This is a genomic window from Bradyrhizobium sp. 186 (genome assembly GCF_023101685.1).
GTDB lineage: Bacteria > Pseudomonadota > Alphaproteobacteria > Rhizobiales > Xanthobacteraceae > Bradyrhizobium.
The window spans coordinates 9,273,337-9,330,277 of the sequence record NZ_CP082164.1 but is presented as its reverse complement, the minus strand read 5'-3'; the positions used below and the strand labels follow the sequence as shown (position 1 = coordinate 9,330,277).

52 protein-coding genes and 1 pseudogene (2 of these 53 running past the window's edge) are annotated in these 56,941 nt (G+C 64.3%); 25 read left to right on the top strand and 28 right to left on the bottom strand.

Features of this window, described 5'->3' with window-relative positions:
- Positions 1-301: the 3' end of a D-amino-acid transaminase gene (locus IVB18_RS44455; protein WP_247986398.1), read on the top strand. Its footprint begins 560 nt before the window's first position; 301 of the gene's 861 nt are visible here — the last part of the coding sequence; its start codon lies off the left edge, out of view; its stop codon occupies positions 299-301.
- Between the two features lie 167 nt (positions 302-468).
- Here IVB18_RS44455 and IVB18_RS44450 read toward each other — a convergent pair whose 3' ends face one another.
- The 3 genes from IVB18_RS44450 to IVB18_RS44440 all read right to left on the bottom strand — a co-directional run bounded on the left by IVB18_RS44450 (position 469) and on the right by IVB18_RS44440 (position 3,874).
- Complete coding sequence (locus tag IVB18_RS44450; protein WP_247986397.1) at positions 469-930, bottom strand: carboxymuconolactone decarboxylase family protein; 462 nt, start codon at positions 928-930, stop codon at positions 469-471.
- A 26-nt stretch (positions 931-956) separates the two neighbouring features.
- Positions 957-2,576 carry an MDR family MFS transporter gene (locus IVB18_RS44445; protein WP_247986396.1) on the bottom strand — a complete coding sequence of 540 codons (1,620 nt, stop codon included), beginning with the start codon at positions 2,574-2,576 and terminating at the stop codon, positions 957-959.
- Positions 2,577-2,692: 116 nt separating this feature from the next.
- Complete coding sequence (locus IVB18_RS44440) at positions 2,693-3,874, bottom strand: HlyD family secretion protein (protein WP_247986395.1); 1,182 nt, start codon at positions 3,872-3,874, stop codon at positions 2,693-2,695.
- Positions 3,875-4,146: 272 nt separating this feature from the next.
- Here IVB18_RS44440 and IVB18_RS44435 point away from each other — a divergent pair, with 272 nt between their 5' ends.
- On the top strand, positions 4,147-5,058 hold the full coding sequence (locus tag IVB18_RS44435) for a LysR family transcriptional regulator (protein WP_247986394.1): 912 nt from the start codon (positions 4,147-4,149) through the stop codon (positions 5,056-5,058).
- On the opposite strand, the gene iaaH is transcribed toward IVB18_RS44435, so the two are convergent.
- Both iaaH and IVB18_RS44425 read right to left on the bottom strand, forming a co-directional pair.
- On the bottom strand, positions 5,049-6,476 hold the full coding sequence (iaaH, locus tag IVB18_RS44430; RefSeq protein ID WP_247986393.1) for an indoleacetamide hydrolase: 1,428 nt from the start codon (positions 6,474-6,476) through the stop codon (positions 5,049-5,051). The genes IVB18_RS44435 and iaaH overlap by 10 nt on opposite strands.
- A 75-nt stretch (positions 6,477-6,551) precedes the next feature.
- A complete protein-coding gene (locus IVB18_RS44425; RefSeq protein WP_247986392.1) occupies positions 6,552-10,001 on the bottom strand; it encodes an indolepyruvate ferredoxin oxidoreductase family protein in 3,450 nt (1,149 codons plus the stop codon).
- A gap of 154 nt (positions 10,002-10,155) precedes the next feature.
- Here IVB18_RS44425 and IVB18_RS44420 point away from each other — a divergent pair, with 154 nt between their 5' ends.
- Positions 10,156-10,611 (top strand): Lrp/AsnC family transcriptional regulator, encoded by a 456-nt coding sequence (locus tag IVB18_RS44420; RefSeq protein WP_247986391.1) that lies wholly within the window; start codon positions 10,156-10,158, stop codon positions 10,609-10,611.
- A 7-nt stretch (positions 10,612-10,618) separates the two neighbouring features.
- Here the strand turns inward: IVB18_RS44420 and IVB18_RS44415 are convergent, their stop codons facing one another.
- From IVB18_RS44415 to IVB18_RS44405, 3 genes are all read right to left on the bottom strand, one after another.
- Complete coding sequence (locus tag IVB18_RS44415) at positions 10,619-11,443, bottom strand: MFS transporter (RefSeq protein WP_247986390.1); 825 nt, start codon at positions 11,441-11,443, stop codon at positions 10,619-10,621.
- A gap of 142 nt (positions 11,444-11,585) precedes the next feature.
- A complete protein-coding gene (locus IVB18_RS44410) occupies positions 11,586-12,089 on the bottom strand; it encodes a hypothetical protein (protein WP_247986389.1) in 504 nt (167 codons plus the stop codon).
- Between the two features lie 77 nt (positions 12,090-12,166).
- Positions 12,167-12,505: a hypothetical protein gene (locus IVB18_RS44405; RefSeq protein ID WP_247986388.1), complete on the bottom strand. Its 339-nt coding sequence runs from the start codon at positions 12,503-12,505 to the stop codon at positions 12,167-12,169.
- Between the two features lie 194 nt (positions 12,506-12,699).
- Between IVB18_RS44405 and IVB18_RS44400 the strand changes: the two genes are divergently transcribed.
- Positions 12,700-13,620, top strand: a complete 921-nt coding sequence (locus IVB18_RS44400; RefSeq protein WP_247986387.1) for a LysR family transcriptional regulator — start codon at positions 12,700-12,702, stop codon at positions 13,618-13,620.
- A gap of 99 nt (positions 13,621-13,719) precedes the next feature.
- Here the strand turns inward: IVB18_RS44400 and IVB18_RS44395 are convergent, their stop codons facing one another.
- Genes IVB18_RS44395 through IVB18_RS44385 form a run of 3 tightly spaced genes read right to left on the bottom strand, consistent with a single transcriptional unit; the run spans position 13,720 to position 16,962 of the window.
- A complete protein-coding gene (locus tag IVB18_RS44395) occupies positions 13,720-14,505 on the bottom strand; it encodes a fumarylacetoacetate hydrolase family protein (protein ID WP_247986386.1) in 786 nt (261 codons plus the stop codon).
- Between the two features lie 15 nt (positions 14,506-14,520).
- Entirely contained in the window at positions 14,521-15,888 is a 1,368-nt protein-coding gene (locus tag IVB18_RS44390) for an LLM class flavin-dependent oxidoreductase (protein WP_247986385.1), read from the bottom strand.
- 21 nt (positions 15,889-15,909) lie between these two features.
- Complete coding sequence (locus IVB18_RS44385; RefSeq protein ID WP_247986384.1) at positions 15,910-16,962, bottom strand: Ldh family oxidoreductase; 1,053 nt, start codon at positions 16,960-16,962, stop codon at positions 15,910-15,912.
- A gap of 310 nt (positions 16,963-17,272) precedes the next feature.
- Between IVB18_RS44385 and IVB18_RS44380 the strand changes: the two genes are divergently transcribed.
- Entirely contained in the window at positions 17,273-21,379 is a 4,107-nt protein-coding gene (locus tag IVB18_RS44380) for a GAF domain-containing protein (protein ID WP_247986383.1), read from the top strand.
- Here the strand turns inward: IVB18_RS44380 and IVB18_RS44375 are convergent.
- The 5 genes and pseudogenes from IVB18_RS44375 to IVB18_RS44355 form a co-directional block, all read right to left on the bottom strand.
- A complete protein-coding gene (locus IVB18_RS44375) occupies positions 21,353-21,694 on the bottom strand; it encodes a hypothetical protein (protein WP_247986382.1) in 342 nt (113 codons plus the stop codon). The genes IVB18_RS44380 and IVB18_RS44375 overlap by 27 nt on opposite strands.
- Positions 21,695-21,916: 222 nt before the next feature.
- A pseudogene (gene galE, locus IVB18_RS44370) lies at positions 21,917-22,908 on the bottom strand (UDP-glucose 4-epimerase GalE).
- Positions 22,909-22,926: 18 nt separating this feature from the next.
- A complete protein-coding gene (locus IVB18_RS44365; protein ID WP_247986381.1) occupies positions 22,927-23,733 on the bottom strand; it encodes a WecB/TagA/CpsF family glycosyltransferase in 807 nt (268 codons plus the stop codon).
- Entirely contained in the window at positions 23,726-25,999 is a 2,274-nt protein-coding gene (locus IVB18_RS44360; protein ID WP_247986380.1) for an exopolysaccharide transport family protein, read from the bottom strand. Before IVB18_RS44360 ends, IVB18_RS44365 begins: the two co-directional genes overlap by 8 nt.
- Positions 26,000-26,248: 249 nt before the next feature.
- Positions 26,249-27,034, bottom strand: a complete 786-nt coding sequence (locus tag IVB18_RS44355) for a class I SAM-dependent methyltransferase (protein WP_247986379.1) — start codon at positions 27,032-27,034, stop codon at positions 26,249-26,251.
- A 406-nt stretch (positions 27,035-27,440) separates the two neighbouring features.
- On the opposite strand from IVB18_RS44355, the gene IVB18_RS44350 reads away from it, so the two are divergent.
- Positions 27,441-28,469, top strand: a complete 1,029-nt coding sequence (locus IVB18_RS44350) for a glycosyltransferase family 2 protein (protein ID WP_247986378.1) — start codon at positions 27,441-27,443, stop codon at positions 28,467-28,469.
- Positions 28,470-28,484: 15 nt separating this feature from the next.
- Here IVB18_RS44350 and IVB18_RS44345 read toward each other — a convergent pair whose 3' ends face one another.
- Positions 28,485-29,471, bottom strand: coding sequence for a glycosyltransferase (locus IVB18_RS44345; protein ID WP_247986377.1), 987 nt, complete (start codon positions 29,469-29,471; stop codon positions 28,485-28,487).
- A gap of 239 nt (positions 29,472-29,710) precedes the next feature.
- Between IVB18_RS44345 and IVB18_RS44340 the strand changes: the two genes are divergently transcribed.
- From IVB18_RS44340 to IVB18_RS44325, 4 genes are all read left to right on the top strand, one after another.
- Positions 29,711-30,778 carry a glycosyltransferase family 1 protein gene (locus tag IVB18_RS44340; protein WP_247986376.1) on the top strand — a complete coding sequence of 356 codons (1,068 nt, stop codon included), beginning with the start codon at positions 29,711-29,713 and terminating at the stop codon, positions 30,776-30,778.
- Between the two features lie 41 nt (positions 30,779-30,819).
- Positions 30,820-32,172, top strand: coding sequence for an O-antigen ligase (locus IVB18_RS44335; protein ID WP_247986375.1), 1,353 nt, complete (start codon positions 30,820-30,822; stop codon positions 32,170-32,172).
- Between the two features lie 154 nt (positions 32,173-32,326).
- Positions 32,327-33,472 (top strand): GNAT family N-acetyltransferase, encoded by a 1,146-nt coding sequence (locus tag IVB18_RS44330; RefSeq protein ID WP_247986374.1) that lies wholly within the window; start codon positions 32,327-32,329, stop codon positions 33,470-33,472.
- Positions 33,473-33,554: 82 nt separating this feature from the next.
- A complete protein-coding gene (locus IVB18_RS44325) occupies positions 33,555-34,439 on the top strand; it encodes a methyltransferase domain-containing protein (protein ID WP_247986373.1) in 885 nt (294 codons plus the stop codon).
- A 57-nt stretch (positions 34,440-34,496) separates the two neighbouring features.
- Here the strand turns inward: IVB18_RS44325 and IVB18_RS44320 are convergent, their stop codons facing one another.
- Entirely contained in the window at positions 34,497-35,039 is a 543-nt protein-coding gene (locus tag IVB18_RS44320; protein ID WP_247986372.1) for an alpha/beta fold hydrolase, read from the bottom strand.
- 123 nt (positions 35,040-35,162) lie between these two features.
- On the opposite strand from IVB18_RS44320, the gene IVB18_RS44315 reads away from it, so the two are divergent.
- Positions 35,163-35,630, top strand: a complete 468-nt coding sequence (locus tag IVB18_RS44315) for an Lrp/AsnC family transcriptional regulator (protein WP_247986371.1) — start codon at positions 35,163-35,165, stop codon at positions 35,628-35,630.
- Between the two features lie 267 nt (positions 35,631-35,897).
- Here IVB18_RS44315 and wrbA read toward each other — a convergent pair whose 3' ends face one another.
- From wrbA to IVB18_RS44300, 3 genes are all read right to left on the bottom strand, one after another.
- Positions 35,898-36,497 (bottom strand): NAD(P)H:quinone oxidoreductase, encoded by a 600-nt coding sequence (wrbA, locus tag IVB18_RS44310; RefSeq protein WP_247986370.1) that lies wholly within the window; start codon positions 36,495-36,497, stop codon positions 35,898-35,900.
- Between the two features lie 70 nt (positions 36,498-36,567).
- Entirely contained in the window at positions 36,568-37,266 is a 699-nt protein-coding gene (locus IVB18_RS44305; protein WP_247986369.1) for a pirin family protein, read from the bottom strand.
- Positions 37,267-37,296: 30 nt separating this feature from the next.
- Entirely contained in the window at positions 37,297-38,049 is a 753-nt protein-coding gene (locus tag IVB18_RS44300) for an SDR family oxidoreductase (RefSeq protein WP_247986368.1), read from the bottom strand.
- A 118-nt stretch (positions 38,050-38,167) separates the two neighbouring features.
- On the opposite strand from IVB18_RS44300, the gene IVB18_RS44295 reads away from it, so the two are divergent.
- Positions 38,168-39,103: a LysR family transcriptional regulator gene (locus tag IVB18_RS44295; protein ID WP_247986367.1), complete on the top strand. Its 936-nt coding sequence runs from the start codon at positions 38,168-38,170 to the stop codon at positions 39,101-39,103.
- Here the strand turns inward: IVB18_RS44295 and IVB18_RS44290 are convergent, their stop codons facing one another.
- Complete coding sequence (locus tag IVB18_RS44290) at positions 39,104-39,361, bottom strand: hypothetical protein (RefSeq protein ID WP_247986366.1); 258 nt, start codon at positions 39,359-39,361, stop codon at positions 39,104-39,106.
- 167 nt (positions 39,362-39,528) lie between these two features.
- Between IVB18_RS44290 and IVB18_RS44285 the strand changes: the two genes are divergently transcribed.
- Together IVB18_RS44285 and IVB18_RS44280 are read left to right on the top strand one after the other, a co-directional pair.
- Complete coding sequence (locus IVB18_RS44285; protein ID WP_247986365.1) at positions 39,529-40,515, top strand: tripartite tricarboxylate transporter substrate binding protein; 987 nt, start codon at positions 39,529-39,531, stop codon at positions 40,513-40,515.
- A gap of 96 nt (positions 40,516-40,611) precedes the next feature.
- Complete coding sequence (locus tag IVB18_RS44280; protein ID WP_247986364.1) at positions 40,612-40,959, top strand: hypothetical protein; 348 nt, start codon at positions 40,612-40,614, stop codon at positions 40,957-40,959.
- 6 nt (positions 40,960-40,965) lie between these two features.
- Here the strand turns inward: IVB18_RS44280 and IVB18_RS44275 are convergent, their stop codons facing one another.
- The 3 genes from IVB18_RS44275 to IVB18_RS44265 are packed head-to-tail and all read right to left on the bottom strand — an operon-like array spanning position 40,966 to position 43,093.
- Entirely contained in the window at positions 40,966-41,433 is a 468-nt protein-coding gene (locus IVB18_RS44275; protein ID WP_247986363.1) for a YbaK/EbsC family protein, read from the bottom strand.
- Positions 41,434-41,454: 21 nt separating this feature from the next.
- Positions 41,455-42,195, bottom strand: a complete 741-nt coding sequence (locus IVB18_RS44270; protein ID WP_247986362.1) for a haloacid dehalogenase type II — start codon at positions 42,193-42,195, stop codon at positions 41,455-41,457.
- A gap of 13 nt (positions 42,196-42,208) precedes the next feature.
- A complete protein-coding gene (locus tag IVB18_RS44265; protein WP_247986361.1) occupies positions 42,209-43,093 on the bottom strand; it encodes an amidohydrolase family protein in 885 nt (294 codons plus the stop codon).
- Between the two features lie 292 nt (positions 43,094-43,385).
- On the opposite strand from IVB18_RS44265, the gene ykgO reads away from it, so the two are divergent.
- The 3 genes from ykgO to IVB18_RS44250 all read left to right on the top strand — a co-directional run bounded on the left by ykgO (position 43,386) and on the right by IVB18_RS44250 (position 44,639).
- Positions 43,386-43,511, top strand: coding sequence for a type B 50S ribosomal protein L36 (ykgO, locus tag IVB18_RS44260; RefSeq protein WP_006611362.1), 126 nt, complete (start codon positions 43,386-43,388; stop codon positions 43,509-43,511).
- Positions 43,512-43,612: 101 nt separating this feature from the next.
- Positions 43,613-44,251 (top strand): tetratricopeptide repeat protein, encoded by a 639-nt coding sequence (locus IVB18_RS44255; protein ID WP_247986360.1) that lies wholly within the window; start codon positions 43,613-43,615, stop codon positions 44,249-44,251.
- A gap of 124 nt (positions 44,252-44,375) precedes the next feature.
- Positions 44,376-44,639 (top strand): hypothetical protein, encoded by a 264-nt coding sequence (locus tag IVB18_RS44250; protein ID WP_247986359.1) that lies wholly within the window; start codon positions 44,376-44,378, stop codon positions 44,637-44,639.
- A 23-nt stretch (positions 44,640-44,662) separates the two neighbouring features.
- Here IVB18_RS44250 and IVB18_RS44245 read toward each other — a convergent pair whose 3' ends face one another.
- Positions 44,663-44,845 (bottom strand): hypothetical protein, encoded by a 183-nt coding sequence (locus IVB18_RS44245; RefSeq protein WP_247986358.1) that lies wholly within the window; start codon positions 44,843-44,845, stop codon positions 44,663-44,665.
- A gap of 327 nt (positions 44,846-45,172) precedes the next feature.
- Between IVB18_RS44245 and IVB18_RS44240 the strand changes: the two genes are divergently transcribed.
- Positions 45,173-46,129, top strand: a complete 957-nt coding sequence (locus IVB18_RS44240) for an alpha/beta hydrolase (protein WP_247986357.1) — start codon at positions 45,173-45,175, stop codon at positions 46,127-46,129.
- 18 nt (positions 46,130-46,147) lie between these two features.
- Here IVB18_RS44240 and cycA read toward each other — a convergent pair whose 3' ends face one another.
- The gene (gene cycA / locus IVB18_RS44235; RefSeq protein WP_247986356.1) at positions 46,148-46,543 is read right to left on the bottom strand and encodes a cytochrome c-550 CycA; all 396 of its coding nucleotides are present in this window, start codon (positions 46,541-46,543) and stop codon (positions 46,148-46,150) included.
- A 250-nt stretch (positions 46,544-46,793) separates the two neighbouring features.
- On the opposite strand from cycA, the gene IVB18_RS44230 reads away from it, so the two are divergent.
- The 5 genes from IVB18_RS44230 (at position 46,794) to IVB18_RS44210 (ending at position 52,778) form a co-directional block, all read left to right on the top strand.
- The gene (locus IVB18_RS44230) at positions 46,794-48,287 is read left to right on the top strand and encodes an FAD-linked oxidase C-terminal domain-containing protein (protein WP_247986355.1); all 1,494 of its coding nucleotides are present in this window, start codon (positions 46,794-46,796) and stop codon (positions 48,285-48,287) included.
- 72 nt (positions 48,288-48,359) lie between these two features.
- Positions 48,360-49,598: an FAD-binding protein gene (locus tag IVB18_RS44225; protein ID WP_247986354.1), complete on the top strand. Its 1,239-nt coding sequence runs from the start codon at positions 48,360-48,362 to the stop codon at positions 49,596-49,598.
- On the top strand, positions 49,595-50,917 hold the full coding sequence (glcF, locus tag IVB18_RS44220) for a glycolate oxidase subunit GlcF (RefSeq protein ID WP_247986353.1): 1,323 nt from the start codon (positions 49,595-49,597) through the stop codon (positions 50,915-50,917). The genes IVB18_RS44225 and glcF overlap by 4 nt, the downstream gene beginning before the upstream one ends.
- A 69-nt stretch (positions 50,918-50,986) precedes the next feature.
- Positions 50,987-51,373, top strand: a complete 387-nt coding sequence (locus IVB18_RS44215) for a histone (RefSeq protein ID WP_247986352.1) — start codon at positions 50,987-50,989, stop codon at positions 51,371-51,373.
- Positions 51,374-51,770: 397 nt separating this feature from the next.
- Positions 51,771-52,778 (top strand): TorF family putative porin, encoded by a 1,008-nt coding sequence (locus IVB18_RS44210; RefSeq protein WP_247986351.1) that lies wholly within the window; start codon positions 51,771-51,773, stop codon positions 52,776-52,778.
- Between the two features lie 246 nt (positions 52,779-53,024).
- On the opposite strand, the gene IVB18_RS44205 is transcribed toward IVB18_RS44210, so the two are convergent.
- On the bottom strand, positions 53,025-54,788 hold the full coding sequence (locus IVB18_RS44205) for an ABC transporter ATP-binding protein/permease (RefSeq protein WP_247986350.1): 1,764 nt from the start codon (positions 54,786-54,788) through the stop codon (positions 53,025-53,027).
- A gap of 315 nt (positions 54,789-55,103) precedes the next feature.
- On the opposite strand from IVB18_RS44205, the gene IVB18_RS44200 reads away from it, so the two are divergent.
- A complete protein-coding gene (locus IVB18_RS44200) occupies positions 55,104-56,768 on the top strand; it encodes an L-lactate permease (RefSeq protein ID WP_247986349.1) in 1,665 nt (554 codons plus the stop codon).
- Between the two features lie 132 nt (positions 56,769-56,900).
- Positions 56,901-56,941, top strand: the 5' end (the start) of a protein-coding gene (locus IVB18_RS44195) for an META domain-containing protein (protein ID WP_247986348.1). It continues 358 nt past the right edge of the window; the window shows 41 of its 399 coding nt (coding positions 1-41); its start codon is at positions 56,901-56,903; the stop codon falls past the right edge of the window.

Below are 56,941 nucleotides of genomic sequence, written 5' to 3'. Positions count from 1 at the left end.
GTTCATCCTCACAAAGGACGACGTCATCGTGACCCGCAAGAACTCCAACGCGATCCTGCCGGGCTGCACCCGCAAGGCCGTGTTGGCATTGGCCGAAGAGCGCCAGCTCCGCGTCGAGGAACGTTCCTTCACGGTCGCGGAAGCGCTCGCCGCCAAGGAGGCGTTCGCCACGTCGGCCTCGCTGTTCGTCCAGCCGGTGGTCGCGATCGACGGTAAGAAGGTCGGCGACGGCAAGCCGGGCCCGATGGCGACGCGGCTGCGCGAGATCTACGTGGAGTTCGCGAAGGCGACGGCGGTTTAAGAGAGCCGCTGACGTCGAGAGGCCGCATCACACTCAGGTGTCATCGCCCGGCTTGACCGGGCGATCCAGTACGCCGCGGCGGTTGTTCTGAATCTCGTTGCCTCTGGAATACTGGATGCCCCGCCTTCGCGGGGCATGACAGTTGAGAGCGCGGAGGCAGCGTCAGCTCACGCCACCGACGCCTTCACCTTCACCGGGTGAATCGCGCGGAACGAGATCGCCAGCCTATTCCAGGCATTGATGGTCGCGATCAGCATGGTCAGGTTCACCGTCTCTTCCTCGGAGAACTGCGCGCGGACCTGCGCGTAGACGTCGTCAGGTGCGTGCGTCTCGGCGATCAGCGTCACCGACTCGGTCCAGGCCAATGCGGCGCGCTCGCGGTCGGTATAGAGCGGGGATTCGCGCCAGGCGTTGAGCAGATAGATGCGCTGCTCGGTCTCGCCCCGCTTGCGGGCGTCCTCGGTGTGCATGTTGATGCAGAAGGCACAGCCGTTGATCTGCGATGCCCGGATCTTGACGAGCTCGATCAGCGATTTCTCGAGTCCCGTCGACTGGATATGCGTCTCCAGCGCGTTCAGTGCTTTGATGGTGTCGGGGGCTGCCTGGTAGAAGTTCATGCGGGGCTTCATGGTGGTTCTCCTTGCTGGGGTTGAGGTCAGTGCGCTCCACCGGCCGAAACATGGCCGGGCTTCTTCAGGAAGAGGGCGGCGATCAGGGCGACGATCAGTGCCACGCCGAGCAGATAGAAGGTGTCGCTGAAGGCGAGGATATAGGCCTGCTTCTGCACGATATGGCCGATCGCGACATAAGCACGATGCGACGCATCGGAACGGTCGAGGATGCCGTGATTGACGAAATACTGGGTGAGCTGTTCCAGCCGCGTGCGGGTGGCCTGCTCGAACAATGAGACCGACTGCATCAGCACGTTGGAGTGATACTGCTCGCGCTTGGTCAACACGGTCTGCAACAGGGCGATGCCGACGGCGCCGCCGAGATTGCGCATCATATTGAACAGGCCGGAGGCCGAGCCCGCGTTCTCCGGCTCGATGCCGGCGGTCGCCACCGCCGACAGCGGCGCCATCACCAGGGCCTGGCCGATCGCGCGGACCACGTTGGGCCAGAGCAGTTGATCGGCGGCGTAGTTGCTGGTCATAGTGATGTTCATGAAGTTGGAGCCCGCGAACAGGACGAAGCCGGCGCCGATGATGATCCGCGCATCGAACTTCTGCATCAGGCGCGGCACCAGCGGGATCAGCACGAGCTGCGGCAATCCAGTCCATGCCAGCACCATGCCGATCTGCTCGGCATTATAACCCTGAATGCGTGACAAATATTGCGGCAGGATGAACACCGAACCGTACAACGCGATGCCGAGCAGGAAGTTCGCGAGCATGCCGAAGCCGAAATTGCGGCGAACGAGCAGGCGCAGGTTCAACAGCGGTTTCTTCACCGTCAGCTCGATGATCAGGAATGCAGTCAGCGCAACGGCCGCGATGACAGACAGCTTGACGATGAAGGGCGAGCCGAACCAGTCGTCCTTGTTGCCCTCCTCGAGCACGGTCTGAAGCGCTGACAAGCCGATCGCCATGGTGATGATGCCGGCCCAGTCGCCCTCGCGCAGCAGCGCAAGCTTCATGGGCTTTGCATCCAGCGCGTACCAGAGCATGCCAACCATGATCGCGCCGGGGACGAGGTTGACATAGAAGATGTACTGCCAGCCAAAGTTCTCGGTGAGATAGCCGCCGATGGTCGGGCCGATCGCCGGCGCAAACGTCGCCGACAGCGCGAACAGCGCAAGGCCCACCGGCTGTTTTCCGCGCGGCAGCAGTGTGATGATGAGCGTGAAGGCCATTGGGATCAGAACGCCGCCGGTAAAACCTTGCACCGCGCGCAGCACGATCATCTGCGGCAGGTCCTGCGCCAGCGCACAGGCGGCCGAGAGGATCAGGAACAGGACCGCGTTGGTGAGCAGATAAATCCGGATCGAGAACACCTGCGCGAGCCAGCCGGACAGCGGGATCACGACGATCTCCGCGATCAGATAGGACGTCGAGATCCAGCCGCCGTCGTCAATGCCGGCGCCGATCGCGCCCTGGATGTCGGCGAGCGAGGCGTTGACGATCTGGATGTTCAGGACCGCCATGAAGGCGCCGAGCGTCGCGCCGATCACGGCGATCCAGGTCTTGGCGGAGACGGCCGGAGCGGCGGGAGCCGTAGCCGGGCCCGACAGGCTGGCGGAGGAGGCGGCGTTCAGGGTCGGCTGGAGCGTACTCATTGAGGCCTCGTCTCGGCTGCGGAGACAGGATGCATTGGGCGGACGGTTTCGATAATCGAGGAAATTTCGGAAGGATCATCCGGCGGGATTTGATAATTCTGCCGGAAGCGATGGCCTCAGCCGCCGTTCGGATGCGTGGCGTTGGCTGCGAGGCGCTTGGCCGTCTCGCGCTCGGCCAGCACGGTCGCCTTGGTGTCGACGGTCGGTTCCGCCGACATGCCGGGCCGCAGCAGGCCGGTCAGGCTGTGGTCGTCGAGCACGATCTTCACCGGCACGCGCTGCACGATCTTGGTGAAGTTGCCGGTGGCGTTGTCCGGCGGCAGCAGCGCGAATTCGAGTCCGCTCGCCGGCGACAGGCTGTCGACATGACCGTGCAGGGTCTGATTGCGAAAACTGTCGATGCGCAGCTCGACCGGCTGGCCGGCGCGCACATGGGTGAGCTGCGTTTCCTTGAAGTTCGCGACCACATAGACCGCATCGAGCGGCACCACCGCCATCAATTGCGTGCCGGCCTGCACGAATTGCCCAACGCGCAGCGAGCGGGCGCCGACCGTGCCGTCGACCGGCGCGGTGATCTCGGTATAGGACAGGTTGAGCTGTGCCTGCTGCGCGAAGGCGCGGGCACGTTCGAACTGGGCTGTGGCCTGGGCGCGCTGAGTGGTGAGCACGTCGACCTTGCGTTGCGCGGCCACCAGGCCCGACTTCGCATGCTGCAATTGCGCGTTGCTGGCGCGCAGCGTGGCGTCTGTCTGCTGCGCGCGCTGAATCGTACCGGAACCCGACTTCATCAGGTCGTCGTAGCGGGCGCGCTCTTCCTGCGCGAATTTCAGATTGGCGTCCGCAGCAGTGACATCGGCCGTGCTCTGTTCGATGACCGGCTGTTGCAGCTCGAGCTGGGCATCGAGGTTGCGAACCGAGGCTTCGGCCGCTGCGACGTCGGCGCGGGCTTGGTCCAGCGCCGCGTTGAAGTCGCGGTCGTCGATCTTCGCCAGCACATGGCCGGCTTTGACCTTCTCGTTGTCGCCAACCAGCACCTTTGCGATATAGCCGGAGACTTTCGGCGCGATGATCGTCGAGTCCGCCTTTACATAGGCGTCGTCGGTCGTCTCGAGATAGCGGCCGTTGGTCCAGTAGTCGTGTCCGTAATAGACAATCGTTGCCGTGCCCGCGAGGAGCGCGAGCACCAACGCCGCGCGCCGGACCATATTTCGGACCGGCACACGCAGCGGCGCCTTCGCGTAATCACGACTGATTTCAGTCGCTTGCAGGAAGATTTCGGTGAGGGGCATCTCGGACATGGCGGCTCCTATCGGCTGGCAGAGACTATCGGTCTTTCTGGTTCAAGCGATAATCGGCGAAATTCCGGAAGGATTATCCACTAGGAGTGGATAGTCCGGGGACCTCGCCTTGTATGGTCTACCGAACCAGACGTGCGGCTGCCCCAAAGCGATTGTCGCCTCTGTCGAGCGATTGCTGCTAACGCATGCGCCATGCCGTACGCGAGATGATCTGATAGATAATCGGGGCTAATTCCTTGAGATTATCGATCAAGAGCGGATAATCAGGCGGCATGGACCGATTGACTAGCCTCGAAGTATTTAGCCGGGTGGTCGAGACCGGCGGCTTCTCTGCAGCAGCCCGCAAGCTCAACATATCGACCACCATGGTGAGCAATCACGTTCAGGCGCTGGAAGACCGGCTCGGGGTGAGGCTGCTTCAGCGCACCACGCGCAAGGTCAACCTCACCGAGATCGGCAAGGCCTATTACGACCGCTGCGTCCAGATACTCGCGGATATCGAACAGGCCGACGATATCGCGAGCGAATTGCAGTCGGTGCCCCGCGGCACGCTACGGATCCACGTCGCCACGCACATGGTGCCGTTCGTCGCGCCCGTGGTGGCGAAACTCCTGTCGACCTATCCAGACCTCAAGATCGATCTGCGCATGGGCGAAGCCGATGTCGATCTGATCGAGGAGGGATATGACATTGCCTTGCGCATGATCGCGCCGCCGGATTCGAGCCTGATCGTCCGCAGCCTCGCCACGTGGCGGCACGTGCTGTGCTGCTCGCACGACTATCTCGAAAGGCACGGCCGGGTGCAGCAGCTCGCCGAGCTTACCGGGCACAATTGCGGCCGCCACCTGAACTATCCCTTCGGCGACGAATGGCGCTTCCTCGATCGCAAGGGCGCACCGGCATCGGTGCGCATTTCCGGCAGGCTGGTCACCAACAGCGGAGAAGCGTTGCGGAACATGGCGCTGGAAGGCGCCGGAATCTGCCTGATGGCTGGATTCCTGGTGCAGGACGATCTCGAAGCCGGCCGGCTGGTGCGCCTCTTGCCGGAATATCGTCCAGTCGAGATGTCGATGAACGCGGTCTATCCGCATCGGCATCATCTGTCGGCGAAGGTGCGGACTTTCATCGACATGCTGGTGGAGCACAGCGCCGAGCAACAGAAGCTGATCAACCCCTATGCCTGACGGGACGGCGCTGGCAGCCGCCCGAAGATTTTCTCCAGCGCCATGCCGATCGCAAGCAGGCGGCGGTCGCTGCCAGCCGGGCCGTCGAGCTCGAGGCCAACAGGCAGTTTGCTCGTGGCGCCAAGCGCGACCGGAATCTGGATGCCGGGAATGCCGGCATTGCTGCCGGGATCGGTGTTCTGGATGAACAGGCCAAAATTCTCGAGACTGCTGGAGTCGGGGTTGGAGGCAATCGCGACCCGCGGCGTGGTCGGGAAGGCGATGGCGTCGAGCCTGTTGCCGGCAAACGTGTTGCCGTAAAGCGACTGAAGCGCGGGGCGCGCGGTCCTGATTGCGGCGTCGTAGATCGGCTTGGCATCGACCAGCGTGTTGTCGGGACCGGGCAGTTTTCGGGGGAGCACCAGGCCATCATAGGTGCCCTTGACGTCAGGGCTGGCGATCTCCTTTGCCAGTGCTTCGATGGTGAGGCCGGTGCCGGTGTGCGCAAGATAGATGACCATGTCGTCATAGGCCTCGTACAGCGCGACGGGAAAGCCGACCTGGCCGTTGAGCTCGGCGAGTTGCGGCATCTCGATCTCGACCACCGTCACGCCCTGCGCCCTCATCTGCGCGACCGCCGCATGGAAGGCGGCTTCGGTGTCGGCATCGAGATTGGCCAGCATTGTGCTGACGATGCCGATCCGCAACCCCGCGAAATCGGCCGGATGGACGGCGTCGCCACCTGCAATGACGTGGTCGAGCAGTGCGACATCCGCCATGGTCGCCGCCATTGGCCCTGCGGTATCGCGGGTGTGCGAGATCGGCGCGATGCCGTCTTGCGGATAGCGCCCGACGGTCGGGCGTAGCGAGGCGCATCCGTTCAGCGCACCGGGCACCCGGACCGATCCGCCGGTGTCGGTGCCGAGCCCGCCGGCGACGATCCGCGCGCCGATCGCGGCACCCGTTCCGGACGAGGAGCCGCCGGCGATCAGGGCGCGATCATAGGCGTTGCGCACGCCGAACTCGGGACCGGTCTTGAACGCAACATTGTAGCCGGAGATGCCGAAGGCGAGCTCGTGCATATTGGTCTTGCCGATGATGATCGCGCCTGCGGCCCTCAATCTTGCAACCACCGGTGAGTCGGCTTGCGGAACGTAATCTTTCAGCGCCGGCGTGCCGGCGCTGCAGGGAAGTCCGGCGACCTCGATATTGTCCTTGATCACGATGGGAACGCCGCCGAGCGGCATGTTCGTGTTGCCGCTCGTGTCGAATGCGGCGGCGGCCTTCAGGGCGCCGGCCTCGTCGAGGGTGATGAAGGCGTTCAGATCGGCATTGGCCTTGGCGCGGCCGAGCGCTTCGGTCGTGAGCGCCGTGCTCGTGACTGTTTTGGCGCAAAGCTCCGTCACGGCCTGGGTCAGCGTCAACTGGTCGAAATCCACGATGCGTCACCCGATTGCAGGGCTCCGTCAGGGAGCCTGTTCCGGGCTTGAGGCTGAAGCCTCCCCGCCGCCGCGTCAACCGTAGGCGCGCATCTTTGGTGGCGATGATGCTGCCAATTCCGCGAGCCGGCGCTCGACCTCGGGCTTCACTTTTGCGATCGCTGTATCCTTCACCGGCCCGTAGCCGCGAATCTCCATCGGGGCATTGGCGATTGCGAGGAGATCAGGCAGATGCGTCGCAGTAAGTCCGTCGAGCATCTGGTCGATCACGCCTTCATACCAGCCGATCAGCTCCCGCTCTGCGCGCCGTTCCGCCGTGTAGCCGAACGGATCGAGCCGTGTCCCGCGCAGCACCTTGAGCCGCGCCAGCATGGTGAACGGCACCTGGATCCACTGGCCGAAGGCGCGCTTGCGCGGACGGCCGCGGGCATCTCGCGGGGACGGCAGGAAGGGCGGCGCGAGGTGATACTTGACGCTGAAGTCGCCCTCGAACTCACGCTTCAATTCGTCGAGGAATCCGGTCTGCATGTGCAGGCGCGCCACCTCGTATTCGTCCTTGTAGGCCATCAGCTTGAACAGGGAGCGCGCGACCGCCTCGGTCAGCGCCTCGCTGCTCAGGGTCGCTTCGGCGTTGCGGACTTTTGCGACGAGTGCCCGGTAGCGCGTTGCGTAGGCAGCGTCTTGATAGTTTGCAAGGAAATCGGCGCGACGGGCGATGAGCTGGTCGAGCGTCTCGGTTTTGGGCGCATCGTCCGCTTTCGGCAGAGAGTCCGGATCTGCGGCGGCGATACGGCCCCAGGCAAAGGCCTGCTTGTTGCGTTCGACCGCGACGCCGTTGAGCTCGATCGCGCGCAGCAGTGCTTGCAGCGAGATCGGAATCAGTCCGTGCTGCCAGGCGAAACCGAGCATGATGATGTTGGCATAGACGGCATCGCCGAGCAGACGCTCGGCGAGCGCGTTGGCATTGATGGTGTCGAGATTGCCGTCGCCAACCACGCGACCGATCGCGCGCAGGCGGGCGGGCAAGGCGAGATCGGCGTCGCGGAAGCGGACGACGTCGCCGGTCGGCATCTCCGCGGTGTTGATCGCGGCGCGCGTGCCGCGGCGATAGGTGCCGGACGCCTTTGGCGAGGAGCTCACCACGAGATCGCAGCCGATCAGTGCATCGGCCGCGCCCTGGTCGATGCGCACCTGATGCAGCGCTTCAGGCGACGCAGCGAGACGGATGTAGCTCAGCACGGGGCCGAACTTCTGCGCGAAGCCGGTGAAATCCAGCACCGAGACGCCGCGGCGCTCGAGATGCGCGGCCATACCGATCAGGGCGCCGACCGTGATCACGCCGGTGCCGCCGACGCCGGTCACGAGCAGGTCGTAGGGGCGGTCGAGCGTTGTGATGGCGGGCAGGGGAAGCGTTGCCGCGCGGCCGATCGCATCGATCTGGCTTGCGGTCTTCGGCCGCCGCGTGGCGCCTTCGACGGTGACAAAGCTTGGGCAGAAACCGTTGAGGCAGGAGAAATCCTTGTTGCAGGACGAGAGATTGATCTGTCGCTTGCGGCCGAACGGCGTCTGCTTCGGCTCGACGCTGAGGCAGTTGGACTCGACGGAGCAGTCGCCGCAGCCTTCGCAGACGAGGTCGTTGATATAGGCAAAGCGCTTCGGATCGGCCATCTGCCCGCGCTTGCGCCGCCGCCGTTTCTCGGTGGCGCAGGTCTGCTGATAGATCAGCACAGAGACGCCGGAAACGTCGCGCAGCTCGCGCTGCACGGCGTCCATCTCCTCGCGCGGATGGATGGTCACGCCATCGGGCAGATCCCCGGGCGCAAATTGTGACGGGTCGTCCGAAACCAGTGCGATGCGCGCGACGCCCTCGGCGCGGACACTGTGCGCGATGGCATGCACGCTGACGGGACCGTCGACCGGCTGGCCGCCGGTCATTGCCACCGCGTCGTTGAACAGGATCTTGTAGGTGATGTTGGCCTCGGCCGCGATCGCCTGACGGATCGCCATCGAGCCGGAATGGTAGTAGGTGCCTTCGCCGAGATTCTGGAAGATGTGCTTGTGGCCGGTGAATCGTGAGGAGGCCGCCCAGTTCACGCCTTCGCCGCCCATCTGGATCAGCGACGAGGTCTCGCGGTCCATCCAGCTCGCCATGAAGTGGCAACCGATGCCGGCCAGCGCCTTCGATCCCTCGGGCACTTTTGTGGACGTGTTGTGCGGGCATCCCGAGCAGAAATAGGGCGTGCGTGTCGCACCCGTGACATTGATCGTACGCTCCGCTTCTGGTGACAGCGCCGCCGCGCGCGCAGCGAGATCGAGGCCCGGAAACATCGGATCGAGCCGGCGCGCCAGCACGGAGGCGAGCGCGCGTGGCGACAATTCGCCGGTCCAGGAGATCAGCCGCGCCCCGGTCTCGTCGTGCTTGCCGACCATGCGCTCGGGCTTTGCGCCCGGATAATCGTAGAAATATTCCTTGAACTGGCTCTCGATGATGCCGCGCTTCTCTTCGACGACGAGGATCTCGCGCTTGCCCTTCACGAAGGCCATGGCGTGGTGCAGCGCCAGTGGCCAGACCATGCCGACCTTGTAGATGTCGATGCCGATGCTGCGGCATGCGGCTTCGTCCAGGCCCATCAGCCGCAGCGCTTCCATCAGGTCGAGATGCGCCTTGCCTGTGGTGACGATGCCGTAGGTGGCGTTGGCAACGTCGTAGATGTGGCGGTCGATCGGATTGGTTTTTGCGAAGGCGTAGACCGCGTGTTTCTTCGCCTCCAGCCGCTCCTCGATCTGCGGGCCGGGCAGATCGGGCCAGCGGTAGTGCAGGCCGCCCGGCGGCGGCGAGAAGTCGGGCGTGCGGAAGACGCGCGACGGCCGCAGCGCGACGGATGCACCGGATTCCACGATCTCCGAGATCGCCTTGAAGCCGACCCACATGCCAGAGAAGCGGCTCAGCGCGTAGCCGTACTCGCCGAACTCGAGATATTCGCCGACATCGGCTGGATGCAGCGTCGGCATGAACCAGCTCATGAAGGCGACGTCGGACTGGTGCGGCATCGAGGAGGAGACGCAGCCATGGTCGTCGCCGGCGACCACCAGTACGCCGCCATGCGGCGAGGAGCCGTAGGCGTTGCCGTGCTTGAGCGCATCGCCGGAACGGTCGACGCCGGGGCCCTTGCCGTACCAGAGCCCGAACACGCCCTCGACCTCGCGGTCGGCTTGCGTCTCCACCTGCTGCGAGCCGAGCACCGCGGTCGCGGCGAGGTCTTCGTTGACCGCCGCGAGGAATTCGATGCGGTCCCGCTTCAGCCGCTCCGGGATGCGCCAGAGTTCAAGATCGATGCCGCCGAGTGGCGAGCCGCGATAGCCGGAGATGAAGCCGGCGGTGTTGAGACCCGCCGCACGGTCGCGCCGCGCCTGGTCGAGCGCGATGCGGACGATCGCCTGCGTGCCGGTGAGGAAGACGCGGCCCGCCTCGCGGTCGTAGCGGTCGGAGAGCTCGTAGGCGTCGAGTGACGGAATGGCGTCCATGGCGGACCTCGCGCGGCGTCCCTGCCGGATCGGCCAAGGTTAAGCCGTGGGCGTTGGTAGGTCTTACCTATTCATTCCGAATGGAAGGGTAATTCGGTAGAATTTCGCGCATACTAGCATAATATGGTGCATTCTACCGAATGGAGATGCCTTCATGATTGAAGACCAGGACGCGCGGATTCTCGCCCATCTCCAGAAGGACGGCCGCGCCACCAACCAGCAGCTTGCCGATGAGGTCGGCATGTCGACGTCGGCCTGCTGGCGGCGGGTGCGCGCGCTCGAGGAGAGCGGCGCGATCCGGGGCTATGCGGCGCTGGTCGCGCGCGAGCAGGCGGGCTTTGCGATGTCTGCCATCCTCCATGTCTCGCTGGAGCGGCACGACGCCAAATTCGTCGATGAGTTTGTGTCTCGGGTGACCAAGCGGCGCGAGGTGCTGGAGTGCTTTGCGACGACGGGCGACGCCGACTATCATTTGCGCGTCGTCGTGCAGGACATGGCCGCCTACAACAGGTTCCTCGACGAATTCATGTTCCGTATTCCCGGCATCCGTTACGTCCGCAGCAACGTGGTGCTGAAAGAAATCAAGACCAGCGTAGCGCTGCCGTTTTGAGGCAACGTCATCCGCGCCGACGCAGTTGGCGCAGCGACAGCATATGCAACAGGATCGAGCTTGGCACCACGAAGGCAGGGGTCAGCACATTCGGAAAGGTGTCTATGGCCATGCCCGGGCCCTCTGGAATGATGAGCTGGAACGGGCCGGGCGACATGATCATCCCCAAGGTGATCGCGACGGCGAAATCAGCGAGGCCGAAGATGTTCCAAAGCATCGCCGCTTTTCGACCCTCGGCCGTTCCGGTCGCCAGGGCAATCGCCGCCGGTACCGCGAACAGGCCGGTCAGCACATCGCCAGTTCCTGCCGGCAGCGCCCATAGGCCCGGCATCATCACTCGCAGCCAATAAGCGAGCCATTGGCTGCCAAAGACGCGGTAAAGCTGCAGGGCGATGAGCCACGTCATCGGCATTGCATCGAGCAACTGGCCCACCCGCTTCGACAATAGCAACAGCGGACCACCGACGATCACGGGCAGCAGGATCGCCGCCGGAAGCAGCGGTAAAGGGGAGACATCCGTGCGGAATACGCCGTTGATAGCTGCCGTCCAGGCGACGGCGGCCCAAAGCGTAAAAGGGACCATGAAGACCAGCCAGGTCGTTTGGCGTTGTGTTGGCGTCAACTTGGTGTTTTCGAGGGCGAGCCACAAGCCAAGAGCCATGAGCCCATGGGCCATCAGCCGAACGGCCACGGCCGGAACGCCGCTCTCCGGGAGCACGGGTAGCGAGTAAATCAACCAAGTCCACAGTGCCGTGAATGGAACGGTCCACGTCAGGCTGCGCCAAGCGGGACGCGAAGCGATCACGGCGGCGGAAACAGCATCGGTGTTCATCGGTGTTCCTCTACGAGGGGTGCTTTTCTTCACAGACAACGATCGGGGCGGCTCCCCGCAGGGACACGGTTTAGGGAATGCGCGTTCGTGCGGAGCAGGACATCGAAGCCGACACGCGGCGGATCGCGATCCTCCCGCTGTGTCACGGTGTTTTTTCTGCTGATCCGGCTCCCGCCAGAATCATGAAGACAAGAACGTGGCTGACGAGCAGCAGTGGCACATAGAGTGCTGGAATATAAATGCCGGCGCCGAAAAGACCGGGATCCTGGATTTTCGTTACGCCCATGTAGTATGCGTTCAGAAGATCCAGCGTGCCCCAGATGTTGAATACCCAAACAATCGGAACGGCGATCGACCAACGGAAAGAGAGTGCTGCCATTGAAACAAGCGCGAGAACAGCAGCGATAAGATCACCCCATCCGACCCTGGTGGCGAAATCTGAACTCAACTCCGAAGACACGAATCCGGTTACCATGAAGTTCATCCCCAAGAATCTGAACGCATGGAAAGTTGCGAGAAGTCTCAGGGCGTCATAACGGTGCATCGCGCGGACCGCCGGCCAAATATAGATGTAGGCGACCACCGAGCTTGTTAGGAAGGCTCCGGCGACGCTGAGGACGAATGGAAGGTTGAAGCTCGGGGGCACGTTCCGATTCCCTTGTGATTGTCCATCCGGTCGGGTGAGGTCGAAGCCAGTCGATTCGGTTCGACGTCGGCGACCAGTCAGGGTTTGGTCATGAGCAGGCGGAGCGGCTGAAGCGGGCCGACTGCGATGTACTCGTGATCGATGAGGTCTTGCTTCGCCAGCGGCAGCCCTTCCATGGTTGCGTGCGCAACGGCAACATCCTCGACATCCAGCAGAAACACGGCTCCGCGCCCATCAGATCGCGAATACCATTCACGAACCTTTCCATTGAGATAGAGCTGTACGGTCTGCCTGATTTCATCGGGCATGACGGCCATGACCTGTTCGCGTGTGACGCCCGGCTTGACGGTCAGGATGACCATCACCCCGGTTGTGGGCGATGCGGCTTGTGCTTGGGCAGGGGACGTATCGGCCATGGAAGTAGCGCCTATCAGTGTGAGGGTGAGTGCCAAGACGGCGTGACGGATTGCTTTCATCGGTCTCATTTCTCCGATAACGGCGGTCGCCGTGGTGTCGCGAGTGTCAGCGCACGCAGCTGTGCTGCCGATGTGCCAAGCTGGATGTAAGTCTGCTTTGCGCCGGCGACTATTCGCGATAATGTTGATGGGCCATGAAGCAAAACTTCACAGTCAGGCACGGTGCACTCGACGGCGTGGAGGCGTTCCTGAGTGTCGCCCAGCACCGCAGTTTCCGTCGAGCGGCCGCTGAACTCGGGGTAACGCCGTCGGCAATCAGTCAGGCGGTACGCGCACTGGAGGCGCGCGTCGGCGCCGTGCTCTTCATCCGCACGACCCGTAGCGTCGGTCTGAGCGAGGCCGGCGAGAGATTTCTTGCGCGCGCAAGGCCCGCCTTCGAGGAGCTCGTCGCTGCAAGCGGCGCCGCGCGTGAACTCGGACAGCGACCGACCGGGCTCTTGCGTCTCACCGTACCCCGCTCGGTCGTGCCGATCCTGCTGGAGCCGCTGGTCGCGTCGTTCTGCCGGGCATTTCCCGAGATCGAGGTGGAGCTTGCGGCAAGCGAGGAATTGGTCGACCTCGCAGCCGAAGGTTTCGATGCTGGCATCAGATTGGGCCAGTTCATCGCCCCCGATATGGTCGCGGTGCGCCTGACGAAGCCGTTACCTCTCATCATCGTCGGCAGCCCGGATTACCTCGCCGGCCGCGGCCGGCTCGAGCGCCCGGAAGATTTGCGTGAGCATGCCTGCTTGAGATTGCGACGATCGAATGGTGGGCTTGCATCATGGTCGCTCAACGACAACGGTCGTTCGATCGAGATCGCCGTTTCGGGACCTTTCATCGCCAACGACTTTCCCACGATGCTCGGCGCCGCCGTCGAAGGTGTGGGTCTTGCGCAAGTGCCCGCACCGCTCGCCGCCGGTGCCGTGACGACGGGAAAACTCGTCCACGTGCTGGAGCAATTCGCGCCGATGACGCCGGGGGTGTTCCTCTACTATCCCGGCCATCGACAAATCATGCCGAAGTTGCGAGCCTTTATCGATCATGTGAAGGGCCGCTCAGGAGCCACAAGCTGATCCGAATCCGGATTTAACGAAGATAGTGCTGCCGTTTTGATCGAGTTGCGTAGGGTGCGCAAAAAGTGTTCCTGCGCCGCGCCCCATCACGCAAGCAGCCTAGCGCTCCTCCCGCACGAACCGGTTGCGTAGCGTACCGATGCCGGTGATGTCGATCTCGACGACGTCATCGTGCTTGATGTCGGGTGAGGCGCCGTCCGTGCCCATCCAGATCACGTCGCCGGGCCACAGCGTAAAATACTTGGTCAACTCGACCAGGAACGGCACCACGCCGAAGATCATGTCGTTGGTGTGGAAGCGGTTGGTCTCCTTGCCGTTGACCCGGACGATGGTCTGCATTTTGACGAGATCGGCCTCGGTCTCGATCCACGGGCCCATCGGCTTGAACGTGTCGGCGTTCTTCGACCGCCACAGGCTGCGGTCGGCCTTCTGCCAGCTGCGCTCGCTGACGTCGTTGCCGATGGTGTAACCGAATATGCAGTCCATCGCATTCTGTCTGGTGAGATGCTTCACCTTCTTGCCGATGACGACGACGAGCTCACCCTCATAGTGGATTTTGTCCGTCGCGAAGGACGGGATCACGACCTCCTCGTCATGCGCGATCAGCGCGTTCTGGGCGCGATAGCCGATCTCGGGTCTGTCAGGGACGGCCGGCACTTCGCCGCGCTTGTCGGCGGCCTCCTTCAGGTGCTTCAAATAGTTCAAGCCGACGCAATAGAAGGTGCGCGGGATCAGCGGCAGCTCGATCTTCACTTGCGACAGCGGATGCGTGCGCGAGGTGCGCTGCCATTCGCTGAAGGGATCGCCGTCGACCGCGATCACCTGGTCGCCTTCAATGATCCCCCAGGAAGTTTTGCCCGAGGCGGTGAATTTCAGCCAGCGCATGTCCTGTCCTCGTTGTTATTCCGCGGCATCGCGCGGCTGCACTTTCCAGGCGCCGGCAGCCGGCCGCTTCAGCCCGAGATTTTCCCGTAGCGTCTTGCCGCGATAGTCCTGCTGGAACAAGCCGCGGCGCTGCAATTCCGGCACGACATGGCGCACGAAATCCGCGTAGGAGCCGGGCACATAGGTCGCGGCGATGACAAAACCGTCGCAGCCGCGCTCGACGAACATTTCTTCCAATTTGTCGGCGATCTCCTTGGGGCCGCCGACCATCGCATCCTGGACCTGGCCGCGGCCGGAGAAGGTGACGAAGTCCCGCGCGCTCGGATTGCTCTTGCCCGAATTCTTCAGCACGCCGTCGCGGATGCCCAAAATGCCCTGCATGCTCTTCAGCTCTTCCGTCGTCAGCGGCTCGTCGAGATCCTTGGAGGCGAAATCGTAATTGAGGGCTTCGGCGAGCAGCGACAGCGCGTCGATCTGAAGCGGCAGCTTGTTGATCAGCGCCATCTTGTCTTCGGCTTCAGTCTTGGTCGCGGCACAGACCGGAGTGGTCAGGTTGCAGAGGAACATCTGGTCGGGATCGCGGTCAGCCTTGGCGGCCTCGTTTCGCACGGCCGCGTAGCCTTCTCTCGCACTCGCAAGATTGCGCGAGGCGGTGAAGATCACCTCGGCCCATCGCCCGGCAAAGCGCTGGCCGCGGCCGGACGCGCCGGCCTGGATGATCACAGGATGGCCCTGGTCCGAGCGCGGCACGGTGAACGGTCCGCGCGACTTGAAGGCCGGCCCCTTGTGATCGAGCCGCTTCACCTTGGTTGGATCGGCGAAGCGGCCGCTTTGCTTGTCCATGATGAGCGCGCCGTCCTCCCAGGTGTCCCAATGGCCGAGCACGACCTCCATGAATTCGTCGGCGCGGTCGTAGCGGGCGTCATGCTCGGGATGTGAATCCCGGCCCATGTTGAACGCCTCGCCGTCATTGAGCGAGGTGACGACGTTCCAGCCCGCACGTCCGCCCGACATCAGGTCGAGTGTCGCGAAGCGCCGGGCGACGTCAAACGGCTCGTAGTAGGTGGTCGAACACGTCGCGCCGAGGCCGAGCTTGTCGGTGACCAGGCCCATCGTGGTCAGCACGATCAGCGGATCCATCTTCACGCAGCGGATGCCGTATTCGACGGTGTGGGCGTGGTCGTTGCCGTAGCGGTCCGGCATCGCCAGGCGATCGTCGAAGAACGCCATGTGGAATTTGCCAGCTTCCAGGATGCGCGCGATCTCCTGATAGTAGTCGGCCGACATCGAATCGTCGCGCGAGTCCGGATGCCGCCAGGAGCTCGGCAGATTGGTGCAGTTCTGCGCCTGGAGGAAGCCGACAAGTACCATCTGCCGCGTCATGCTGCTGTTCTCCAAATCCCGTCAGGCCAGATCGAGCACGGTGTCGAGCCTGTAGTCGCGCACCAGCGCGCGCATCTTCTCCCAGGTCGCGTCCTCGATCTCGATGCCGTCGCGAAGCCGCTGCTGCTCGCGTAAGCCCTCGACCTCGCCGGGATAGAACACGCCCTTGCTGCCCTCGGACAGAGGCGTCGATTTCAGGTACCGCGCGAATTCCGCGACCTCACGCTTGAACTCCTTCAGCGGGCGGAACGCCGCGACGTTGAACACCGCCATGAAGCATCCGTCATTGTGCCGGCCGGTCGGCTCGACCCCAAAGCCGAGACCGGTGAGCAGGCCGCAGAGCACCTCGACCATCGCGGCCAGGCCGCTGCCCTTGTAGCCCTCGCTGCCGCCGAGCGGCAGCAGCGCGCCGCCCTTGCGGTATTGGGTCGGATCGGTGGTGTGCCGTCCCTCGGCATCGATGATCCATCCGTTGGGAATCTCCTCGCCGCGGGCCACCGCGAGCTGGATCTTGCCGGCCGCCACCGCCGAGGTTGCCATGTCCAGATAGAACGGCGTATCGAGATCGGACGGCACCGCGATCGAGATCGGGTTGGTGCCGAGCCGCGCCTCCTTGCCGCCGAACGGCGCCACGTGTTTTGGCGAGCGGCCGGAATCGGCCGTTGCGATGCCGATCATGCCTTCGCGCATCGCCATCAGCGGATAGGCGGCGAGACGGCCGACATGGCTCTGCCGGAACACGGTGCAGGCGGCGAGATTCGCCGTCTTCGCCTTCTCGATCGTCAGTGCCATCGCCTTGGCGTTGACGTGGAAGCCAAAACCCCAATGGCCGTCGATCACGGTCGTGGTCAGTGATTCCTGGACGATGGTCCATTTCGCGCCGGGCACGATGTGCCCGGCCTTGATACGGTCGATGTAGGTTGGAATTGCGATCACGCCGTGGGAGTCGTGGCCGGCGAGGTTGGCGTTGACGCAGCCGATGGCGACCGCGTCGGCTTCTTCCTCGGAGGCCCCGGCGGCGCGGAGCAGCGCGGCACTGATGCGCGTGAGGCGGTCGGCCTTGACGATCGGCATGGCGTTTCCCCGGTCATCGCCCTTGGCGGGCGCTGGTTGTTGGGTGCCATCGTCTCAAAGCACGGGTGCGATATCAATCTCCCGTAAACCAATACAGGGCTGCAAATTTGTAAAGAGAACGCGCCTTTCGTCGAAGGCGCCATCCGTCCGGGCATCCCACGCGGCAGGGTTTTCGACAGTTTGCAGCCTCCTGTTCGCAGCTCGTTCACTCTGATTGACGGTTTGCGGAACTCAATAACGGCCACTTAGGCGATCGCCGTTCATAACGGTATCCGGGATAAAGAGGCAGAAATGCCCGGGAGTTGAGATCGTGCAGACGACCCTCGCGCGCACCTTTGCAGCGTTGAGCGCCATTAACGAAGCGATCCTCTACGCGAAATCGCCGGACGAGCTGTACCAAAAGGTCTGCGACGCCGGGTTTTCGAGCGGGGACTTCATGGCTGTCGCCGTGTTCCTGGTCGAGCCGGACGGCTCGCGGCTGCGGTTTGCGGCCGGTTGCGGCGACGACGTTGCGCGGCTGCGCGCGATCACGATCACCACGGCGGCCGGCACGCTGGAAGGATCGGGCGTCGGCGGCGAGGCATTCCGCAGCCAGAAGCTCTGCATCAGCAATGATTACCTGAACGACCCGCGCTCGCTGGCGTGGCGCGAGGGTGCGGCCAAGGCTCATATCGGCGCGGCGGCGGCCCTGCCGCTGTTGTGCAAAGGGCAGAGCGTCGGCGTGCTGTTCGTGACCCGCAGCGAGCCCGGCTCGCTGAGCGAGCAGATGGTGTCGCTGTTCGAGCGCATGTCCGCCAACATTTCCTATGCGCTGGATAACTTTACGCGCGAGACCGCGCGGCAGACCGGCGAGCGGGCGATGCGGCGGCTGAACCGCATGTTCGGCGCAATCAGCGCGACCAACGAGGCCATTCTGCGCGCCAAGACCGGCATTGAGCTTTATCAGCTCGTATGCGATGCCGCCGTGTACAGCGGTAAGTCGCTGGCGACCATCGTCCTGCTTCGCGAGCCGGAGTCGCACTGGATGGTTCCGGTCGCCTCCACGGGCCAGAACCTGGAGCTGGTCACCCAGGCGCGCTATTCGATCGACCCTGAAAGTCCCTATGGCAAGGGCATATCCGGCCAGGTGTTCCGGTCGCAGAAGGCCATTGTCGAGGACGATCTCGCCAGCCGCACCAAGGGCACGCCGTGGGAGCAGGCCAACGTCAACACCGGCGTCGGCGCCTGCGTGGTCGCGCCGCTGATCAAGCATGGTGAAAGCGTCGGCGTGCTGCTGTTCTTCGTCAGCAGGTCGTGGGCCAAGGACGAGGAGGTCGTCGCGCTCCTGCTGCGCATGGCGGAGAACGTCTCGTTCGCGATCGAGAACTTCGACCGCGCGGCCGAGAAAGCGAGGATCGCCGCGGAAGAGGAACGGCTGGCGCGTATGTATGCGGCGCTCGGCGCCACCAATGAGGCGATCTTGCGGGCGCGATCGCGCGCCGAGCTGTTCGATTTCGTCTGCGAGGCGACGGCGCAGGGCGCCAAGTTCACCTCGGCCACCATCGCGCTCGTCGACCATCGCGCCGAGCTGCTTCGCGTCGTGGCCTGCTACGGGCCGAATGCGGATCAGGTGCGCGCCTTCAAGTTCTCGACTTCCGACCAGATGCCTGAAGGCCGGGGATTGACAGGAACGGCGTTCCGCACGCGCCAGCCCTCCATCAGCAACGACGTGCTGGCCGACGACCGCATCGAGCCGTGGCAGGCCAGCGCCCGCCGCAATGGGATCGCGTCCTCCGCCGCGCTGCCGCTTTTCAACGGCAACCGGGTCGAAGGCGTGTTCCTGTTCAACTCTCCGGAGGTCGGCGCCTTCACGCCCGAATTCGTCGAGCTGTTGCGCAAGCTACAGGCCAACGTCGCCTTTGCGCTGGAGAATTTCGACCGCGCCGACGAGAAGGCCAAAGCCGAAATGCAGCGCAACCGCCTCAGGGGCATGCTCGAGGCGCTGAGCGCGACCAACGAGGCGATCATGCGGGTGAAGACCCGCGCCGAATTGTTCGAGGTGGTCTGCGAGGCGGCGGTGCTCGGCGGCACCTTCTCCTCCGCAACCATCGCCCTGGTGGATCAGAGCGGGCACTATCTCGACATCGCCATGACCAAGGGCGAGAGCTGCTATCAGGTCAAGGAGTGGCGGTTCTCGACGTCGGCCGACGACACGGAAGGGCGCGGACTCACGGGAACGTGCTTCCGCACGCGCGCGCCCTGCGTCACCAACGAGCTTCTCGGCGACATCCGCACCGTGCATTGGCACCAGATCGCGCGCACCCAAGGCACGAAATCGGGCGCCTGCTTCCCGCTGCTTCGCAACGGCAGCAAAGCGGTCGGCGTTCTGCTGTTCCTCTCTTCGGACGAAGGCACGTTCACGCCGGATATGATCCAGCTTTTGGGACGGCTGGCCGAGAACGTGTCGTTCGCACTCGACAATTTCGATCGTGCCGAGGAAAAGGCCCGCACCGAGGCGCAGCAGGAACGCCTGACGCGCATGTTCGCGGCGCTGAGCGCCACCAACGAGGCGATCATGCGGGCGAAGTCGCGTGCCGAACTGTTCGACCTCGTCTGCCTCGCGGCATCGAACGGTGCGAAGTTCACCTCGACGACCGTTGCGCTGGCCAAGGCCGGGAGCGACCATCTCGAGATCGTGGCCTCGGCCGGACCATCCGCCGACACCACGCGCAACGTCCGTCTCTCCGTCGATCCCGAGCGCCGCGGGATGAGCGGCACGGCATTCCGCACGCGCCAACCGTGCATCAGCAACGACTATCTCAACGACGATCGCGTCCGCGCCTTCCACGCCGTCGTTCGCGGCGACGGCGCGCGGTCGGGCGCGGCGTTCCCGCTCATCGCGCACGACCGGGCCGTCGGCGTCATGATCTACATGTCGACCGAGCCGGACACCTTCACCGGCGAGTTCGTCGAGCTGTTGCAGCGTCTCGCGGACAACGTCTCCTTCGCGATGGAGAATTTCGATCGCGCCGACGAGAAGAACGAGGCGGACGAGCGGATCGAGTACCTCGCCTCGCACGACAGCCTGACCAACCTGCCGAACCGCGAGACCTTCAACGGGTTGCTGCGCGAGGCGATCGACACGGCGCAGCGCTACGACCACCGTTTTGCAGTGCTGTTCATCGATCTCGACCGCTTCAAGGTCATCAACGATTCGCTCGGCCATGAGGCCGGCGACCTGCTCCTGCTCGAGGTCGCAAGCCGGCTGCGCAGCGCATTGCGGGCGAGCGACGTGGTCGCGCGTCTCGGCGGCGACGAGTTCGTCGTCATCCTCGATCAGTGCGGCGATATCGACGAAGTCCAGCGGATCGCAACCGACCTGTTGGCGGCGCTCGGCCAGCCCGTGGAACTCGCCGGTCACGAGTGTCACACCACGGCCTCGATCGGCATCGCGATGTATCCGGCCAACGGTGCCGACGTGCAGACGCTGACCAAGAACGCCGACATGGCGATGTATCTCGCCAAGGAGGACGGCAAGAACGGCTATCGGTTCTTCTCCAAGGAGGTGAAGACGCAGTCGATCGAGCGGCTGTCGCTTGAGAGCGCGCTGCGCCGGGCGTTGGAGCGCGAGCAGTTCTCGCTGAACTACCAGCCAAAAGTGGACATGGAGACCGGCCAGATCACCGGCGTGGAAGCCTTGTTGCGCTGGGCGCATCCCGAGCTCGGCAACGTCTCGCCGGCGCAGTTCATCCCGCTCGCCGAGGAAACCGGCTTGATCGTTCCGATCGGCCGCTGGGTGGTGAAGGAAGCCTGTGCGCAGGCGATGGCCTGGCAGCGCCGTGGCCTGCTGCCAGTGTCGATGGCGGTGAACCTGTCGCCGCGCCAGTTTGTCGACGAGCATTTGTTGCAGGACGTCGACGAAGCGCTGGCCGCCAGCGGCATGTCGCCGGTGCTACTCCAGCTCGAAGTCACCGAGAGCATGATGATGCGCAATGTCGGGCGCGCGCTGAAGGTGCTGGACGCCATCCAGAGCCGCGGCATTCGCCTTGCCATCGACGATTTCGGCACCGGCTATTCGTCGATGTCGCTGATGAAGCATTTTCCGATCGACACCATCAAGATCGACCGCTCCTTCGTGCGCGACCTGCCGCAGGATCTGGAGGATCAGGCGATCGCCCAGGCGATCATCAGCATGGGCAAGGCACTCGGTATGACCGTGGTCGCCGAAGGCGTCGAGAACGCCGAGCAGGAGGCGTTCCTGCGCACCCATGGCTGCGACGAGATGCAGGGATTCCTGATCTCCAAGCCGGTGCCGGCGCGGCAGATGGCCGAGCTGCTGCGGCCGATGGTTTTGCCCGTCGCGCCGCCGCTCCAGCCGGAGACGGATCCGGCCGCGGATGAAACCGTGGCGCTAAGGCTGAAACGCGCTGTCGTCTGATGGAAGCGCGTGCAACTCGCGCGCCTCGTCTTCCTTGATCTCCGCCTTGCGCGGAAAATCATCCGGCCAGGGCAGCGAGGTTTGCTCGGCGAACAGCGTGAGAAGGGCTTGCGCACCCTCAGCAAAGGTCGAGCCGTCGCTCAGTCCGAGCTCACAACACCACGCGTGTCGCATCGGCTCGTGCGCGTCGAACACCGCCATCGCCGGTCCCCACCACCAGGCCGGTGCCGGCGAGCGTTCGTCCTCGGGCACGGCGTGCCAGAGGACGAGCTCGTCCATCACGCGTTCGAATTGCAGGCTTGCGGCCTGATGCATTCGTTCCGTGCTCCTTGGGCCGCGCCTGAAAGCAGGCCGATGCGCGGACTCGATCGTGATCGTCGCTGTAAAGAAACGGCTCGCGCTACTGGCTGAGCCACTCGTACCGCTCCGTCGGCGGCCATACGAGAAACAAGCGGCGGCCGGAAAAGCTGCCGACGCTGACTAGGATAGTCTCTTTAGCCGTTCAGGGGCCTGGCCGGCAAGGCGCAATGCGGGCGCCTAACGCGACCTTAGCGGATGCGCCTTCTGGTGCCAGGCCCAGGCGGTCCGGATCACGCTGGGCAGGTCGGAGTGGCTCGGTATGAAGTTCAGCACCTTTCGCGCGGCGGAGGGGTCGGCGACGAGATAAGTGGGATCGCCGGCGCGGCGCGGCTTGACGGTGTGGGGTACCTCGCGTCCGGTCTCCTGCCTGATGGCGGTCAGGATCTCGCGCACCGAAAAGCCGGAGCCGGTGCCGAGATTGAAGCTGCCGCCGGCATGGCCCTGTTCCAGCAGTTTCAGCGCCGCGACATGCGCCGCGGCGAGATCGGTGACATGGATGTAGTCGCGGATCGCGGTGCCGTCGGGCGTGTCGTAGTCGTCGCCGAACACGGCAAAGTCGACGTGACCCTGCAAGGCCATCATGGCGCGCGGAATGAGATGGGTCTCGTTGTCACGCAGCTCGCCGATGCCGCCGGCCGGATCGGCGCCGCTGGCGTTGAAGTAGCGCAGGCAGAAAGCGCCGAACCGTAGGCGGCGCGGTAATCGGCGAGCATGCGCTCGATCATCCACTTCGATGCGCCATAGGGGTTGATCGGCACGCAGGGAAAATCCTCCGGCAGTTCCTTGGAATCGGCGTTGCCATAGACGGCGCCGGTCGAGGAGAACACGATCCGCTGGCAACCTGCGTTGCGCATCGCCTGCAACAGCGACAGCGTGCCCTGCAGATTGTTGATGTAGTATTTCTGCGGGTCGGTCATGGACTCGCCGACGAGGCTCGCCGCCGCAAAATGCATCACCGCCGTGACCTTGTGGTCGGCGAAGGCGCGCGCCAGCGTCGCGTCGTCGAGCAGATCGCCGGTCACCAGCGGGCCGGCAACGAAGCTGCGATGACCCGTCGAGAGATTGTCATAGACGACGGGCTGGTAGCCGGCCGCGGCCAGTGCGCGGCAGGCATGCGAGCCAATATAGCCCGCGCCCCCTGTGACGAGGACGATCGGTCGGTCGGTCATGTCGTTACTCGACATTTCTCAGCGATTGAAAGGCCGCTTGCGGCTGAAGAGAAGATAGAGCGCACGGGGGTTGGTGGTCAAATAGCGCCACAACAGGCGGCGCGGCTCGAGCCAGGTGCGCCAGGCCCATTCGAGTCCGATCTTCTGCATCCATTGCGGCGCGCGGGAGCGGCTGCCCGACAAAAAGTTGAACAGGCCGCCCGATGTCTTGATAACGCCGACGTTGGTCAGAAGCGGTGTGAATTCCTCTACAAAAGCCTGCTCGCTCGGCACGCCGAGCGCGACCCAAAGATAATCCGGCGCGAGTGCGTTGATCTCCTCGACTTTCGCGCGCAGCGCGTCGCCGCGGAGATAGCCGTGGCTATATCCGACGATCTTGAGTTCCGGATACAGCCGCTGGACGTTCTCGACCGCTGCTGCGTTCTCGTCCTCGCTGGCGCCAAGCATGTAGAAGGTGCGGCCGGCAGCTTCCGCCTTGCGCGCGACGATGTGGAACAGGTCGGTGGTCGCGACCCGCTCCGTCAGCGGAAACCAGGATTGCAGCTTGGAGGCCGCCACAAGCGGCTGGCCGTCGGCATTGATCAGGTCGGCGGCGCGGAACAGGCGTTCGGTCTGCGGCTCAGTCGAGCAGCGTGCGAGCACCTCGCCATTGGCCGATGTCAGGAATAGCGGACGGCCGATGCGGTGGCGCGGATCGGTTGCCTCGATCATGAAATCGGCGGTCGCTTCCAGGTCGAGCGTAGCCATGCGAAGGCCGCCGACGGTAACCCGCGGCACTTCGGCGGTTGCGGCCCGACCATCCAGATTGACGCGTCGCTCAAGCATATTGTCTGCCTCGCTGGCGCGTTTGGGTCGCCGGGGTGAGCTCGTCGAGCACGACGCCGACGAGCTTGCGCTCGGCGCCGCCGAGCGCGGTCAGGACTTCTTCCATGCTGTCGTTGATGTCGAGGCTGGTCGGCAGCACGGCGACGAGCGCATCGGCGCCATCGAGCAACTTGCGACCCGCGGCCGACAGCGGCATCGCGGGCCCGTCGAGGATGACGAGGTCGTAGTCACCGGCGGAACGAGCCTGTGCAATCGCCTTGCGGATGGCCTCCGCCGCCTTGCCGGCATCGGTCTCGGTGGTCGGGAGCACCGCGATGCCGTTGACCGTCTTGATCTCGCGCGCGGCTTTGCTGCCGATCGAGAGCCAGCCGTGCTTGCCCGGCTCGATTTTGCCGGGACGGTCGACCTTGTTGGAGAGCGTGTGCGCCTGGTGATCGGCGTCGATCATCAGCACGCGAGCGCCGTCGCGCGCCGCCGCGAGCGCAAAATTCAGCGCGGTCACGCTGTGCCCGGTGGTCTCGCCGGGGCCGACGAGCGCGATCACCGCCATCGCCTTGCCGCCGGCGCGCCGTGCCAGAGCAGCGCGCATGTCGCGCAACGCGTTGAGCAGCGTCGTCAGCGGAAATCCGGGACGCAGCGTCGGCCAGCCGAGCCGGGTGAGATCGACGCCGCCGCCGGTGGCGAGAATGGCTCCAAGGGTGCGGATGACGTCGGCCTCCTGGAGCCGCGCGATCAAGGGCTTTTCCACCAGCGCAAGCGGTGGCGGAGGCGCGACGGTCTCCGGCGGAGATCTCGAAACCTCCCGCGCAGGCGAGCGCTCGCGGCGGGCCGGCGAGGGCGCGCCGGCGAACAGGTGCTCGGCCGCGACGAACCAGCTCGAGGCGGCGAGCGCGCCGAAGATGAAGCCGATCATGGCGAACAGGCTCATCGCCGGTGGGAACGAGCGCCGCTGCGGCACCGTGGCCTCGCCGATGATTCGGGCCGCCGAGGTGTTCAGGCTCTCCTGCTCCTCGGTCTCGCGCGAGCGCTTGAGGAAGGACTGGTAGACGTCGCGACTGGCATCGACCTCGCGCTCGAGCTCGCGCAGGCGCACGGCGGCCTGACTGAGCTGGACGCTTTGCCGCTTCTGCGCCTCCAGCGCCCGGTTGAGCGAGGCCTCGTAGTCGCGGGCGCGGGTCAGGTCGTTCTTGGCCGACTGGGCGAAGCGGTCGATCTCCTCGCTGATGGTGCGCTTGAGATCCTCGACCTGCTTCTCGGTCTGGCGCAGTGCCGGATGGCGCGGTCCGAGTTCGGCGGTCTGCTCCGCATATTTCTTGCGGGCATCGGCATATTGCGCGCGCAGGTTTGCAATCGTCGGTGATTGCAGCGCCTCGGGAATCGCACCGGCATCCGCCGCCGTGCGCCGGCTCGCCTCGATCTGGTCGAGCCGCGCCTGCGCATCCATCGTCGCCGCGCGGGCCGCGGAAAGCCGTTGGTTGCTGGAGGAGAGCTGCTGATCGCTGATCAGCGCGTCCTGGGTGCCGACGAAATTGTTCTGGGCCTTGTAGGTGGCAAGCACGGTTTCGGCGTTGCGCAGCCGCTCGCGCAGCTCCTTCAGGCGGCTGGACAGATCGCTGGTGGCGCGCCGGATCGCCAGAGCCTGCGAGTTGCGCGATTCCGTGAGATAGGTGTTGGTCAGCATGTTGGCGAGCATCGCTGCTTTCGCCGGATCGGTCGACCACACCTCGATGTCGACGATGAAGCTCTTCTCGGTCTTGCGGATGGTGATGTGCCTGTTCAGCGCTTCGAGCGCCGCAAGCTGCACTTCCCTGGCGTCCGCGGCGGAGGACGCGCGGGGCTGGAGGCCGATCAGGCCGAGCAACGACGACATCGCGCTCTTGCCGTCACCGCCGCCGAATTCCGGATCCTTGTCGAGATTGGCCTGCTCGATCACCCGCAGCAGCACGCTATTGGACGTGATCAGGCGTGCCTGGCTCTCCACCACCATGGACATGCCGGAGACGTCCTGCGCGCGCGGCGTGAGTTCGCGATCGACGAGCTGGAGTTCGCGCGGATCGACATAGAGCTGCGCGGTGGCGGTGTAGCGGGGCGTGAGACTCTTGCCGATGGTGACCGCAAGCGTCGCGCCGAGAAGGGCGGCGGCCGCGATCGCGACCTTGCGCCGCCAGAGCAGGCTGACGAGCTCCAGCACGTCGAAGCCGGTCTGGGACCTCTGTTGCTGGGCCTCCGACCTGGCCCGATCTATCGGCTGGTTATAGTCAAGCATGATCCCCAGCTTTCATTCCAAGTGCAGTGGGCTGAGGGGTTACTCTTCGCTTTACGCCACGCGCCAGGGATATAGGCGCCCAATCAACGCAACAGGGAAAATTAACCATACTCATTGAGGGACTATTCACCGAAATGGCAAACAAAGCGTTTAAGCGCATGTCACTGTGTGGCGCGTCGTTGTGACGCTTTGGATGCGTCGGCTCCCCGGAGATTAACGGTTCGTTACTCCGCGGGCGCGCCATGGTCGTCAGCGCTTTCGCAGGATGACGTGATAGTCGCCGCGGCGGACGTCGGTGCCGCGCGGGAGCACAGCGTTCATCACCGCAGCCCCGGCATCGACGAGGGCGGCGAACAGTGGCTTGCGCTGGCGCATCTCGGGATAGCGCGGGCTCTCGACCTCACGGCGGTAGATCATCTCGAGGCCGTGGGTGGTCGCGAACGCCTCGAGTTTCGACAGCGTGACCAGCGGGTGGAAGAAGGTCGGGAACGGCGCTTCGCCGGGCAGCCCGGCGGTCTTGATGCCGCGGATGTTCCGGTAGAACCAGACGTGGAACCAGTGCGGCGAATATTTGGTGACGACGCCGGACAGCGAGCGCGGATTGGGCGCGCCGATCAGGATCATCCCGCCGTGCTTGAGCGCATCGCGGAAGTTCAACAGCGCGGCTTCGACGTCGGGCAGATGCTCGATCACATTGTAGCAGATCACGATATCGAAGGTCTCCGGGCCAAAGCGGTAGGTCTGCACGTCACCTAGGATCGCCTCGTCCGCGTAGGTGTTGTTGCGGACCTGGTCCTCGTCGATGTCGACGACGGTGACGTGGCTGCGGCTCAGCACGTCCACGGGTAGGAAGCTGCTGGAGCCGCCACCGGCCTCGTAGGTCGCAAGCCGTCCCTGCGGCAACTCGCGGCGCAGCACCTCGTGAATGGCGAGCAGGCTGTCGCGGGCTTCGCCGGGGACCAGGTCGAGCAGCGCCTGGGTCTGTGCCGGAGCGGGGGTCGCTGTCGTGAAATCGATCGTGGCTGGCTTGTTCATGTTTTTTGACCGCACTTGTTCGACTCAAATTTACAGGAAAAATCTCACGTGCCCGAAGAGCAAATCCGATGCCGCGCGGCGTCACCGGTCGCGGTGCTTACGGTCGGGTTAATGTGCAGAGGCATTAACTACAGTATCTTCCGTATCGCACCGTCGCCGGACGGTGGACTGGAAATTGCAATATCACACGCGCCAGGATTCATAGGGAAAACGAGCGAAAGCGGTTAAGCGCTTGGTGATAGGGTTGCATGCCTGAGAATATCGGCAACAGGGGTCGCTTTGTCGCTGAAGCGGGCCGCTCATTTTGGCACGCGTCGGTCCCGTGGCACTGTGCCGTCGCGGGACGGCGCCGATGCATGCGATTGACGCAGGGCTTTTTCAACATATCTCGGGCATCTAGAACGCCATGACGCTGATCCCGACAGACCTGTCCGCCAACCGGATCTCGGACGCCGTGCGCGATCCCAACCGGGAGATCGCCGCGAGCTCGCGCGTCATCGACCTGTCGGTCGGTATCGTCGTCTGCATTCCCTGCTTCCGCCGCCCGCAGCATCTGCGGCTGACGCTGGAGTCGCTCGTCCTTCAGCGCACCCCGCACTCCTTCGCCGTCGTCATGGTCGAGAACGATGCCGCGCGGCGCGAGAGCGCGCCGGTTGCCGCGGAGTTTCTTGCCGCCGGCAAGCTCCAGGGCATCTGCCTGGTCGAGCAGCGGCAGGGCAATTGCCAGGCGATCAACGCCGCGTTCGAGACCGCGCAGGCGCTGTTTCCCGCCGCGACCCGTTTCCTCATGATCGACGACGACGAGATCGCCTCGCCCGACTGGCTCGAGCTGATGGTTCGCACCTGTGAGGCGACTGGCGCCGACGTTGTCGGCGGACCGGTGCTTCCGGTCTTCGACGACGACAGCCTGCCCTGGCTCGCGCGTCACCCCGCCTTTTGTCCCGCCTATGATTATAGCGGCGCCGTGCCGCTGATCTATGGCTGCGGCAACTGCCTGATCACGCGCGCGGCGTTTGAGCGGTTCGGCCCTCCCGCCTTCGATCTCCGCTTCAATTTCCTCGGTGGCGGCGACTGCGATTTCTTCGTCCGCTGCCGCGATGCCGGCATGACATTCCACTGGACGGCGGAGGCCGTCATCACCGAGACTGTGCCGCAGAGCCGCACCAGTCTCGGCTGGATCGCGAAGCGTGGTCTGCGCATCGGTGCGATCAATTATCGCGTGCAGTACAAGGCCGCGCGGAGCGCGGCAGCGAAGGCGCGGGTGTTTGCGCAGATGCTCGGACGGTTGCCGTTATCGCTGGTTCGCGCGGCTCGCCTGCTGCCGACGTCGAAGGCCGTCGTCGCGATGCACCCCGTGATGGTCGCGCTTGGCGCTGCGCTCGCCGCTTTCGGCCTCGAGCCGAAGCCCTATGAAGCTTCGAAGATCGTGTCCTGAAGCTACGCTGACCGACTAGATTCCAAAATAGGCGAGCGCGATCTTGGTCGCGGACCGCGGTATCGCCTTGAGCGACCGCCGGCCGACCATGCCGAGATAGGTGAGAGCGTCGCGATACCTTCCGAAGCGGATCGCTTGCGTGGCCGAATAGGTCACGAGATGGATCTCGGCCGCCCGGCGCAGCCGAGGCGCAGCATCCGCGGGCAGCTTGGCCAGAATCAATTTGTCGCTGAACACGCGCGCGACCGCCGGGAGAAAATCCTGCGGCGTCCGCACCGCCGCATTCATGGTGTTGGCGGTGTGCAGACGATAGTCGAGCAGAATTTCCGGGACGAATGCGAACTCGCCGATCGCGGCGAGGCGGCACCAGCAATGCCAATCCTCGCAATATCGCAGCGAAGTGTCGAAGCCGCCTGTCGCGCGAAAGGCACCGGTGCGGACGAGCATGATGCCGCCATTGACGATGAAGTTGCCGGTGGCCAGCCGCTCCAGCACGTGGCCGGACGGCTTGAGGCGTCCCTTCAAGAGGTCGCGCCGGCCGATCGGGCGCCCCTCGCTGTCGATCGTGTCGTAGTCGCCATAGACCAGAACCGCGCGCGGTGCGGCCCGGGCACCCGCCAGCAGCGTCGTCACCGCGCCGAGACGCAGGCGGTCGTCGGCGTCGAGGAAGACCAGCCAGTCACCGCCGGCATTCCGTGCGCCGAGGTTTCGCGCGGCCGATACACCGGCGGCATCGTTCCTCATCAGGCGCAGCCGCGGATCACGGATGGCGTGGACGATCGCAACGGTGTCGTCGGTCGAGCCATCGTCCACCACGATCACCTCGGTGACGTCGCCTTGCGCCAGCGCGCTTGCGATGGTCTCGCCGATATAGGCGGCAGCATTTTTGGCAGGAATGACGACAGAGACCGGCGCGACCGAAGTCGCCGGCAGCGCGTCGCGCGCGCCTTCGGCCGCAAGCGCAGTGGCCGGTGAATCGAGCATATCGTCGGCGGTGGTCAAGCGGCGGCTCGTCTTTAAGGATCTGTTAACCAGGCCGCCCCCCTCGGAGCTGCAGTCGTAGCCTTGGCCGTTGCGGATGATACCCGCATAGCGCTCTCATCGTTGCTGCGATGGCCGGCGCAACGCCGGTTTCGTAGATTAGCGTTAAGCCCGTGGCGTTAAGTCTGTCGCAGGTTTCGAGAAGTGCGACAGCCGGTCCCATGCGAGAGTGCGGGCCTGATTGCCGCGGATGGACTCCAGTGCCCGCAAAGACATTCGATTACGATCCCGACGACATGGTCCTCAACCTCTTCTACGAGGACAAGGACGACCGCTGGTTTCCCGGCGACCGGCATCTGCGGCGCATGGCGCGCCGGATGCTGTTCGGCGAGCCGCGCATGAGCGGGCAGCTTCGCGTGTTCCTCAATCTCTGCGCCGGGCTCGACCGGCTCGACATCCGCTACCGCGTCAACGACTACCGCTATATCGCGCAGCATCCCGAGGAAGTTGCCTGCATCATCGGCCGCACCTTCCTGCTCGACAAGTTCGCGTGGAAGAACCCGATCCTGCTCGGGGTCGCCGCCCACAATCATCCTCTGGACGATCCCGACCTGTTCAAGCGCCTGCCGGTGAAGAAGGTGGTGGTGCCGGGCCCGTGGTACGCCGATATGTACCGGCCATATTGGCCCGACACGGAAGCCTGGCCGGTTGGCATCGATACGGAGCTGTGGGCGCCGTCGCGCCCGCGCGACAAGACCATCGACGTCCTGCTCTACGACAAGGTCAGTTGGGACCGCGAGCGTTACGTGCCCGAACTGGTCGAGCCGGTCCGCGCCCGGCTCGTCAAGGAGGGCCGCTCATTCATCGAGCTGCGCTACGGCAGCTACAAGGAGGAGGATTATCAGGAGGCGCTGAAGCGTTCGCGCGCGATGATCTTCCTGTGCCAGAACGAGAGCCAGGGCATCGCCTACCAGCAGGCCTTGTCTTGCGGCGTACCGGTGTTCGCCTGGGATCCCGGCGGCCCGTGGCCGGATCCCGACTACTTCCCGCACCGCGTCCAGTTCGAGCCGGTGTCGTCGGTGCCGTATTGGGATGCGCGCTGCGGCCTCAAGTTCGTCGACCGGACCGGCTTCGACGATCGCTGGGGGGATTTCTGGACCGGGTGCACCGAGAAGACCTTCGATCCGCGCGCCTATGTGCTGGACAATCTCACCCTAGAGCAGCGAGCGCTGCAATATTACGAGATCGCCCGGAGCGTGGCGCGGCAGCATGCGGTGTCGACCGGTTCCGGCATGCTGGTTGACGGATGGTTAACGGGGATGGGCTAAGACCTGAAGCTTCCCCGGCTTCATCACACCGGCCTTGAGCCATGGATCGCAGCACCGCTGACATGACCGACGTCGAGGCCCGATCGTACAGCCACGCGCTGCGCGACGCGATTGTGGGGCTGAATGTCGTGCAGGCGGCGCGCTGCCTCGTCGCGGTCGCGGCCCTGCTGCTGGTGCTGGTGACGCTCGATCCGTTTCCGGACCTGCGCAGCGAGGACGTCGCCAACGTCGTCGGCGGGCGGATGGCGCTGAACTACATCTCCTTTGGATTGCTGGCCGCCGTTGCGGTGCTGTTCGCCGTTGCCACCGATGCGCCCTCGCTGAAGACCCTGGTGACCCCGCTGCACCTCTGCTTCATCGGTTGGATGCTGATCAATGTGGTGCTTTCCGAGAGCCGCGAGGTGTCGATCCAGCGGTTCGTGCTGGCGGCCAGCGTGACCTCGCTCGCCGTCCTCCTCCCGCTGCTGCCGCCGACGCAGCGAAGCTTCAACCTGTGTCTCGGCGGCGCAGCGCTGGTGCTGCTGGTGCTGTGCTATCTCGGCGTCTTCCTCGCGCCGCAATATTCGATCCACACCGCACTCGACATCACCGAGCCGCAGCTCGCCGGCGATTGGCGCGGCAGCTTCGGGCACAAGAACGTCGCCTCGCCCGTGATGAGCATCCTGGTCTATGTCGGCATCTATCTGTCCGCCGTCGGCTCGTTCGTGTTGGGGCCCGTGATCGCCGCGCTTGCCGGCATTTTCCTGATCTTCACCGGCGGCAAGACGTCGTCGGTGCTGTGTCTGACCATCTACGCCCTGGCGTCGTTCGTCTACGTCACGCGAAGCCTGTGGCTGAAGCGGATCATCTGCTTCGTACCGCTGATCGTGATGAACCTTCTGACGGTCGGCAGCGTCTTGAGCCCCGGCCTTGGGGCCATCACACGGCTGCTTCCGGTCGACCCCACCTTCACCGGCCGTTCCGACATCTGGGAGTTCGCGCTGGCAGCCATCGCGGAAAAGCCCATCGTCGGCCACGGCTATGCGGCGTTCTGGGACGACGTGACCGAGCGGCAGACCGCCAAAGGCTCCGAATGGGCCGTGACCGCCGCGCACAGCCACAACAGTTACCTCGATCTCGCCATCACCATCGGCCTGCCGGGGCTGGTCCTCGTGATCCTCATCTTCGCGCTCGCGCCGCTCAGGAATTTTCAGGCGGCGCAGGCTCACAGCCACAGCGCTGCGCTGACAAAGCTGTTCCTGACCATCTGGCTGTTCGGCCTGTACTACGGGACGACCGAAACCTTCCTGCTGGAACGGCAGAATCCGATCTGGTTCATGTTCGCCCTCGCTGTGGCAGGGCTGCACTTCCTGGCGAGGTTCCAATGCGTCGAGCAAATGGAACCCGAGCGCTGACAGCTTGTCGCAGCCGCGCGTTTCATATCGGGACATGAAGGACAGCGCGCGCGTCGTGACGGTATCGGCTTAACGATAAGCAGCGACGTAACTTGTGGTCTGCGCCAAAACATAATCTATCTGGAAATGATCAGTAACTGTATGCCCGGCACGGATGGCGTTTCTCAGCCTTGAGCAACTAGATGGTCGGGTGTCAAGCACGTCGGGAATCTCAGTGGATTTCTTACGTGACTGGCGGCAGGCCGCATCGCGCCTGCACGCAGGCCATCGCACCGCGTTCCAGCATGATTACTGGCTCGCCGCCTGGTACGAGGCGTTTCACGGCGTCGCGCCACTGATTGCCGTGATGTCCGATGCCGCCACCGGCAGGGACATCGCGATGGTGCCGATGATCAGCCACACGCGGCGCGGCATCCGCGTCGTCGAATTCGCCGATCTCGACGTCTCCGACAACAACGCGCCGATCCTTGCATGCGACGCCACGTTCGATGCCGCCGATACGCGTGCAATCAGCGCGGCGCTGGTCGATGCGTTGCGCGCCCTGCCGGACCGCTTCGATCTGTTGCGCCTGAAGAAGATGCCGGCCCATGTCGGCGGCAAGCCGAACCCGCTGGTGTCGCTTGGCCGCGTCGGATCCTGCTCGCTCAACGGCAATGTCGTGCTGACGGGCGACGATTATGCGGACTATCGGGCGTCGCTCAGGCGCCTGCAGCTGCCGCGGTGCTGGCGCGTCTTCACCCGTCTTGGCAGCGCGCGGTTCGAGATCGCCACGGATGTCGAGCGCGCGCGCGAGTTCCTCGATGTGATGGACGTCCAGCAAGAAGAGCGGATGAGACAGCTCGGCTCGCCGTTCGTGCTGAACGACGATGCTCACGCCCGATTCTATCGCGAGGTGGCGCGCCAGGGTGTTGCTGAAGGCTATGCCGTCATCTCGGCGCTGGTCTGCGACAAGGGTATCGTCGCCAGTACGCTCGGCGTCAGGTACGGCGCGACCTATTTCCTGCTGCGCATCAGTCATTCCGGCAAGACGTGGGCGAACTTCTCTCCCGGACTGCTCGCGACTGAACGCACCATGGAGGCGCTGCATGAGCAGGGCGTGCGCCGCTTCGATCTCAGCATCGGTAATCAGGATTACAAGCGCCGCCTCGGCGCCGAGCGAGTGCCGCTCACCGATGTCAGCGTCGCGCTGTCCTGGCGCGGCCTGCCTTTTGTCTGGCGCGACCATGCCGCGCAGGGGCTGCGTCGCCATCCGAGGCTCGCCGCCTTGGCGGCGCGCGCGATGGGCAAGGCCGCGCAGTAGAGCGCGCAAAGCCCCGGATTGCAGCGGTCATTCGAATATCGCAATCGTTGTGCTATCATAGCCTTCGCTGCCCGGAGGCGACATGGAAGATCGTTCGGCAAAATATCGTGCATTCTATGCGCAGTTGATCTGCGCCGCGGCCAGGACCGCGGATCCCCGTATCGAGCAGGCCTTTCGTACGGTTGAACGCGAGCCCTTCGTCGGACCCGGGCCGTGGTCGATCTCGGTTGGCGGTCACCCCTATGTCGCGACGCCGGACGATGATCCCGCCTTCATCTATCAAAACACGTTGCTGGCGCTCGATAGCACGCGCGGTCTCAATATCGGGATGCCCGGTGCGCACGCTTATTGGCTCAGCGGCTGCGCCGTGAGGAAAGGCGAGACGGTACTCCAGATCGGTGCGGGAACCGGCTACTACACCGCAATTCTCGCCGAGCTCGTCGGTCCCGGCGGCCGCGTCTACGCCTATGAGATCGACGAACGCCTGGCGGCGCTCGCGCGTGAGAATTTGAAAGACATCGCCGTAGTCGAGCTGCGCGAGCGCTCGGGCATTGCGTCCGATTTGCCCAGCGTGGATGTGATTTATGTCTGTGCGGGCGCGGCGCAGCCGGCCATGGAATGGCTCGATGCACTGCGGCCCGGCGGGCGGCTGGTGTTTCCGTTGGCGCCGGAGGGCGTGCACGGTGGAATGTTGATGATTACGCGCCCCGATCAGGGTGTGATCTGGTCCGCCAAATTCCTGGGTCGAGCCCAGTTCATCGGCTGCGCGGGACTACAGGATGCAGATGCCGGCCGGCGATTGGCCGAGGCGTTCGCAAAAGGGTGGGAGAGCGTGCAGTCGTTGCGCAGAGGGGACGCACCCGACGCGACATGCTGGTTTGCCGGTGAGGGCTGGTGGCTTTCGACGGCGCCTGCGCCGGTACCTACGGATCCTGTCCGGCCCCACGCCGACATCACGCAGGCCTGACGCTCGGCGTAACGCGTCGCGATCCCGCGTGCGCCGGAGGACCCCGTTCGCCTTCGTTCATCGTTTTGCGAGGTTTGCGCAAAAGGCATCCAGCAACGTGCGACCCCGCGGCCAATCGTCCAACCCGCTTGATGCGTTGATGTGGCCGAGTGCACCGACGACGGTCAGCTCGGATTGCCATTCGTTCGCCCGTCGCCGTACAACGTCAAGCGTGCTGTAGGGATCATCGGTGCTTGCGATGATGAGCGAGGGGAATTGCAGCGGTCTTGCCGGAGCCGACTTGAACGAGGAGGCCGCCACCGGAAACTGGGGGCCGTCCGGGTCGGGGACGGACACCAGGAATGCTCCGGCAATCGTCGATCGGGAGCTTGTTGCCCAATGCGCCACCAGCAGACAGGCGAGGCTGTGCGCGACGAGTATGGGTGGCTCCGCGCAGTTCTCGATCGCTCGCTCCAGGGATTGTATCCAGTTGCCAAGCTCCGGCTGATCCCAACTCGCCGGCTGAAAGCGTGCGAAGCGCGTATCTGCTTCTTCCCAAGCCGTCTGCCAGTGGGCGTCTCCGGAGCCTCCGATGCCAGGCAGGGTGATCATTTCGCGCATGCGTGTCTCGTGATATCTGGGATGACGATGCAGTGTGATCGATCCGGGTCATGGATCACATGGCGAGTCATCGGCGGAAACGATCATTTGCCGATAATCTCAAGGTCGGACGGAGAAATTCGCTTGGATCGTTCAGGAAGCATAGACGGCAAGGATCTCAGGATCTTGGAGGCGCTCCAGGCGAATGCGCGTGTGCCTTTGTCCGAGCTTGGCCGTTCGGTTGGATTGTCCCAGCCGGCAGTCTCCGAGCGCGTCAAGCGTCTCGAGGAGGCCGGCATCATTGAAGGCTATGGCGCCAGGATCAATCCGCGAGCGCTGGGGCTCGGCCTGATGGCGCTGATACGGCTGCGAACCTCGCACGAGCACATCAAGACCTGCCTGAAGAAGTTCGGTGAGATTCCTCACATCGTCGAAGTCCACCGGGTGACGGGCGAGGATTGCTTCGTGCTCAAGGTGCTCGTGCCGGCGCCGGAGGACTTGGAGACGATCGTGGACCGAATTGCTGGCTTTGGTGCCGTCACAACATCGCTCGTGCTGCGGAGCGAGCCGGTGCGGCCGATTGGTCGTGAACTCATCAAGAAGGTTGGCTAGCCCAGGACGATCGTGTCGCAGCGCGCAGGTTTCACGCCCCCGTGCACCCGGCGCAATGGAGCCGGCCGCGCGAGGCGCGGAATAGGCTGCGGCAATACCAGCGGCGCGCCAGTGCCTGGGCGGGCCTGCGGATCATCTGTACTATCAAGAGGATTTCGAAGGCCATGCGCGTTGCTCCGCAACGTTAGATGGGGCGGCATTCCCGAGAGAGAATGCCGCCCACGTCGCATCAGCCATGCAGTCGATCACGAAGCTTAACCGTGAAGCTTAGCCGTGAAGCTTCTTGGTGGTCTCCGCGATCGCGCGTCCCTGATAGCGCGCGCCGGCGAGTTCGTTGGCGCTGGGCTGGCGGCTACCGTCGCCGCCGGTGATCGTGGTGGCGCCGTAGGGCGCGCCGCCGGTGACCTCGTCCAGCTTCATCTGGCCGGCAAACCCATAGTTGAGGCCGACTACGACCATGCCGAAATGCAGCAGGTTGGTGATGATCGAGAACAGCGTGGTCTCCTGGCCGCCATGCTGGGTCGCGCTCGCGGTGAAGGCGCCGCCGACCTTGCCGTGCAGCGCGCCCTTGGCCCAGAGCCCGCCGGCCTGGTCCAGGAAGTTCGCCATCTGCGAGGCCATCCGGCCGAAGCGGGTGCCGGTGCCGACGATGATCCCGTCGTAGTTCACGAGGTCCTCGATCTTCGCGACCGGCGCGGCCTGGTCGACCTTGTAGTAGGAAGCCTTGGCGACCTCGGGCGGCACCAGCTCGGGCACGCGCTTGACGTCAACGGTGACGCCCGCTTCGCGCGCGCCTTCGGCGACGGCATTCGCCATCGCTTCGATGTGGCCGTAGGCGGAATAATAGAGGACGAGAACTTTGGTCATGATGGTCTCCGTTGTGTAGATTTGATGGGTTGGTTGTTGGACCGTCATGCCCGGCCATGACGGAGAGCGCCTAAGCCGCGTCGACGAGCACGATCTCGGAATCTTCCAGGGCCATGATTTTCAGGCTGGCCTCGTCGCGGATCGCGGCGCCGTCGCGGGCGTTGACGCGTACGCCGTTGATCTCGACCGCGCCTGCCGCCGGCACCAGATAGAGGTGGCGCGACTTCTGAGCCGAGTACTCAGCCGTTTCGCCGGCCTTCAGTGTGGTCGCGAGCACCCGCGCGTCGGCGCGGATCGGCAACGCGTCCTTGTCGTTCTCGTCGCCGCTCGCGATGGTGACGAGCTTGCCCGAGCGGTCCGCCTTCGGAAACGGCTTCGAGCCCCATGTCGGCTGGCCGCCGCGTGCGACAGGCTCGATCCAGATCTGGAAGATCCGGGTCTTCGTCGGCTCGAGATTGTACTCGGAGTGGCGGATGCCGCTCCCCGCGCTCATCACCTGCACGTCACCCGCTTCGGTGCGCCCCTCGTTGCCGAGGCTGTCCTGGTGGGTGATCGCACCTTCACGCACATAGGTGATGATTTCCATGTTGGCGTGAGGATGGGCGGGAAAGCCGGTGTTCGGTGCGATCTCGTCGTCGTTCCACACCCGCAAGGCGCCGTGACCCATGTTGTTCGGGTCATAGTGACTTGCGAAGGAGAAATGATGCTTGGCCTTGAGCCAGCCGTGATCGGCGCCGCCGAGCTTTTCAAAAGGTCTGAGTTCGATCATCTGCGTAATTCCTTGATTGAACGGATGACGTCAGGCGCCAAAACCGCCGTCGACGTTGAGCACGGTGCCGGTGACGAAGGAGGCTTCCGGGCTCGCCAAGAAGACCACGCCGGCTGCGACTTCCTCGGGGCGGCCGAAGCGCTGCAGCGCGTGCTGCTTGCGCTGCGTCTCGGCGAACTCGCCGCCATCCTTCGGATTCATGTCAGTATCGATCGAGCCGGGCTGCACTACGTTAACGGTGATGCCGCGCGGGCCGAGGTCGCGTGCCGCGCCCTTGGTGTAGCCGACCACGGCGGCCTTGGTGGCGACGTAGTCGGCGAGGCCCGGGAACGAGGCGCGGTCGGCGAGCATCGAGCCGACGGTGACGATGCGGCCGCCGTCGCCCATCAACTGCGAGGCAGTACGGATCGCCGCGATCACGCCATGCACGTTGATCGCATCCTGGCGCGCCAGCGCGTCGGTATCGGCGTTCGCGTCGTCGATCGCGCCGCCTGCGGCGACGCCGGCATTGTTGACGAGGATGTCGAGGTGGCCGAATTCCTTCGCCACGTCCTTGACGAGTTGCGCCACGTCCTTGGCGGAGGCCTGGTCGGCCTTGAAGGCGCGGGCCTTGACGCCCTTGGCCTTCAATTCGGTGACGACAGCTTCCGCCTTTTCGGGCGAAGCGACATAGCTGATGGCGACGTCAGCGCCTTCATCGGCAAGTGCGCGAGCGGAGGCCGCGCCGATGCCGCGCGAACCGCCGGTAACGAGGGCAACCTTGCCCGAGAGCTTCTTGGTCATTGGATTTCTCCATTCCTGGAATTGCGATCGACCCTTGGATAAGCCTCCGACCGTGGTATAGAAATAGAAACTGTCGAAACGCATTGTTTCCTTAAATAGATCTTTCGGATCGGTTCCCATGGCAAAACTCCCCGATTTCGAGGCGCTCGCGATTTTCGCAAAAGTCGTGGAATTACGGTCGTTTGCGGCGGCCGCCAGTGAACTCGCAATGTCGAAGGCGACGGTGTCCAAGGCGGTGACCCGGTTGGAGGAGCGGCTTGGCGCACGGCTGTTCAACCGCACCTCGCGCCGGCTCGCGCTGACCGATGCCGGCCAAAAGCTCGTCGAACGGGCGACGCGCCTCTTGGCCGACGGGGAGGCGGCGGAGAACGAAGCGCTGGCGCAGTCGGTGGCGCCGCGCGGACTGGTGCGGCTCGCGGTGCCCATGACGTTCGGGGTGAAGGCGGTGGCGCCGCTGCTGCCCGAGTTCTTCGAAGCCTATCCGGAGGTGTCGGTCGATTTGCATCTGAGCGATGCGACCGTCGACCTGATCGGCGAAGGATTTGACATGGCGGTGCGGATCGCGCGATTGCCGGATTCCTCGCTGATCGCGCGGCGGCTCTTCACCATGCCGCGCTTCACGGTGGCCGCGCCGTCCTACCTCAAGCGTCATGGCCGGCCGACCCACCCGATGCATCTGGCTGAGCACAAATGCTTCAGCTACGCCTATCTCTCCACGCCCAACGTCTGGCACTACACCAATTCGGCCGGCGAGCAGGCCAGCGTGCGCCCGGGCGGACAGCTTCGCGTCAACAATGGTGAAGCGGTGATGCCGGCGCTGATCGCCGGCCTCGGCATCGCCGAGCTCCCCGAATTCATCGTCGGCGAGGCCATCTCCTCCGGCGAAGTCGAAGTGATCCTCAAGGACTGGAAGCAGGCCGAAGGCGCCGTGCATCTGGTGACGCCGCCCGGCGGCCCGCGCCCCGCGCGCGTCGAGGCGCTCGGCGATTTTCTCGCCGCGAAACTGCCGGGCACCTGCAAGCGGCGGACAAGTGGAAAATCCAAAGCGGTCTGACTACGAGACTTTCACGCCGTCGCTTGCGACGATTCGCAAGGCTGGCTTCAGCGTCTCTTCCAGCTGCGTTTTCAATTCATGAACACGCGGGTCGGTCGAGCGCCGCGCGCAAACGGCATATTGATGGACGGACTGCGCCAATGCGCGCCGCGCTTCCGGGGTTTGCGTCACGTCCGGCTTTGAAAGCCGCAGCACGATCGCAGCGAGATTGACCAGCATCTCGTCCAATGCGACGTCGATGGTCCCAAGTTCCCTCATCACTCCACTCCCTGCGGGGGAACGGTGGGTCCACGGATGCGTTCCTGGCCGCGCCGAACACGGCTAACACTTCGTAAAGGCGGCCGACGGGGGCGGAGCCATCTTGTGCTTGCGGATCGCCACGTTAGGCTGTGAGCGAAAAAAGAAACTCGGGGGAGGGGCTTGCCATGAATCGACGCGATCTCTTGCGCGCTGTTGCCGCGGTACCGTTAGCGCACGCTGCGTTGCCCAGCGCGGCCTTCGCCCAAACCTATCCCGCCCGCAACATCACCATGATCGTACCGTTTCCGGCCGGCGGCCAGGCTGATCTTGCGGCGCGCCCCGTGGCGATGGCGCTGGAGCGGATCCTCGGCAAGGCGGTCATTGTCGACAACCGTGCGGGCGGTGGCGGCGGATCGGTGGGCAACGCCGCGGCGGCACGCGCGGAGCCCGACGGCTATACGCTGCTGATGACGCTGTCCTCGCTCGCGGTGCTGCCGGAAGCCGACCGGCTGTTCGACCGGCCCGTCGCCTATGAAGTCTCGCAGTTCATGCCGATCGCGCGCGTTCTGGCCGATCCCACGCTACTTGCGGTGCCGGCCTCGGCGCCATGGAAGACGGCGCAGGATTTCGTCGAGGATGCAAAGAAGCGTCCGGGCCAGATCACCTATGGCTCGTCCGGGCCTTACGGCACGCTGCATGTGGCGATGGAAATGTTCGCGAACAGCGCCGGCATCAAGCTGCTGCACGTGCCGTTCCGCGGCGCAGGTCCCGCGCTGACCGCGATCCTCAGCGGTACCGTGCAGGCGATCGCGGCGGCACCGGGCACGCTGAAGCCGCAGGTCGACGACGGCAAGCTGCGCGTGCTCGGCAATTGCGGTGCGCGGCGCATCGCGAGCTTCCCTGACGTGCCGACCTTCCAGGAACTCGGCTACAAGGATGTCGAGATGTACATCTGGGCCGGCCTGTTCGCGCAGAGCGCGCTGCCGGCGCCGATCGCGAGCCGCCTGCGCGAGGCGATGGCGCAGGTGATGGCGAGTCCGGATGTGCTCAAGGCCTTCGATACCTCGGGCAGTCTCGTCGCTTATCAGGACGCGCCGGCGTTCTCGCAATTCGTGGCGACCGACAGCGCGCGGCTGATCGCGGCGGTGAAAAAGATCGGCAAGGTCGAATAGGTTCCAACCGCGTTTTCACATTTTTTTGTTGCTCCAGAACCTACCCGCGTCTCATTGATTGAAGAGAATTCGAGAGATTCGGGAAGGAATTGGGATATGCGAGCAGAGCGGATGGCGCTGAGTGTGGCGCTTGCGATCGGCGGCATCGCGGCGCAGGGCGCGGCGTTCGCACAGGAATATCGCGGCACGATGGAACAGCAGATGGCCTGCACACCTGATGTGTGGCGCCTGTGCAGCGACCAGATTCCCGACACGAACCGCATCGTGGCCTGCTTGCAGCAGAACACGCCGCAGCTATCGAGCGCGTGCCGCGCGGTGTTCCAGTCGAACAACCAGGCCCAGCCACAGCAGCCAGCCCCGCGCAATCGCGCTACGCCGCCACCGCGCTACAACAACGCGCCGCCTCCGCCCGCGCAGCCGCGGCCCTATGATGAGGACGATTAGCCGGCTCTATGGCCTGACTTCGCAGACGTCGACCCATTCGGCCGCGGTCAGCTCGGCCATCCGCTCGGGCGTGATGCGCACGGCGCTGTGGGTCGAGCCTGCGGCCGGCACCACCACGTCGAACGCCTTCAGCGACACGTCGCAATAGATCGGCAGCGGCGCCTTCAGCCCGAACGGGCAGACGCCGCCGACCTCGTGGCCGGTGATCTCGGCGACCTCTTCCAGCCCCAGCATCTTCGGCTTGCCGCCGAACTGCGCCTTGACCTTCTTGTTGTCCATGCGCGACGTGCCGGCGGCAACGATCAAGATCACGCGCTCGCCGATCCGCAGCGACAGCGTCTTGGCAATCATCCCGGGCTCGACGCCATAGGCTTCGGCTGCAAGCGTCACCGTCGCCGAGCTAATCGGGGATTCGATGACTGATATGTCGGGGGCTTTCTCGGCGAAGAAATCGCGAACGGATTGCAGGCTCATTCCAGGCAGCTCATTGCGGACTTATGGGCGGGCGGCGATCCCGGGCAACTCGGAGAGCGAGCGGACACGATGATCCGGCGCGAACCCTAGCTCATCCATCTGGGTCCGGATCGCCTTGAACATCGTCAGCGGTGCCACGAGTTCGTTCTCCACGCAAGCCAGCGCCATCGCCTCGGGCGTCACCCGCTCGATCCAGGCGACGTTCAATCCGAACGATTTCGCGCCGGCGACGTCCCAGGGATTGGAGGAGACGAACAGCACCTCCTTCGGCTCGGTCCCGAGCATCTCGCCGATCAGCGCATAGGCTTCCGGACTTGGCTTGAAGATTGTCTTCGCATCGACGCTGATGGTGGCATCGAGCAGTCGGTCGAGACCGGAGTTGCGCACGAGCACATTGAGCATGTCCGGGCTGCCGTTGGAGAGGATGGCGAGCTTGCGCGGCTTCAGCGCCGCGAGCGCGGCCGCCGCGTCCGGGTAGAGATCGAGGTGCAGGTATTTCTCGATCACGCGCTCGAACGCCTCGCTGTCATAGGCGAGCCCGAGCACCCGCAGCGTATAGGCGAGCGAGTCGCGCGTGACGGCGGCAAAGTCCTGGTAGCGCCGCATCAGCGAGCGCAACCAGGTGTATTCGAGCTGCTTGATCCGCCAGACCTGCGTGATGATCTCGCCGTAGCCTGGAAACGCATCCTCGGTGATCTCTGCGACCGACTGGATGTCGTAGAGCGTTCCGTAGGCGTCGAAGACGACGGCTTTGATCGTCACGCTGACCTCTTCGCTAGATTCCCAGCAGCTTGCGCGCGTTGGCCTTGAGCACCTTCGGCCGGATCTCGTCGCGAATCTCGATCTTGGCGAAATCCGCGAGCCAGCGGTCCGGCGTGATCACCGGCCAGTCCGAGCCGAACAGCATCTTATCCTGAAGGATCGAGTTGATATAGCGCACCAGGATCGGCGGGAAGTATTTCGGCGACCAGCCGGACAGGTCGATATAGACGTTCGGCTTGTGGGTTGCGACCGACAGCGCCTCCTCCTGCCAGGGGAAGGAGGGGTGCGCGAGGATGATCTTGAGGTCGGGGAAATCCGCGGCCACGTCGTCCATGTACATCGGGTTGGAAAATTTCAGCCGCATGCCCATGCCGCCGGGCATGCCCGAGCCGACGCCGGTCTGGCCGGTGTGGAACAGCGCGATCGCGCCGCCATTGTTGATCTCTTCGTAGAGCGGATACGCCATGCGGTCGTTGGCGTAGAAGCCCTGCATGGTCGGATGGAATTTGAAGCCGCGGACGCCGTATTCCTCGATCAGCTTGCGCGCCTCGCGGACGCCGAGCTTGCCCTTGTGCGGATCGATAGAGACGAAGGGAATGAGGACGTCGAGATGGTCGGAGGCGACCTCCAGCATCTCGTAATTGTTGTAGCGGCGGAAGCCGGTCTCGCGCTCGGCATCGACCGGGAAGATCACCGCGGCGATGTTCTTGGAGCGGTAGTAGGCCGCGGTCTCCGGCACGGTCGGCGGATGCTTGTGCGGCGACTTGAAATAGTCCGCCATCTGCGCCTGGAAGTCGTCATAGCCGTCGTCGGGGTGGGTGCCGCAGGGCTCCTCGGCATGGGTGTGGATGTCGATCGCGACGAGGTCGTCGATATTGGGCAGCTTCAGCTTCGGCATTGGTTTCCTCCCGACAGGTTGCCAAATTGATTATATGATATAACGAAATTGGCAAGGCTCGGCTTCGCTCGGCCTGGACGCGCCGATTGCGGCGATGGGGCCGTTTCAGCCCTTTCCCGAGGTTAATCGGCTCGGAATGACCGGTTCGCATTGACATCCGGTCCTGCGATGCCTTAAGAACCGCCCCGTCCCGGGCGGTCGTCCGCCGGCGGGGAAAATCTCATTTTGCCACATTCGCGCGTGCCGAAACGGTAGTGCCGAACACGGCCTTTCGAACGTTCAGGATTCTGCCATGAAGGTCCGTAACTCGCTGAAATCGCTGCGCGGTCGTCACCGCGCCAACCGCCTGGTCCGCCGCAAGGGCCGGGTCTATGTGATCAACAAGGTGCAGCGCCGCTTCAAGGCTCGCCAGGGCTGATCCCTGCCGAGGGCCCGCGCGCGCTCCGCAAGACCACGGTTCACACGAGTTTGACGCCGCCCTGCTTTGCAAGGGCGGCTTTGCGCGTTTAGACTTCGACCATGGCAGTGAGATTCCTTTTCGCGCGCACCCTGTGTCTGGCCCTCATTCTGGGAACCGCCGGCCTCGCTCCGGCGCTGGCGCAAGATGATCCGCCGGCTGCTCCGGGCAAGCAGAAGAAGCTCCCCGAGGCGCCGGCCAAGCTTCCCAAGGTCGACCGCACCAAGAATCTCGATTTCCTGTTCGGCGCGCTGAAGGCCGCCCCTGACGACGTCAGCGCCAAGCATGTCGAGGCGCGGATCTGGGCGATCTGGATCCAGACGCCGAGCGACACTGCGGCGCTGCTGATGGCGCGGGCCAAGACGGCGGTCGACGCGCAGAAGATCGAGATCGCGATCAAGCTGCTGGATTCAGTCATCAAGCTCAGGCCTGACTATATCGAGGCGTGGAACCGCCGCGCCACGCTCTACTACATGCAGAACGACTATGGCCGCTCGCTTGCCGACATCCAGCAAGTGCTGATCCGGGAACCTCGCCATTTCGGTGCGCTCGCAGGCCTCGGCATGATCATGCAGGAGGTTGGCGACGAGAAGCGCGCGCTCGAGGCCTACCGCAAGGCGCTCGCCGTCAATCCGCACCTCGAAAAGATACCCGACCAGGTCAAGTCTCTGACCGAGAAGGTCGAAGGCCGCGACATCTAGCTTATAACTCGTTCATCTTTCGAGCGATTGCGGCGCGCGGCGATTAACCACGATCACATGCGTCGCGTCGCGAGGGGTATTGCCGGGGCTGCCGTAGGCCTACCTGCATGGCAGGAGCAAAGCCATGAAGCGTTCGATCTTTGCAGCTGTGTTGCTGTTGGCGTCGGGGACGGTGAGCCTCGCCGACGGTCTGTTCTGGGTGGTCGGCAATCGCGCCACCGGCAAATGCAACATCGTGACCAGCAATCCCGTGATCATAGGCGACATCTGGTTCGGCGACGGTCCTTACAAATCCAGGGCCGATGCCAAGCTTGCCCGCTCGACCATCCGTGCCTGTCCCGCGGTCAATCCCGACGAGGACAAAGGCGACGAGGACGGCGCCAACTAGACCTTGTCCGGTCAATATCCGGTCTAGTGCAGGACGTTGTTGCCGCGCTCGGCGAGGCTGTGATCAGCGGCTGCGGCATAGAGTTTCGCAAGCTCCGCCTCGAGATGCTCGTTGATCAGGAGCAGCGCCCGCACCGCGCCGCGCAGATCGCCATTGCAGCTCGCGACGATTTCATCGATCGCGGCATCTTTGGATATCAAACTCATCGAAACATCCTCCGGTTCAAACCAGGGCAATCTGCCGGTCGTTCCCGCGTTCCTGTGGATTGCGAGGATGATCGGCGCCCATCCGCCTCTAGATGGCCGAACCGACCGTGGCGATTATATGGAAGGGGCGATGACGTGCGCATGAAGCTGGTCCGGGGCTGGCGGCCCACCGGAAAGATCATTGATTTTACAGCATTTTTGCCTGTCGCGATTCTAGGGATATCCACAGCCCCGGCATTTCGGTGGAAACCCGACGGGCTTGGCGGCGAAACTACCCATCTGTGAGACCGTAACTGCCATGTGCCCTGGACCGCTCGGACCCTCTCCATGATCTTGATTTTCGTCGTGACGGCGCTGGTTCTGCTGGCGCTCGTCACGCAGGCGGGCGTCTTCGCCTTCCAGCGCGCCTTTCCATCCCAAGGTGACATGGTCGAGGTCGACGGCGCGACGCTTCACGTCGTCGATATCGGTCCACGCGACGCGGGTCCGCCGATCGTGATGTTGCACGGCGCGAGCTCCAATCTCGAAGCGATGCGGCGTCCGCTCGGCGACCTCCTCGCCAAGGACCATCGCGTCATCCTGATCGATCGGCCCGGTCATGGCTGGAGCACGCGTGCGCGGCGGGAGGATTCGACGCCGCAAATCCAGGCGCGCATGATCGACGAGGCGCTTGGCAAGCTTGGCATCGCGCGCGCGATCGTCCTCGTGCACTCCTGGAGTGGGGCGCTTGGCGCGCGGCTGGCGCTCGATCATCCGCACCGGGTCGCCGGCCTCGTCATGCTGGCGCCGGTGACCCATCCCTGGCGCGGCGGCGTCGGCCGCTATAACGAGATCATCGCAACGCCGGTGATCGGCCCGCTGCTCGCCTACACCGTCACGTTGCCGCTCGGATATTTCGTTGCCGAGTCCGGTGCGCGCAATGTCTTCCTGCCTCAGGTGATGCCGGACGGTTTCGTGAGGGATTCGGCGACGCCGCTGTTGCTGCGCCCGCGCGAGTTCATCGCCAATGCCTATGATCTGGTGACGCTGAAGGAATCGGTCGCCGCGCAAGTCGCGCGCTACGACGAGATCAAGGTGCCGGTCGTGATCATCGCCGGCGAGCCCGACAAGACCGTCTCGACCAGCATCCACGCACGCCCGTTCGCCGCGACGGTGCCGAATGCAAGATTGATCGTGCTGCCCGATCTCGGCCACATGGTGCAGAACGCGGTGCCGGATCTCGTGAAGACTGAAATCGAGACGATGATCGGTGACATCGTCCCAGTGCAGGCGGCCGCCGATTAGCGGCCGCCTCTTACGCGCCTACTGCTTAGTTTTCCCGTCCTTGTCGAACTGCGACACGTAGGCCCAGAGATTGTTGATCTCGTTCTCGTTCTTGATGCCGGCGAACGCCATCTTGGTGCCGGGGATCTTGGCCTTGGGGTCCTTGATGTATTCCTTGAACACGGCCTCGTTCCAGGTGATGCCGGAATTCTTGTTCGCGTCCGAGTAACTGTAGTCCGGCGCGGTGCCCGACTTGCGGCCGTCGAGGCCGTTGAGCTCGGGGCCGACCTTGTTCTTGGCGCCTTCGCCGATCGCGTGGCAGGCCAGGCATTTGTTGAAGGACGATTTGCCGGCCGCGACATCCTGCGCCATCGCAGTGGAGGCCGTGGCAGTCACGGTGAGGATCATCAGTGCGCCAAAAGTCAGTTTTTTCATCGGGTGCTCTTCGTCTCTTCCCTGGTGGGTCTTATGGTCGGTGATCATCGGACCTGCCGGTTTTGGCATGGCCCGCTCGGCTTGGACAAGCCACGAAACCATGACAGGTTTCACGATTTCCAACTTGTCCCAGAGCGAACTCGCAGCCGATTGCCGATTCGAGCTTCGGATGGCCTACCCAAACCACCGTGGACGTGGTTGATTTGTCGGAACAAATCGATCATGCCGGGTCAGCCGGAAGGAACACCCAATGGCCATCATGATGCCTGCGAGCGACCAGGCTGTGCTTGCGCGCCGCGCCGAGATCGTCGCCGCGCTGCGCGCCATCGTGCCCGGCGAAGGTGTGATCGACAGCGCCGCCGAGATGCTGGCCTATGAATCCGACGGGCTGACGGCCTATCGGCAGCCACCGATGGTCGTGGTGCTGCCCGATACGACCGAGCAGGTCTCGCTCATCCTGAAATATTGTGCCGGGCAGGGCATCAAGGTGGTGCCGCGCGGCTCCGGCACCTCGCTGTCCGGCGGCGCGCTGCCGCTCGAGGACGGCGTGCTGCTGGGGCTCGGCAAGTTCAAGCGTATCCGCGAGATCGATTTCGACAATCGCGCCGTCGTCACCGAGCCCGGCGTCACCAATCTCGCGATCAGCCAGGCGGTCGCGCATGCCGGCTTCTATTACGCGCCCGATCCGTCGTCGCAGATCGCGTGCTCGATCGGCGGCAATGTCGCGGAGAATTCCGGCGGCGTGCACTGCCTGAAATACGGCATGACCACCAACAACGTGCTGGGTTGCGAAATCGTCCTGATGAGCGGCGAGATTTTGCGCATTGGCGGCAAGTCGGCGGAAAATCCGGGCTACGATCTGATGGGCGTCATCACGGGGTCCGAAGGCCTGCTCGGCGTCATCACCGAGATCACGGTGCGCATCCTGCAAAAGCCGGAGACGGCGCGCGCGCTGATGGTCGGCTTCGCGCAAGTCGAGGCGGCCGGCGAATGCGTGGCGCGCATCATCGGCGCCGGCATCATTCCCGGCGGCATGGAGATGATGGACAAGCCCGCGATCCATGCCGCGGAAGCCTTCGTCCATGCCGGCTATCCGCTCGATGTCGAGGCGCTCCTGATCATCGAGCTCGACGGCCCCTCCATCGAGGTCGACGAACTGATCAGCCGCGTCGAGGCGATCGCGAACGGCTGCGGCTCGACCACCTGCCAGATATCCACCTCGGAAGCCGAGCGCAACCTGTTCTGGGCCGGCCGCAAGGCCGCGTTCCCGGCCGTGGGCCGCATTTCGCCCGACTATCTCTGCATGGACGGCACCATCCCGCGCGGCGCACTGCCGAAGGCGCTGGCGCGTATCCGCGAGCTCTCGGAAAAGTACCAGCTCGGCTGCGCCAACGTGTTCCATGCCGGCGACGGCAATCTGCACCCGCTGATCCTCTACGATGCCAACAAGCCCGGCGAGATCGAACGCGCCGAAGCGTTCGGCGCTGACATCCTGCGCGCCTGCGTCGAGTTCGGCGGCGTGCTCACCGGCGAGCACGGCGTCGGCATCGAGAAGCGCGACCTGATGCCGGAGATGTTCAGCGAGATCGACCTCAACCAGCAGCAGCGGCTGAAATGCGCCTTCGACGCGCAGGGCCTGCTCAATCCCGGAAAGGTGTTTCCGACGCTGCATCGCTGCGCCGAACTCGGCCGCATGCACGTCCATGCGGGCAAGCTGGCGTTTCCGGATATCCCGCGGTTCTAGCTCACGGCATCGCGCCTTCGCTGCAATGCGCCAAATTTGATTTCCACTGTAAACTTCGCTACCGGCTCAGTCGTGGATACGCTCAAGGTCAGAGACGCCAAAGACGTCGAAGAGGTGGTGCGCGCGGCGATTGCCAATGAGCAGCCGCTCGAGATCATCGGGCATGGCAGCAAGCGCGTCATCGGCCATGCGATGGCGACCAACGCCGTGCTCGACATCTCCGCGCTGAGCGCGGTGTCCTCCTACGAGCCCAACGAGCTGATCATCACGCTCCAGGCCGGCGCGCCGATTGCGGACGTGCTCTCGCTGATCGATTCCAAGAACCAGCAATTCGCCTTCGAGCCGATGAATACGGCACCCCTGCTCGGCACGCCTGCGCTCGGAACCGTCGGCGGCATGATCGCGGCCGGGCTGGCCGGGCCCCGGCGTATCAAGGCGGGCGGGGCCCGCGACCATCTGCTCGGGGCGCACGCCGTCTCCGGCTTCGGGGACAGCTTCAAGACCGGCGGCAAGGTGGTGAAGAACGTCACCGGCTACGATCTCTGCAAGCTGCTTGCGGGCTCCTGGGGTACGCTATCGGTCATGACCGAGGTCACGCTGAAGGTGATGCCGAAGCCGGAAGCCGAGCGGACGCTGCTGCTCGGCGGGCTCGACGATGCCGCCGCCAACAAGGCCATGACCGCGGCGCTCGGTTCGCCGTTCGACGTCTCCGGCGCCGCGCATCTGCCGAAATCGGCGTTCCGGGCCAAGACCGATGGGCTCGGCGAGATCGCGGGCCAGGGCGAGGCGCTGACTGTGCTGCGGCTCGAAGGCATCACGGCCTCCGCCGCCCATCGCGCCGGCTCGCTGCGCGAATTGCTGGCGCCATTCGGGGCTGCGACCCTCATCGAGGACGCTGCATCTTCCACGCTATGGGCCACGATCCGCGACGTCCTGCCATTCGGGGCAGGCGGCGCGCTGGGCGCCTGGCCGGTCTGGCGGATCGTCTGCCCGCCGGCGTCAGGCGCGGCGCTCGGAGGGCAATTGGCGCGCGAGACTGGCGGCGACGTGATCTACGATTGCGGCGGCGGGTTGATCTGGGCGGCGCTGCCGCCGAAGGGCGATGCGCACGCCCCGGCGGTGCGCCAGCGCGCAGGCGCTGTCGGCGGGCACGCCACGCTGATCCGTGCGGCCGAGGACGTCAGGCACAGTGTCGATGTGTTCCATCCGCAAGGCCCGGGCGTTGCCGCACTGAGCGAGCGGGTCCGCGCCAGTTTCGATCCGAAGGCCATTCTCAACCGGGGACGGCTGACGCGGGGCGGTGCGACATGAAGACCGAATTCACTCTCGCGCAGCTCGCCGACCCCGACATCGCGGAAGCCGACAAGATCCTGCGCGCCTGCGTCCATTGCGGCTTCTGCACCGCAACCTGTCCCACCTATGTGCTGCTCGGCGACGAGCTCGATAGTCCGCGCGGCCGCATCTATTTGATGAAGGAGATGCTGGAGAAGGACCAGGCGCCGACCGCGGAGGTCGTCAAGCATGTCGACCGCTGCCTGTCGTGCCTTGCCTGCATGACGACCTGTCCGTCCGGGGTGAACTACATGCACCTCGTCGACCAGGCCCGGGTCAGAATCGAGCAGCGCTATCGGAGGCCGCTGGCCGAGCGACTGCTGCGCCAGGTGCTCGCCTTCGTGCTGCCGGACCCGCGGCGCTTCCGCGCCAGCATGCGGCTGGCGCGGCTGGCACGGCCTCTTGCCGTGTTCCTGCCGACGCCGCGGCCGTCGGCCACGCCGGGTCTGATCGAGCGCATCAAGGCGATGCTGGCCTTGGCCCCGAGCCGCCTGCCGTCGCCGGGCCCCGCCGCGGGCAGCGTGTTCGCGGCGCGCGGCAAAAAGCGCGGCCGGGTCGCACTGCTTCAGGGCTGTGCCCAGCAGGTGCTGGCGCCGCGCATCAACCAGGCGGCCATCAACCTGCTCACCCGCCATGGCATCGAGGTCGTGCTGGTCAAGAACGAGCAATGCTGCGGCGCGTTGACCCATCATCTCGGCCACGACGAGGATGCGCTCGCGCGCGCCCGCGCCAATGTGGCGGCTTGGGGGGCGGAAGCCGCAGGCGAGGGGCTCGACGCCATCCTGGTGACGGCCTCCGGCTGCGGCACGATGATCAAGGACTACGGCTATCTCCTGCGCGAGGATCGCGCCTTCGCAGCCGATGCGGCGCGGGTCTCCGCACTCGCCAAGGACATCACCGAATATGTCGCCGGTCTCGGACTCGCGTCGCCTGCGCGACAGGACAACATCGTCGTCGCCTATCACTCGGCTTGTTCGTTGCAGCACGGGCAGAAAATCACGGCACTTCCGAAAGAATTGCTTTCCAAGAATGGATTCGTGGTGAAAGATGTACCGGAGAGCCATTTGTGTTGCGGTTCGGCGGGGACCTACAACATTCTCCAGCCCGACCTTGCGGGCAGGTTGCGCGATCGCAAGGTCGCCAACATCGCGAGCGTCAAGCCGGACATGATTGCCGCGGGCAATATCGGCTGCATGGTGCAGATTGCCAGTGGCACGTCAGTTCCGGTCGTACACACGATTGAGCTTCTCGATTGGGCTACGGGCGGGTCGCGGCCGGCATTGAATTCGTCGAGCTGAGCTTTCGTCCCGAGGTGACGGCTGAACACGCCCGATCGACCATTGGTTGGCGGCAACAGGAGGACCACGATGGCGAAAGCGAAGAAGAAGAAAAGCAAGAAGGCAAAAAAGGCCAAGAAGGCTGTAGCGGCGAAGAAGAAGACCGCAAAGAAGACCGGCAAGAAGAAGTCGGCGAAGAAGACCGCGAAAAAGTCCGCCAAGAAGTCTGCGAAGAAATCGGCCAAGAAGGCCGCACCGAAGAAGGCCGCCAAGAAGGCTGCAGCGAAGAAGGCTGCAAAGAAGGTCGCGAAAAAAGCCGCGCCCAAGAAGAGCGCGGCCAGGAAGAGCCCGGTCAAGCCAAAACCAGCGCCCGCTCCGACGGAAGCGCCGACTCCCGCGGCTTCGACTGCACCGGAAACGAGCTGGGCTATGCCTTCGCCCGCCGGGGACTCGGCTCCGGCCGAAGGGCAGGGCTAAGCCCGCTCCCGCATCCTCCAGAACGACTGCAAGCTGAAGGGCCGTAGCGGTGACGCTGCGGCCTTTCTGCATCGCCGCAGGCCTCTCGGGCAGCCGCCACGTCTCGCGTCAGTCTGATTCGTGGCTTGGGCACCACGACCTCCCGGGCTCAGTACAACCACGGTCCTTCCCCTGCACCTTGGAAGGCAAATAATGTGATCGGGAAGCAACACACGCTGACAACCTTTCGTGGAATCGTCAGAACGCCTAAAAAGTCGGCAGATGCCCGCGTTTTTTGCTTCACGGTTCACATCCCGCAATCCAGATTGCCGCAGTTAGGAAATTTGCAATCAGGTCGCGTGCCCCGGGGGGCTTCCGGGATCCGACTGGGGTCTAAGAACTGGTGATGGGGATCGAAATGAAAAAAGTGGCTTTGTTGGCAACGGCGCTGGCAATGGTGACGACGGGTTCGGCTTTTGCGGCAGATCTGCATGTGAAGGCACTGAAGGCTCCGCCGCCGCCCGCCTTTGACCCCTGGGATATCGCCTTCGGCGGCGCGATCATGAGCGATTACATCTTCCGCGGTGTGACCCAGTCGAACCACCAGCCGTCGGTGGCGGCCTATTTCGAGCCCCGCTACAACATCAACAAGGACCTGCAGCTCTATGTCGGTGTGTCCGCGGAGAGCATCTCCTTCGCCAACCGCGCTGCTGCAGAGGTCGACATCTACGGCGGTATCCGCCCGACCTTCGGTGCCTTCGCCTTCGATATCGGCGTCTGGGGTTACCTGTATCCGGGCGGGAGCTGCGCCGACAACGTGACGACCGGCGGCATTCCCGGCGGCAACGTCTGCGCTGTCAGCACGACCACGATCTTCCTCGCCGACGGCAACGTCATGAAGAAGGACGTCAGCTTCGTCGAAGTCTACGGCAAGATGAACTACACCATCAACGACAGCTGGTCGGTCGGCGTGAACGAGTACTACTCGCCGAACTTCCTGAACTCGGGTGCCTGGGGCAACTACGCTTCGTTGACCGCCAAGTGGATCGCGCCCAGCACGACGTTCGGTGCCTCGGGCTTCGGCATGTATGTCTCGGGTGAGTTTGGCCGGCAGTGGTTCGGCACGTCGGACGCCTTCTACGGCACCGGTGTCGGCACCGTTTTCGCCAACGGTATCCCCTACAAGGACTACAACACCTGGAATCTTGGCGTCGGCTTCACCTACAAGGTGTTCACGCTGGATCTGCGTTACTCCGATACCAACCTGAACAAGGGTGATTGCAACGCCTTCACCAGCGCCTTCAACGCCACCGGTGCCACCAACGTCACCCCGATCAACCCCGGCGGCGCCGGCTCGAACTGGTGCGGCGCGGCTGGTATCGCCAAGCTGTCCTTCGACCTGACGGCGATGACCAACCTGAAGTAAGTTTCTTCCCGAGACGATTTGACGAGGGCGGCAGAGCGATCTGCCGCCCTTTTGCTTTGGGGGAGCGTGTTGCCGGAATTCAATCTGGCATGATGCGCCCAGGTAGGTAGGTTCGATGTCGCCGCATCGTCATGGCCGGGCTTGACCCGGCCATCCACGTATCACCGAGGAAAGAAGAACGTGGATGCCCGGGACAAAGCCCGGGCATGACGCGTTTGCAGAGCGGCGTTTCGAACCAGGCGCGCCTCAGCGCGCTCGGCTCGGCTCCGCCTGAGCCGGCTTGCCGACGTCTCCGAGGACGTGGATCGCGCCATCCTTCACCATCGCGACCTTGCGGGTGTGGAAGGCGTCGAGCGTCGAGCGGTGGCCGATCGAGACGATGGTGGCGTGCGACAGCTTCTCCGCCAGCAGCCGGTAGAGCCGGGCCTCGGACGGCTCGTCGAGCGAGGCTGTGGCCTCGTCCAGGAACAGGTAGTCGGGCGTATGCAGCAGCGCGCGTGCGAGCCCGAGGCGCTGCTGCTCACCGAGCGACAGCATCCGGTTCCAATGGCCGTCCTCGTCGAGCCGGCCCGCGAGGTCGGGCAGCCCGACCGCGAGCAGGGTGTCCCGGATTTGCGTAGTTTCGAAGGCGCCGGGCGCTGCGGGATAGACCACGGCGTCGCGCAGCACGCCGACCGGGAAATAGGGGCGCTGCGGCAGCATCATCAGCTTCGCCTTTTCGGGGATGAAGATGGCGCCGGTGCCGAAAGGCCAGATGCCGGCGATGGCGCGGAACAGCGTCGACTTGCCGGAGCCCGATGGCCCGGTAACCAGCACGCGCTCCGGCGCCTGAATGGTGAAGGCACCGGTGGCGACCAGCGGCGTGCCGTTCGGCAGGTTCACGCAGAGCTGCTCGAGGCCGATAGTGCGGTTGCCGCCCGCCATCTTGAGGGCGATCGCCGGCTCATGCGCCGGCAGGTTTGTGGCCGAGGCGACCGACATCTCGAACCCGTCCAGGCGCGCGACGATCGCGCGCCATTCAGCGAGCGATCGGTAAGCCACGACGAAGAACGACAGCGCGCCCTGCACGCTCGAGAAGGCGGACGCGGTCTGCATCATGTCGCCGAGCTGGATCTTCTTGGCGAAGAAAGCCGGCGCCACCAGCACGTAGGGAAAGATCACGGCGGCCTGCTGATAGCTCGCAGTGAACGCAGTGAGACGCTTGGTCCGGCTCATGATCGCGTACCAATTGCCGATCACGAAGCTGAAGCGATCCAGCAGGCGGCCGCGTTCGGCGCCTTCGCCCTTCAACAGCGCGATCTGCTCGGAATTCTCGCGCACGCGAACGAGGTTGAAGCGGAAATCGGCCTCGTAGCGCTGCTGCTCGAAATTGAGGTTGACCAGCGGCGTGCCGATCCAGTGCGTCAGCGCGGTGCCGAAGATCGCATAGACCAGCGCAATCCAGCACAGATAGCCGGGGATCATGATGTCGGCGCCGAACAGATGCAGCGGCGCGGCGTTGGAGAGACCCCAAAGGATGATCACGAAAGAGAACAGCGTCACGACCGACGAGAGCAGTCCGAGCCCGATGACCAAGGTCTGCTCGACGAAGTTCTTGACGTCCTCGGTGATGCGCTGGTCCGGGTTGTCGGCGGCATCGCCCTTAAGCTGCATGCGGTAATGCGTGGCGCCGTCGAGCCATTCGCCGAGATAGTGCTTGGTCAGCCACTGCCGCCAGCGGATCTGGAGCCACTGGTTCAGGTAAAGCTTGTAGACGGCCAGCGCGATCGCGGTGAAGGCGAGGGCGATGAAAATCCAGATCTCCCGGACGAAGGTGTCCCAGTCACTCGCCTGGAGCGAGCTGTAGAACCGGTTCTGCCACTGGTTCACCAGCACGTCGATCGCGACCAGCGCCAGCTCGATTGCAATCACGGCGGCGAGCAGGCCGCAGCCGGCCCATTTGTCCTCCGATCGGAAATAGGGGACGGCGATTCGCCAGACGATCGCGAGCGTGGCGCGGATGTTGTTCACAGAGCGGGGTCTCCTGCGGGGATGAGCGCAAATGCCTGGCGCCAAATGGCTGAGGCAACGGCGGAAATGAGCGCGCTTAGACTAAAGTCGCAAGTTCCGCAATTTGCGTTGGCTTGTGCGGCCTTGCAACCCTAGCATGGGCGTTAACGGCGCGGGGTGGGGGCCTCCATGACTTCGCGAGCTTGTGAGCGGATGGGAACCGCCGCATTCGCGGGCCATCCGCGTCAAGTTCAGAGGCGCTCTCCACCGAGTCAGGCAGGCCCGGTCATCCACGCTGGCCGGCATGCAATAAGAAATGCGTGGGGGAGGAAGACCATGTGGAATCAAGTCTATGACCCGCTGCACAGCCCCGTGCTGTCGACGATCGCAGCGGCAGTACCCGTCGTCACGCTGCTGGTCCTGATCGCGAGCGGTCGCGTCCAGGCCCACATCGCGGCGATCATCGCCGTGATCGTGGCGAACCTGATCACGATCTTCGTGTTCACCATGCCGGCGAACATGTCGATCCGCGCCTCGATCCTCGGCATCGTAACCGGCTTCTTCCCGATCGGTTGGATCGTCCTCAATGTCATTTTCCTCTACCAGGTGACGGTCACTACGGGCCGCTTCGAACTCCTGAAGCGCGCGGTCGGCGGCGTCACCGAGGACCGGCGCCTGCAATTGCTGCTGATCGCGTTCTCGTTCGGCGCGTTCTTCGAGGGCGCCTCGGGCTTCGGCACGCCGGTCGCAATCACCGGCGCCGTGCTGATCGGCCTCGGTTTCTCGCCGCTGGCGGCCTCCGGCCTGTCGCTGATCGCCAACACCGCGCCGGTCGCCTATGGCGCGCTGGGCACACCGATCCAGGGCCTTGCCTCGGTCACCGGGCTTGATCCCTACGTTCTCGGCGCGATGGTTGGACGGCAGTTGCCGATCTTTTCGCTGATCGTGCCGTTCTGGGTGGTGTGGGCGTTTGCGGGCTGGAGGGGCATGAAGGACGTGTGGCCTGCGATCCTGGTCACCGCCGTGTCGTTCGCGATCCCGCAATTCGTGATCTCCAACTTCATCAATCCCTGGATCGTCGACATCGGAGCCTCGCTGATCTCGATGGGCGCGCTGATCCTGTTCCTGAAGGTCTGGCAGCCCAGGCAGCTCTGGCTGTCTCCGGCGTTGCGCGGCCGCGATGAATCGGCCTCCACCATGACCGCCGCAAAACCGCTGGACAAGACGCCGCTGACGCAGAGCGAGCTCTTCAGCGCGCTGCTGCCGTGGGTCATCGTCTGCGTCGTGATGCTGATCTGGGGCAATGGTGGCTTCAAGACCTGGGCGAACTCGATCTTCACCTGGAACTACCCCGTTCCCGAGCTCCATCAGATGATCAACAAGATGCCGCCGGTCGCGCCAGGGCCGACCAAAGAGGCCGCGGTATTCGGCTTCACCTACCTGTCCTTTACCGGCACGGGCATGCTGATCGCGGCGATCATCTCAGGCTTCCTGATGGGCGTCGGTCCCGGCAGGCTGTTGACCCAGTATGGCCGCACCATCCGGCTGTGCGCGATCTCGCTGATCACGATCTCGGCGATGCTTGCGATCGGCACGCTGACGCGGCTGTCCGGCGTCGACGCGACGCTCGGCCTCGCCTTTGCCGCAACCGGCGTGCTCTATCCCTTCTTCGGCACGCTGCTCGGCTGGTTGGGCGTGGCGCTGACGGGATCGGATACGGCTTCCAACGTGCTGTTCGGCAATCTGCAGAAGATCACGTCCGAGCAGCTCGGCTTGTCGCCGATCCTGATGGCCGCGGCGAACTCGTCCGGCGGCGTGATGGGCAAGATGATCGACGCGCAATCGATCGTGGTCGCCTCGACCGCGACCAACTGGTACGGCCATGAAGGCACGATCCTGCGCTTCGTGTTCTGGCACTCGATCGTGTTGGCCTCTCTGGTCGGCGTGTTCGTGACGTTGCAGGCCTATGTCTGGCCGTTCACGGCGATGGTGCTGAAGTAACGGGCCAAGCCCGGCTTTGCCGCAAATCCCCGCGGAGGCGCCCCCGCGGGGATTTTTGCATGCGGGCGAACCTTCTCATGGCTGCCGCCGTCTTATAGAAGGTGCGGCAAATCGGGTCGGTCGAGAGGTCTCATGGTTTTGCTCAAGCAGATGGTGTGTGCGGCGGTCGCGGT

Coding starts and splice junctions, on each gene's coding strand:
- IVB18_RS44450 (WP_247986397.1), bottom strand. CDS start 930: ATGAAGCCCCGCATGAACTTCTACCAGGCAGCCCCCGACACCATCAAA.
- IVB18_RS44445 (WP_247986396.1), bottom strand. CDS start 2,576: ATGAGTACGCTCCAGCCGACCCTGAACGCCGCCTCCTCCGCCAGCCTG.
- IVB18_RS44440 (WP_247986395.1), bottom strand. CDS start 3,874: ATGTCCGAGATGCCCCTCACCGAAATCTTCCTGCAAGCGACTGAAATC.
- IVB18_RS44435 (WP_247986394.1), top strand. CDS start 4,147: ATGGACCGATTGACTAGCCTCGAAGTATTTAGCCGGGTGGTCGAGACC.
- IVB18_RS44425 (WP_247986392.1), bottom strand. CDS start 10,001: ATGGACGCCATTCCGTCACTCGACGCCTACGAGCTCTCCGACCGCTAC.
- IVB18_RS44420 (WP_247986391.1), top strand. CDS start 10,156: ATGATTGAAGACCAGGACGCGCGGATTCTCGCCCATCTCCAGAAGGAC.
- IVB18_RS44415 (WP_247986390.1), bottom strand. CDS start 11,443: ATGAACACCGATGCTGTTTCCGCCGCCGTGATCGCTTCGCGTCCCGCT.
- IVB18_RS44405 (WP_247986388.1), bottom strand. CDS start 12,505: ATGGCCGATACGTCCCCTGCCCAAGCACAAGCCGCATCGCCCACAACC.
- IVB18_RS44400 (WP_247986387.1), top strand. CDS start 12,700: ATGAAGCAAAACTTCACAGTCAGGCACGGTGCACTCGACGGCGTGGAG.
- IVB18_RS44395 (WP_247986386.1), bottom strand. CDS start 14,505: ATGCGCTGGCTGAAATTCACCGCCTCGGGCAAAACTTCCTGGGGGATC.
- IVB18_RS44390 (WP_247986385.1), bottom strand. CDS start 15,888: ATGACGCGGCAGATGGTACTTGTCGGCTTCCTCCAGGCGCAGAACTGC.
- IVB18_RS44385 (WP_247986384.1), bottom strand. CDS start 16,962: ATGCCGATCGTCAAGGCCGACCGCCTCACGCGCATCAGTGCCGCGCTG.
- IVB18_RS44375 (WP_247986382.1), bottom strand. CDS start 21,694: ATGCATCAGGCCGCAAGCCTGCAATTCGAACGCGTGATGGACGAGCTC.
- IVB18_RS44365 (WP_247986381.1), bottom strand. CDS start 23,733: ATGCTTGAGCGACGCGTCAATCTGGATGGTCGGGCCGCAACCGCCGAA.
- IVB18_RS44360 (WP_247986380.1), bottom strand. CDS start 25,999: ATGCTTGACTATAACCAGCCGATAGATCGGGCCAGGTCGGAGGCCCAG.
- IVB18_RS44355 (WP_247986379.1), bottom strand. CDS start 27,034: ATGAACAAGCCAGCCACGATCGATTTCACGACAGCGACCCCCGCTCCG.
- IVB18_RS44350 (WP_247986378.1), top strand. CDS start 27,441: ATGACGCTGATCCCGACAGACCTGTCCGCCAACCGGATCTCGGACGCC.
- IVB18_RS44335 (WP_247986375.1), top strand. CDS start 30,820: ATGGATCGCAGCACCGCTGACATGACCGACGTCGAGGCCCGATCGTAC.
- IVB18_RS44330 (WP_247986374.1), top strand. CDS start 32,327: ATGGCGTTTCTCAGCCTTGAGCAACTAGATGGTCGGGTGTCAAGCACG.
- IVB18_RS44325 (WP_247986373.1), top strand. CDS start 33,555: ATGGAAGATCGTTCGGCAAAATATCGTGCATTCTATGCGCAGTTGATC.
- IVB18_RS44320 (WP_247986372.1), bottom strand. CDS start 35,039: ATGCGCGAAATGATCACCCTGCCTGGCATCGGAGGCTCCGGAGACGCC.
- wrbA (WP_247986370.1), bottom strand. CDS start 36,497: ATGACCAAAGTTCTCGTCCTCTATTATTCCGCCTACGGCCACATCGAA.
- IVB18_RS44305 (WP_247986369.1), bottom strand. CDS start 37,266: ATGATCGAACTCAGACCTTTTGAAAAGCTCGGCGGCGCCGATCACGGC.
- IVB18_RS44300 (WP_247986368.1), bottom strand. CDS start 38,049: ATGACCAAGAAGCTCTCGGGCAAGGTTGCCCTCGTTACCGGCGGTTCG.
- IVB18_RS44295 (WP_247986367.1), top strand. CDS start 38,168: ATGGCAAAACTCCCCGATTTCGAGGCGCTCGCGATTTTCGCAAAAGTC.
- IVB18_RS44290 (WP_247986366.1), bottom strand. CDS start 39,361: ATGAGGGAACTTGGGACCATCGACGTCGCATTGGACGAGATGCTGGTC.
- IVB18_RS44285 (WP_247986365.1), top strand. CDS start 39,529: ATGAATCGACGCGATCTCTTGCGCGCTGTTGCCGCGGTACCGTTAGCG.
- IVB18_RS44280 (WP_247986364.1), top strand. CDS start 40,612: ATGCGAGCAGAGCGGATGGCGCTGAGTGTGGCGCTTGCGATCGGCGGC.
- IVB18_RS44275 (WP_247986363.1), bottom strand. CDS start 41,433: ATGAGCCTGCAATCCGTTCGCGATTTCTTCGCCGAGAAAGCCCCCGAC.
- IVB18_RS44265 (WP_247986361.1), bottom strand. CDS start 43,093: ATGCCGAAGCTGAAGCTGCCCAATATCGACGACCTCGTCGCGATCGAC.
- ykgO (WP_006611362.1), top strand. CDS start 43,386: ATGAAGGTCCGTAACTCGCTGAAATCGCTGCGCGGTCGTCACCGCGCC.
- IVB18_RS44255 (WP_247986360.1), top strand. CDS start 43,613: ATGGCAGTGAGATTCCTTTTCGCGCGCACCCTGTGTCTGGCCCTCATT.
- IVB18_RS44250 (WP_247986359.1), top strand. CDS start 44,376: ATGAAGCGTTCGATCTTTGCAGCTGTGTTGCTGTTGGCGTCGGGGACG.
- IVB18_RS44245 (WP_247986358.1), bottom strand. CDS start 44,845: ATGAGTTTGATATCCAAAGATGCCGCGATCGATGAAATCGTCGCGAGC.
- IVB18_RS44240 (WP_247986357.1), top strand. CDS start 45,173: ATGATCTTGATTTTCGTCGTGACGGCGCTGGTTCTGCTGGCGCTCGTC.
- cycA (WP_247986356.1), bottom strand. CDS start 46,543: ATGAAAAAACTGACTTTTGGCGCACTGATGATCCTCACCGTGACTGCC.
- IVB18_RS44230 (WP_247986355.1), top strand. CDS start 46,794: ATGGCCATCATGATGCCTGCGAGCGACCAGGCTGTGCTTGCGCGCCGC.
- glcF (WP_247986353.1), top strand. CDS start 49,595: ATGAAGACCGAATTCACTCTCGCGCAGCTCGCCGACCCCGACATCGCG.
- IVB18_RS44215 (WP_247986352.1), top strand. CDS start 50,987: ATGGCGAAAGCGAAGAAGAAGAAAAGCAAGAAGGCAAAAAAGGCCAAG.
- IVB18_RS44210 (WP_247986351.1), top strand. CDS start 51,771: ATGAAAAAAGTGGCTTTGTTGGCAACGGCGCTGGCAATGGTGACGACG.
- IVB18_RS44200 (WP_247986349.1), top strand. CDS start 55,104: ATGTGGAATCAAGTCTATGACCCGCTGCACAGCCCCGTGCTGTCGACG.